At 69.3% G+C, this 56,348-nt stretch carries 51 protein-coding genes and 10 pseudogenes; 30 read left to right on the forward strand and 31 right to left on the reverse strand.

Annotation, left to right across the window (positions count from 1 at the left end):
- The 3 genes from E6R62_RS22240 to E6R62_RS22250 form a co-directional block, all read left to right on the forward strand.
- The coding region (locus E6R62_RS22240) for a transposase (RefSeq protein WP_168714134.1) at positions 1-178 on the forward strand (178 nt) is incomplete at its 5' end.
- 207 nt (positions 179-385) lie between these two features.
- Positions 386-736, forward strand: coding sequence for a transposase (locus tag E6R62_RS22245; RefSeq protein WP_168714135.1), 351 nt, complete (start codon positions 386-388; stop codon positions 734-736).
- Positions 737-748: 12 nt separating this feature from the next.
- Positions 749-1,150: an SMI1/KNR4 family protein gene (locus E6R62_RS22250; protein ID WP_136215287.1), complete on the forward strand. Its 402-nt coding sequence runs from the start codon at positions 749-751 to the stop codon at positions 1,148-1,150.
- 295 nt (positions 1,151-1,445) lie between these two features.
- Here E6R62_RS22250 and E6R62_RS22255 read toward each other — a convergent pair whose 3' ends face one another.
- The 4 genes from E6R62_RS22255 to E6R62_RS39670 all read right to left on the reverse strand — a co-directional run bounded on the left by E6R62_RS22255 (position 1,446) and on the right by E6R62_RS39670 (position 3,957).
- Entirely contained in the window at positions 1,446-2,336 is an 891-nt protein-coding gene (locus E6R62_RS22255) for a ribosome-inactivating family protein (RefSeq protein WP_168714136.1), read from the reverse strand.
- A 56-nt stretch (positions 2,337-2,392) separates the two neighbouring features.
- The gene (locus E6R62_RS22260) at positions 2,393-3,262 is read right to left on the reverse strand and encodes a Crystal protein ET79 (RefSeq protein ID WP_136215289.1); all 870 of its coding nucleotides are present in this window, start codon (positions 3,260-3,262) and stop codon (positions 2,393-2,395) included.
- Positions 3,263-3,343: 81 nt separating this feature from the next.
- Positions 3,344-3,595, reverse strand: coding sequence for a hypothetical protein (locus E6R62_RS22265; protein ID WP_136215290.1), 252 nt, complete (start codon positions 3,593-3,595; stop codon positions 3,344-3,346).
- A gap of 167 nt (positions 3,596-3,762) precedes the next feature.
- The gene (locus E6R62_RS39670) at positions 3,763-3,957 is read right to left on the reverse strand and encodes a hypothetical protein (protein ID WP_168714137.1); all 195 of its coding nucleotides are present in this window, start codon (positions 3,955-3,957) and stop codon (positions 3,763-3,765) included.
- A gap of 162 nt (positions 3,958-4,119) precedes the next feature.
- Between E6R62_RS39670 and E6R62_RS22270 the strand changes: the two genes are divergently transcribed.
- Positions 4,120-5,523: a LuxR C-terminal-related transcriptional regulator gene (locus E6R62_RS22270; protein ID WP_168714138.1), complete on the forward strand. Its 1,404-nt coding sequence runs from the start codon at positions 4,120-4,122 to the stop codon at positions 5,521-5,523.
- 558 nt (positions 5,524-6,081) lie between these two features.
- Positions 6,082-6,324, forward strand: a complete 243-nt coding sequence (locus tag E6R62_RS22280; RefSeq protein WP_136215292.1) for a hypothetical protein — start codon at positions 6,082-6,084, stop codon at positions 6,322-6,324.
- A 510-nt stretch (positions 6,325-6,834) separates the two neighbouring features.
- On the opposite strand, the gene E6R62_RS22285 is transcribed toward E6R62_RS22280, so the two are convergent.
- From E6R62_RS22285 to E6R62_RS22300, 4 genes are all read right to left on the reverse strand, one after another.
- Positions 6,835-7,095 (reverse strand): hypothetical protein, encoded by a 261-nt coding sequence (locus E6R62_RS22285; RefSeq protein WP_206308805.1) that lies wholly within the window; start codon positions 7,093-7,095, stop codon positions 6,835-6,837.
- Positions 7,096-7,553: 458 nt separating this feature from the next.
- Positions 7,554-8,360, reverse strand: a complete 807-nt coding sequence (locus tag E6R62_RS22290) for a DUF2637 domain-containing protein (RefSeq protein WP_240801813.1) — start codon at positions 8,358-8,360, stop codon at positions 7,554-7,556.
- Positions 8,353-8,649, reverse strand: coding sequence for a hypothetical protein (locus E6R62_RS22295; RefSeq protein WP_136215293.1), 297 nt, complete (start codon positions 8,647-8,649; stop codon positions 8,353-8,355). The genes E6R62_RS22290 and E6R62_RS22295 overlap by 8 nt, the downstream gene beginning before the upstream one ends.
- A gap of 424 nt (positions 8,650-9,073) precedes the next feature.
- Positions 9,074-9,337: a hypothetical protein gene (locus E6R62_RS22300; protein ID WP_136215294.1), complete on the reverse strand. Its 264-nt coding sequence runs from the start codon at positions 9,335-9,337 to the stop codon at positions 9,074-9,076.
- A 378-nt stretch (positions 9,338-9,715) separates the two neighbouring features.
- Here E6R62_RS22300 and E6R62_RS22305 point away from each other — a divergent pair, with 378 nt between their 5' ends.
- Entirely contained in the window at positions 9,716-9,970 is a 255-nt protein-coding gene (locus tag E6R62_RS22305; RefSeq protein WP_136215295.1) for a hypothetical protein, read from the forward strand.
- A gap of 10 nt (positions 9,971-9,980) precedes the next feature.
- Here the strand turns inward: E6R62_RS22305 and E6R62_RS39675 are convergent, their stop codons facing one another.
- Positions 9,981-10,241 carry a hypothetical protein gene (locus E6R62_RS39675; RefSeq protein WP_168714139.1) on the reverse strand — a complete coding sequence of 87 codons (261 nt, stop codon included), beginning with the start codon at positions 10,239-10,241 and terminating at the stop codon, positions 9,981-9,983.
- Between the two features lie 1,477 nt (positions 10,242-11,718).
- Here E6R62_RS39675 and E6R62_RS22310 point away from each other — a divergent pair.
- Together E6R62_RS22310 and E6R62_RS42195 are read left to right on the forward strand one after the other, a co-directional pair.
- Positions 11,719-12,186 (forward strand): lactococcin 972 family bacteriocin, encoded by a 468-nt coding sequence (locus E6R62_RS22310; RefSeq protein ID WP_136215296.1) that lies wholly within the window; start codon positions 11,719-11,721, stop codon positions 12,184-12,186.
- 160 nt (positions 12,187-12,346) lie between these two features.
- Positions 12,347-12,964, forward strand: coding sequence for a DUF6518 family protein (locus E6R62_RS42195; RefSeq protein ID WP_368773869.1), 618 nt, complete (start codon positions 12,347-12,349; stop codon positions 12,962-12,964).
- A gap of 364 nt (positions 12,965-13,328) precedes the next feature.
- Here E6R62_RS42195 and E6R62_RS22315 read toward each other — a convergent pair whose 3' ends face one another.
- The 4 genes and pseudogenes from E6R62_RS22315 to E6R62_RS22330 all read right to left on the reverse strand — a co-directional run bounded on the left by E6R62_RS22315 (position 13,329) and on the right by E6R62_RS22330 (position 15,919).
- Positions 13,329-13,820, reverse strand: coding sequence for a MarR family winged helix-turn-helix transcriptional regulator (locus E6R62_RS22315; protein WP_136215297.1), 492 nt, complete (start codon positions 13,818-13,820; stop codon positions 13,329-13,331).
- Positions 13,821-14,023: 203 nt separating this feature from the next.
- A pseudogene (locus E6R62_RS40975) lies at positions 14,024-14,195 on the reverse strand (lamin tail domain-containing protein); the annotation flags it as partial.
- Between the two features lie 225 nt (positions 14,196-14,420).
- Entirely contained in the window at positions 14,421-15,170 is a 750-nt protein-coding gene (locus E6R62_RS39680; RefSeq protein ID WP_168714141.1) for a nuclear transport factor 2 family protein, read from the reverse strand.
- A gap of 50 nt (positions 15,171-15,220) precedes the next feature.
- Positions 15,221-15,919 (reverse strand): YafY family protein, encoded by a 699-nt coding sequence (locus tag E6R62_RS22330; RefSeq protein ID WP_136215298.1) that lies wholly within the window; start codon positions 15,917-15,919, stop codon positions 15,221-15,223.
- Positions 15,920-16,221: 302 nt separating this feature from the next.
- Between E6R62_RS22330 and E6R62_RS40980 the strand changes: the two genes are divergently transcribed.
- The 5 genes and pseudogenes from E6R62_RS40980 to E6R62_RS40295 form a co-directional block, all read left to right on the forward strand.
- On the forward strand, positions 16,222-16,401 hold the full coding sequence (locus E6R62_RS40980; protein WP_240801814.1) for a DUF6233 domain-containing protein: 180 nt from the start codon (positions 16,222-16,224) through the stop codon (positions 16,399-16,401).
- A gap of 40 nt (positions 16,402-16,441) precedes the next feature.
- Positions 16,442-16,645: pseudogene (locus E6R62_RS40985) on the forward strand (hypothetical protein); the annotation flags it as partial.
- A 231-nt stretch (positions 16,646-16,876) separates the two neighbouring features.
- Positions 16,877-17,443, forward strand: coding sequence for a GNAT family N-acetyltransferase (locus E6R62_RS22345; RefSeq protein ID WP_136215299.1), 567 nt, complete (start codon positions 16,877-16,879; stop codon positions 17,441-17,443).
- Positions 17,444-17,905: 462 nt separating this feature from the next.
- Complete coding sequence (locus E6R62_RS22350; protein WP_240801815.1) at positions 17,906-18,943, forward strand: transposase; 1,038 nt, start codon at positions 17,906-17,908, stop codon at positions 18,941-18,943.
- 10 nt (positions 18,944-18,953) lie between these two features.
- Positions 18,954-19,243 (forward strand): annotated as a pseudogene (locus E6R62_RS40295) (transposase); the annotation flags it as partial.
- A 421-nt stretch (positions 19,244-19,664) separates the two neighbouring features.
- On the opposite strand, the pseudogene E6R62_RS22360 reads toward E6R62_RS40295, so the two are convergent.
- Together E6R62_RS22360 and E6R62_RS22365 are read right to left on the reverse strand one after the other, a co-directional pair.
- Positions 19,665-20,707 (reverse strand): annotated as a pseudogene (locus E6R62_RS22360) (IS110 family transposase); the annotation flags it as partial.
- A 182-nt stretch (positions 20,708-20,889) separates the two neighbouring features.
- Positions 20,890-21,165: a hypothetical protein gene (locus E6R62_RS22365; protein ID WP_136215300.1), complete on the reverse strand. Its 276-nt coding sequence runs from the start codon at positions 21,163-21,165 to the stop codon at positions 20,890-20,892.
- 179 nt (positions 21,166-21,344) lie between these two features.
- On the opposite strand from E6R62_RS22365, the gene E6R62_RS22370 reads away from it, so the two are divergent.
- The 5 genes and pseudogenes from E6R62_RS22370 to E6R62_RS39685 all read left to right on the forward strand — a co-directional run bounded on the left by E6R62_RS22370 (position 21,345) and on the right by E6R62_RS39685 (position 26,022).
- A complete protein-coding gene (locus E6R62_RS22370) occupies positions 21,345-23,378 on the forward strand; it encodes a sensor domain-containing protein (RefSeq protein WP_168714142.1) in 2,034 nt (677 codons plus the stop codon).
- Positions 23,342-23,995, forward strand: coding sequence for a response regulator transcription factor (locus E6R62_RS22375; protein ID WP_136215302.1), 654 nt, complete (start codon positions 23,342-23,344; stop codon positions 23,993-23,995). The genes E6R62_RS22370 and E6R62_RS22375 overlap by 37 nt, the downstream gene beginning before the upstream one ends.
- A gap of 149 nt (positions 23,996-24,144) precedes the next feature.
- Positions 24,145-24,810, forward strand: coding sequence for a VC0807 family protein (locus E6R62_RS22380; RefSeq protein ID WP_136215303.1), 666 nt, complete (start codon positions 24,145-24,147; stop codon positions 24,808-24,810).
- Between the two features lie 880 nt (positions 24,811-25,690).
- A pseudogene (locus tag E6R62_RS40995) lies at positions 25,691-25,903 on the forward strand (hypothetical protein); the annotation flags it as partial.
- Complete coding sequence (locus E6R62_RS39685) at positions 25,885-26,022, forward strand: hypothetical protein (RefSeq protein WP_168714132.1); 138 nt, start codon at positions 25,885-25,887, stop codon at positions 26,020-26,022. The pseudogene E6R62_RS40995 and the gene E6R62_RS39685, both read left to right, overlap by 19 nt.
- 114 nt (positions 26,023-26,136) lie before the next feature.
- Here E6R62_RS39685 and E6R62_RS22390 read toward each other — a convergent pair whose 3' ends face one another.
- The gene (locus E6R62_RS22390; protein ID WP_240801816.1) at positions 26,137-26,490 is read right to left on the reverse strand and encodes a hypothetical protein; all 354 of its coding nucleotides are present in this window, start codon (positions 26,488-26,490) and stop codon (positions 26,137-26,139) included.
- A gap of 1,011 nt (positions 26,491-27,501) precedes the next feature.
- Here E6R62_RS22390 and E6R62_RS42200 point away from each other — a divergent pair.
- The 6 genes and pseudogenes from E6R62_RS42200 to E6R62_RS22415 form a co-directional block, all read left to right on the forward strand.
- A pseudogene (locus E6R62_RS42200) lies at positions 27,502-27,828 on the forward strand (AAA family ATPase); the annotation flags it as partial.
- A gap of 65 nt (positions 27,829-27,893) precedes the next feature.
- The gene (locus E6R62_RS39690; RefSeq protein ID WP_168714133.1) at positions 27,894-28,163 is read left to right on the forward strand and encodes a hypothetical protein; all 270 of its coding nucleotides are present in this window, start codon (positions 27,894-27,896) and stop codon (positions 28,161-28,163) included.
- A gap of 188 nt (positions 28,164-28,351) precedes the next feature.
- On the forward strand, positions 28,352-28,606 hold the full coding sequence (locus E6R62_RS41000) for a transposase (protein WP_240801817.1): 255 nt from the start codon (positions 28,352-28,354) through the stop codon (positions 28,604-28,606).
- A 23-nt stretch (positions 28,607-28,629) separates the two neighbouring features.
- Positions 28,630-28,827 (forward strand): MerR family DNA-binding transcriptional regulator, encoded by a 198-nt coding sequence (locus E6R62_RS41005; RefSeq protein WP_240801818.1) that lies wholly within the window; start codon positions 28,630-28,632, stop codon positions 28,825-28,827.
- Positions 28,766-29,191 (forward strand): hypothetical protein, encoded by a 426-nt coding sequence (locus E6R62_RS22405; RefSeq protein WP_240801819.1) that lies wholly within the window; start codon positions 28,766-28,768, stop codon positions 29,189-29,191. Before E6R62_RS41005 ends, E6R62_RS22405 begins: the two co-directional genes overlap by 62 nt.
- A gap of 527 nt (positions 29,192-29,718) precedes the next feature.
- A complete protein-coding gene (locus E6R62_RS22415) occupies positions 29,719-30,069 on the forward strand; it encodes a hypothetical protein (protein WP_136215304.1) in 351 nt (116 codons plus the stop codon).
- A gap of 15 nt (positions 30,070-30,084) precedes the next feature.
- On the opposite strand, the pseudogene E6R62_RS22420 reads toward E6R62_RS22415, so the two are convergent.
- Positions 30,085-30,966: pseudogene (locus tag E6R62_RS22420) on the reverse strand (IS5 family transposase).
- A 487-nt stretch (positions 30,967-31,453) separates the two neighbouring features.
- Complete coding sequence (locus E6R62_RS22425; RefSeq protein WP_136215305.1) at positions 31,454-32,449, reverse strand: YncE family protein; 996 nt, start codon at positions 32,447-32,449, stop codon at positions 31,454-31,456.
- Between the two features lie 642 nt (positions 32,450-33,091).
- On the opposite strand from E6R62_RS22425, the pseudogene E6R62_RS22430 reads away from it, so the two are divergent.
- Both E6R62_RS22430 and E6R62_RS22435 read left to right on the forward strand, forming a co-directional pair.
- Positions 33,092-33,872 (forward strand): annotated as a pseudogene (locus tag E6R62_RS22430) (transposase); the annotation flags it as partial.
- A 230-nt stretch (positions 33,873-34,102) separates the two neighbouring features.
- Positions 34,103-35,080, forward strand: coding sequence for an L-threonylcarbamoyladenylate synthase (locus E6R62_RS22435; protein ID WP_136215306.1), 978 nt, complete (start codon positions 34,103-34,105; stop codon positions 35,078-35,080).
- 12 nt (positions 35,081-35,092) lie between these two features.
- On the opposite strand, the gene E6R62_RS22440 is transcribed toward E6R62_RS22435, so the two are convergent.
- The 4 genes from E6R62_RS22440 to E6R62_RS22455 form a co-directional block, all read right to left on the reverse strand.
- On the reverse strand, positions 35,093-35,734 hold the full coding sequence (locus tag E6R62_RS22440) for a carbonic anhydrase (protein WP_136215307.1): 642 nt from the start codon (positions 35,732-35,734) through the stop codon (positions 35,093-35,095).
- 428 nt (positions 35,735-36,162) lie between these two features.
- Complete coding sequence (locus E6R62_RS22445; RefSeq protein WP_136215308.1) at positions 36,163-36,885, reverse strand: SDR family oxidoreductase; 723 nt, start codon at positions 36,883-36,885, stop codon at positions 36,163-36,165.
- A gap of 46 nt (positions 36,886-36,931) precedes the next feature.
- Positions 36,932-37,324, reverse strand: a complete 393-nt coding sequence (locus tag E6R62_RS22450; RefSeq protein ID WP_136215309.1) for a 5-carboxymethyl-2-hydroxymuconate Delta-isomerase — start codon at positions 37,322-37,324, stop codon at positions 36,932-36,934.
- A gap of 28 nt (positions 37,325-37,352) precedes the next feature.
- Positions 37,353-38,780: an MFS transporter gene (locus E6R62_RS22455; protein ID WP_136215310.1), complete on the reverse strand. Its 1,428-nt coding sequence runs from the start codon at positions 38,778-38,780 to the stop codon at positions 37,353-37,355.
- A gap of 276 nt (positions 38,781-39,056) precedes the next feature.
- On the opposite strand from E6R62_RS22455, the gene E6R62_RS22460 reads away from it, so the two are divergent.
- Positions 39,057-39,440, forward strand: a complete 384-nt coding sequence (locus E6R62_RS22460) for a helix-turn-helix transcriptional regulator (protein WP_136215311.1) — start codon at positions 39,057-39,059, stop codon at positions 39,438-39,440.
- On the opposite strand, the gene E6R62_RS22465 is transcribed toward E6R62_RS22460, so the two are convergent.
- From E6R62_RS22465 to E6R62_RS22495, 7 genes are all read right to left on the reverse strand, one after another.
- A complete protein-coding gene (locus E6R62_RS22465; protein ID WP_136215312.1) occupies positions 39,367-40,755 on the reverse strand; it encodes a hypothetical protein in 1,389 nt (462 codons plus the stop codon). The genes E6R62_RS22460 and E6R62_RS22465 overlap by 74 nt on opposite strands.
- A complete protein-coding gene (locus tag E6R62_RS22470; RefSeq protein WP_136215313.1) occupies positions 40,752-41,663 on the reverse strand; it encodes an FAH family protein in 912 nt (303 codons plus the stop codon). Before E6R62_RS22470 ends, E6R62_RS22465 begins: the two co-directional genes overlap by 4 nt.
- A gap of 58 nt (positions 41,664-41,721) precedes the next feature.
- Positions 41,722-43,479, reverse strand: coding sequence for a thiamine pyrophosphate-binding protein (locus tag E6R62_RS22475; protein WP_136215314.1), 1,758 nt, complete (start codon positions 43,477-43,479; stop codon positions 41,722-41,724).
- A complete protein-coding gene (locus E6R62_RS22480) occupies positions 43,476-44,699 on the reverse strand; it encodes an enolase C-terminal domain-like protein (protein WP_206308807.1) in 1,224 nt (407 codons plus the stop codon). Before E6R62_RS22480 ends, E6R62_RS22475 begins: the two co-directional genes overlap by 4 nt.
- Positions 44,692-45,573 (reverse strand): alpha/beta hydrolase, encoded by an 882-nt coding sequence (locus E6R62_RS22485; RefSeq protein ID WP_136215315.1) that lies wholly within the window; start codon positions 45,571-45,573, stop codon positions 44,692-44,694. Before E6R62_RS22485 ends, E6R62_RS22480 begins: the two co-directional genes overlap by 8 nt.
- A gap of 17 nt (positions 45,574-45,590) precedes the next feature.
- A complete protein-coding gene (locus E6R62_RS22490; RefSeq protein ID WP_240801820.1) occupies positions 45,591-47,255 on the reverse strand; it encodes a GH3 auxin-responsive promoter family protein in 1,665 nt (554 codons plus the stop codon).
- A gap of 93 nt (positions 47,256-47,348) precedes the next feature.
- On the reverse strand, positions 47,349-48,341 hold the full coding sequence (locus E6R62_RS22495; RefSeq protein ID WP_136215316.1) for an aldo/keto reductase: 993 nt from the start codon (positions 48,339-48,341) through the stop codon (positions 47,349-47,351).
- A 344-nt stretch (positions 48,342-48,685) separates the two neighbouring features.
- On the opposite strand from E6R62_RS22495, the gene E6R62_RS22500 reads away from it, so the two are divergent.
- The 3 genes and pseudogenes from E6R62_RS22500 to E6R62_RS22510 form a co-directional block, all read left to right on the forward strand.
- Positions 48,686-52,612, forward strand: coding sequence for a type I polyketide synthase (locus tag E6R62_RS22500; RefSeq protein ID WP_276615642.1), 3,927 nt, complete (start codon positions 48,686-48,688; stop codon positions 52,610-52,612).
- Between the two features lie 131 nt (positions 52,613-52,743).
- Positions 52,744-53,373 carry a TetR/AcrR family transcriptional regulator gene (locus E6R62_RS22505; protein ID WP_240801821.1) on the forward strand — a complete coding sequence of 210 codons (630 nt, stop codon included), beginning with the start codon at positions 52,744-52,746 and terminating at the stop codon, positions 53,371-53,373.
- 427 nt (positions 53,374-53,800) lie between these two features.
- Positions 53,801-54,106 (forward strand): annotated as a pseudogene (locus tag E6R62_RS22510) (HIT family protein); the annotation flags it as partial.
- A gap of 495 nt (positions 54,107-54,601) precedes the next feature.
- On the opposite strand, the pseudogene E6R62_RS22515 reads toward E6R62_RS22510, so the two are convergent.
- Positions 54,602-54,802: pseudogene (locus tag E6R62_RS22515) on the reverse strand (replication-associated recombination protein A); the annotation flags it as partial.
- 322 nt (positions 54,803-55,124) lie between these two features.
- On the reverse strand, positions 55,125-55,601 hold the full coding sequence (locus E6R62_RS22520) for a hypothetical protein (protein ID WP_136215319.1): 477 nt from the start codon (positions 55,599-55,601) through the stop codon (positions 55,125-55,127).
- Positions 55,602-56,348: the final 747 nt, after the last annotated feature.

Raw genomic sequence — 56,348 nt, forward strand, 5'->3', positions numbered from 1 at the left:
AGGTGGCCGACCGACAGCATTCGACCTCGAGATCTACCGCCGCCGCAACACCGTCGAACGCAGCTTCAACCAGCTCAAAGGCTTCCGCGGCATCGCCACCCGCTACGAGAAGACCGCCACTTCATACGAAGCGGCGGTCACACTCGCATCACTTCTGCTCTGGGCAAGATCGATTTGAAGACGGACCCTAGTACCCCACCGTAGATCTTGATCTCCACGGCTGAGCGGCGGCTTGCCCGCGGTAAGGGCACTGGCCTGCGCGGGTTTGGTGCCGGCGTCGCCAGTGTGACCAGCGCAGGCGGTGTGCGAGGCGGGGTTTGGGCTGGCCCGCCGTCATCCACTTCGGTGAACCGCCCCGGTGCCCGGCCGCGGAGCGGCCCACCGGGTGAGCGGCCGGTTCGGTCGCAGCCCCGAACTCGATGCCACGAGCCGACTCTTCCGAAGGTTCGCCGAGATCCTCACCACCCGATCCGGCCACCGCAAAGACTGGATCGGCGCCGTCCGCGCCGAAGACCTGCCCGGCCTGCACAGCTTCGCCACCGGCCTGGAGAAGGACTGGGACGCCGTCACCCAGGGCCTGAGCAGCCGCTGGAATTCCGGGGCCGTCGAAGGCAGCGTCAACCACATCAAGATGATCAAATGCCAGATGTTCGGACGGGCCAAGCTCCCGCTGCTACGCAAGCGTGTCCCGCCTACCGCGAGACAGCCGGGCGTCACGAGTGCGAGCTGTGCTTGACAGAACGACGTCATGAGCTCGAACGACGACCAGATAGCGCAGGCCGAGAGCCGACTCGGAGTTCGGTTCCCGGCCGACTACCGGACCTTCCTGGCCACGGGAGGGAGCGTGAGCCGATTCGTTCTTTCGGCGGACGACTTCCTGATGATCAATGCCATAGAGGAGCTCGTCGATGTCAACGAGGCAGGCGACATCCACGAACGCTTCCCCGGCGGTGTCGTCATCGGTAGGGACGGTGACCGCGAGATGCTCACCTACGACTTCCGGCAGGAGCCTCCGGCTCTCTTTCTGCTCGACAACTCCGCCCAGGACTGGTCGGCCGCCATCCACCAGGCAACCTTGCTGACTACCTTGCTTGAACAGTTCCCCGAGCACGGGTGGAACTGGGACGACCAGGAGCCCGCAACTCAGTGACCCTCGTCTCACGGAAACTGGTATGGCATGCGACCTCCGGTCCGGGCAGGATCTGCGCGGGCCCATTACCCGCTGACAGCACCGCCCCACCACACTCAGACCGTCTCTGGACGCTGTGCGAGGAGAGCGATCCGTGCGGTCAAACGCTCGGACGGCCCAGTGGTCGAGGCGGACGAGGTCTGAACCACGGCGTCCGCGAGGCTGAAGGCCTGATGCCCCCGCGCGTAGGGGCATGGCGAAGCGCGCACGACACCGCCCCGTACGAGGCTCATACGGGGCGGTGCGCTGTCCGCCGCTACCTCTGGTCGCTGCGCAGCATGGCGATGTAGTGCGTCGCCTGGGCGTAGGTGGTCACGGTGGCGCCGCCGATGTCGGTCGGCGTCGGGCGGGAGCCGTTGCGCTCCTGGTAGATCCACCGGGAGCCCCGCCCCCAGTCGTTCTCCTCGGCGGCTTCCTGGGCGGTCAGGGAGGTACCGCCGCCGAGGGCTTGGCGCACTGTGCCCTCGATGTTGCGGAAGCGGGCCGACTCGGAGGTCAGCGCGATCGCGGCGACCAGGTGGTTGCGGATCGCGTTCGCGTCGCCTCCGTCGCGGGCGAACTCCCACAGGGCGTTCATGTTGCCCCACACCCCGTTCGGAGTGATCCACAGCTGCCTGCTCTGGGTGTCGCCGTGCTCCAGGCTGTGGTTGCCCCCGTAGCGCCCGCTGTAGGGCAGGACGATGGCGTTGCGGCCGAGCGCATGGCCGAGGTCGAAGGGTTCCTGCTCCCCGACCTGGCTGAACTGGACGACGTTTCCGGCGTTGCCGGTGGAGAAGCCCCGCAGGTAGAGGTTGTTGGCGGTGAGGTAGAGCGTGACCGTCCGCCTGACGTCCTGACCGTTCTCCTGCCAGGTGTAGGTGGCGTTGACGGCGATGACCTCATTGCCGCGGCTGGTCTCCCACACGGCGTCCGAACCGGAACCGCCCACCATGGTGCCGGTGTTGCGCAGCGACCTGATGAAGTCCGAGTAGCGGGCGCGCAGGGTGTTGGAATTGGTCGAGGTCAGGTCCCAGGCGACCGTGCGGACGGGGACCTGGAGGGCGGAGACGGGGGCTGCCTCGGGCCGTGAGTCGGCGGCCTGGGCGGCGGGAGCGGCCACGGCCAGCAGGGGCAGGCACAGGAGTGCCGCGACGAGGGGCTTGCGCATCGGGGTGTTCCTCATTCGGGTGGGTGCCGGTGACGTGCGGGGCGGGGGGGCGGCGGTCAGTTGACCGTGAAGACGACGTCGGCGTTCTTGCCTCCGCCGCCGGCCCGGGCGCAGGAGTGGCCCGCGGGAACCTGGCAGTCGTAGGAGTTGCCGCCGGAGAAGGGGTTGTCCCAGCGGAAGACGACCTTGCCGCCGCCGGACATCTGGTATTCGGCCGAGCCCTCCGTCCCGGTGGCGAAGCCGTCGGACTCGCTCTGCCAGCGGGCCACCGCGCCGTTGTTCATCACCGACGGGGGCAGGTTGTCACCGCTCCATATGCCGTGGTCCAGGCCCGCACCGGTCCGGGCAAGCAGGGCGCCGGATTGGTTCACCACCGTGACGCGGACACTGCGCACGGGGGTGACCGCGAGGGCTCCGGCCTGTGAGAGGGCCGAGAGCCGGGCGGTGGACTTGGCCGTCAGGGCGAAGTTGACGGTGGCGTTGTTCCCGCCACCGCCCGAGCGGCTGCACTCGTAGCCCTCGGGGGCCTCGCAGCTGTAGGAGTTGCTGCCCGCATAGGGGTTGTTCCAGCGGATGGTCACGTCCTTGGCCGTACCGGCGATGTTGTAGGTGACGTGACCCTGAGTGCCGGTGGCGAACCCGCAGGACTCGCTGCTCCAGGAGGCGGAGACGGTCTTGGCGATGGCATCCGGGGGCAGGCCGTCCCGGGACCAGCACCCGTGGTCCAGGCCGGAGCCGGTGCGCAGCAGCTGGCGGCCCGTGCTGTTGGCGAAGACGACGCTGGTGCTGCGCTCGGCGGACCGGACGGAGGCGCCGCCGGGGGCCGGGGCGGCCTGGGCGGCGGGGGCGAGTGCGGCGGCGCCGCCGGCCAGAGCGGCCAGGAGGGCGGCCGAGGCGGACCAGCGGGCACGGGCCCTTCTAGACATGTGCATGACAAGCCCTTCGGGTGTGGGGTACGAGGTATGCGAGGGGTGGAAAGGGGGGGAGGGGGCCGGGCGGGCCGTCCGTCAGTCGACGTACCAGAGGAGGTAGCGGCTGGAACTGTCGTTGGGGTTGCACTCGTAGCGGCTGTACAGGCCCAGGCCGACGGTGAGCGAACCGGCCTGGTTGCACTGTGCGTAACTCGCGTACGAGCCGCCGTAGATCCGATACTCCTCGGCGGCGCTCGCGGCGCCGGAGGAGACGGCCACGAGGGCGGCGGCGGCACAGAGGCCGGCGGCCAGTCTGCGGGGGGCGGTTCGGGGCATGGCGAAGCGCACGGGGAAAACCTTCCGGTGATTGATCGGAGCCGTGCGCCGCGTACGGCGACGCACGAGGGACCGGACGCGTCCGTCGACGCGCCCTGCCGGCGACCGGGTCGGGCCCACAACCACCCAACCGACAGCGGATGGAGTCCGCTGCCCCCGCACCCGGTCTCCCAGGCGGCTCAGTCGAGCGGCTTGCGGGGGCACCAGGAGTCGCCCCAAGCCGTCGTCACGAGGCAGTGCTTGTTGTCGTGGCCGCCGCCTGGGGGTGTGATGGTCGTCCCGTGCACATCGGCGGTGGCCGCGGCGGCGCCGCCCCACACGATCCCCGTGCTCAGTACGACCGCGAACAGTGTCCGCACCACGATTGCGCGCATGGCGTCGATTCCCCTCGTCTCGGCGACAGTTCGGCCACGGCGGGCGGTGCTCCTGGTCGGGGAGCCGTCCCTGCCGTGGTCACCACACTGCCAGTGGATGGATGGCACATGCATCCCCGAGGAGGGATCATGATCCTGCCAGGCACGTTTAGGAGGCATGCGATGGAGACGGACAGCGGACCCGGCACGGCGGCCCAAGTACCCGGCCTCGACAGCGCGGCCGTCCTGCTCTACCGGTGGACGGTCATCCACGAACGCCTGACCCCGGCGACCCTCCCGCAGGCCGCGGCCGAGACCGGAGTGAACCCGCAGGCCTGCCTGGCGGCCCTACGGACACTCACCGACTCCTGCCTCCTCACGGAACTCCCCGCCGACGACGGGGCGGGAGAGCCGGCCGGCTGGCAGCCCGTGAGCCCCCAGGCCGCCACCGCGCAGTTGCTGTCGGACCGCGACACGGCCCTGCGCGCGCAGGAAGAGGCGCTGCGGGAACAGCGCCGGCGCATCCAGCTGCAACGCGACGGGCTGGCCGCGCTGATGCCGGTCTACCTCCAGGCCCGCCAACACGTCTTCCCGCAGGGGACCATCGACCACTTGCCGGACAAGCTGGCGGTCCGCTCGCTGCTGTCGGACGTGATCGACTCCTGCCACAGCGAGGTGCTGGTCTCCAAGCACGGCGGCTCGTTCCCGCCCGCGGCGTTGCGGGAGGCGTTGCCGCGCGACCTGGCACTGCTCGGGCGGGGCATCCGGATGCGGAGCCTGTACCAGCACGCGACGCGCTTCGACCAGGCAACACGGCTGCACGCGGAGCAACTCGTCGGAGCGGGCGCCGAGATCCGGACGCTGCCGGAGGTACTGCCGCAGATGATCATCGTGGACGGGACGCTGGCCCTGCTGCCGGCCAGGTCGGGCGGGGCGCTGCTGATCCGGGAGCCGGACCTGCTGGCCTATCTGCTGGACGTCTTCGAGCGGGACTGGGAGAACGCCGCGCCGTTCGCGACGGGGCCGCAGGCCGCGCACGACGTGTCCAAGACGATGAAGCAGAGCATCCTTGTGCTGCTCGCCAAAGGGCTCAAGGACGAGTCCATCGCGCGCCGCCTGGGCATCTCCCTGCGCACCTGCCGCCGTCACGTCTCCGAGCTGCTGGAAGGGCTCGGCGCGCACAGCCGCTTCCAGGCGGGGGTCATCGCCGAACGCCAGGGCCTGACCGCCCACCCGGACCGCCCCACCCCGCCCGCCCCGCCTGCGCCCACCCCGCCTGCGCCTGCCCCGTCCGCCACGGCCGTGCCCACGTCCGCCCCGCCGCCGCCGGTGCCCCGGCCCGCGTCGGCCGGGCCCGGGGCCGGTGGGCCCGCGGTCGGCACGGGGTGTCCCGGGTGTGGCGGGGCGGTGGCCGTGGCCGCCGCGGTCCCGGACCGGGCCGGTGGGCGTCCGCCCCGCTACTGCTCACCCCGCTGCCGCTCGCGCGCCTACCGGGCGCGGCTGAAGGAGCAGGGGACCGGACCGGGTGACGGCGCCGCCGCGGCGGACCGTACGGGCGTCACGAAACCCGCCGACCCCGTGACGTAACCCCTGGTGCCGTTAAGGCACGGGTCACGGAGACATCACCGGACCTCCCTGGGCCGTCGACTGGACCAAGACCGCCTGCGAATACTGCGACAGCCTTCCCCCGCAGATCAGGGATCTGGTCATCGACGCGGTCGTCGAGCTGCTCTCCTCCCGGCACCCCTACCGCGACTACGGCCTGGACACCGACAAGGTCTGCATCGAGCCGGCGCGCTCCACCTAGCCCCGCGGGGCGCACATCCTCAACTTCGATCACAACCGCGGCCGGCTGCGCTACGTCTTCATCCGCCGCAGCGCCGAACCTCAAATCGTCATCGAGACCGTCTCCTGGCCGTAGCCCCGCGCCCGGGAAAAAGTCCGCGCGGCCACAGGCCGGACGTCGCCACCCGCAACGGTGCGTTACCACTTCCGAGGCCGTTACTTCTTCGCTGGTGAATCGTTTTTCCCGGTGTTGCGACGAAATACAGGCCGCTCCCTCCGCAGTTCCGCGACACCGGCCCGGGCGCCACGCTTCCCCCCACGGCCCTGAGCCGCACCACGTCCTCGACATCGGTCACGGACATGCAGTCGGAGACGTTCACGCAGACCCTCATCGTCGAACCGAAGACTGCCGGGGCCCTTTACAACGAGACCCACACCATCGACGTCCTCCGAGAGGACAACAGTTCCGCCAGCGTCACGGGTTCTCTCACGTTCCAGGCGTATACCTCGGTCTACTACGTGAGCTACGACGGATCGAGCTCGCAGCGGCGAAGTGAGCCGGTACGAGCACAGGTGCCCAGCCTGCCGCTGTCCGGGGCCTGACCGGCCGAACCTGCGCATGCCGCGGACACCCGCCCCCTGCACCCGCGGGCGGCGGGTGCCGCCACTCGCCCGGGCCGACGGGCCCCGGTTGTCGGACAGGGCGCCGGAAGCAGCCTCAGCGACAAGCGTCACCGGGCGACAGGCGATGGCGGCGCCAGGCTCTTGTCCTGCATCGAGACGAGCAGTACCTGCTGTCCGATGTCACCCGGCTGGCCCGCGCAGGCCTGGACGGCGCCAACCAGGCGATGTTCACCGAGTGCGAGCACATGACGGCCGACCAGCGCCGCCAGGCCGCGAACACCGCCCTGGACACCCTCGTCGGCTTCCTCAGCATCGACGCCTGACAGACACCACCGGTGGGTGACTTCCACGGCCAAAGCGCGCAGGTCGTCCGACCCCGGCCCCACGCGCAGAACCGCGTCGCCCCGCTCGGTCGGTCAGCGCGTGCCCCCACTCGCGAGGCGAACGCATCCGACTTCGGCCATCGATCAGCGGCTCGGATCGTGGTGCTCACAGGTATTGGCCCTGCAGGGTGCGGGCGCCCGCGGCGATGACTTCGGCGAGTTGGTTGGCGACCGCTGTGCTGCACCCGCCGAGCCGGACGAGGCCACGGCAGCCGACCGGCCCGTCGTTGCAGAGCGAGGGAAGGGTCAAGCCGGCGAGCGCCAATGCGGCCTGCAGGTTCGTGACGGCTTCCTCGCCTGCCTGGTAGGCGGCGTCCTGGCTCCGCTTGTACCGCAGTCGTTCGGCGTGGGTGAGCTCGTGAGGCATGGTGCTGTCCTTGCGGAAGATGCTGGGAAGGATGTGAGGGGATTGGGTAGACGCCACTCAGGGCGCTGCTCGTTGCGCCACCCCGGTGTCGTACCGGTGATGCGGGGGGGGCGGCCGCTCACGGCGCTGCTCGTTGCGCCACCCCGGTGTCGTACCGGTGATGCGGGGGGGGCGGCCGCTCACGGCGCAGACCCGTAGGGCTGAGACCGTCGGCAACCCGTGACTAATCCGTTTTGATCTTCGTTCCCGTACTGCAAGTGATCACGCTTCTTGCACGGGGAGGGAGAGGCTTGGTGATCGAGAAAACACGGCGCAGCGCGAGGCGTTTGTCTCTCCCCGGAGGGCGGGGCCGCGATTCCGCGAGGTTCATGAGCTGTAGCGGAATCCGGGAGGGGTATAAGCCCGGGCGGCCCTTTGGTCCTTTACCGGGTAGTCGGGGAGTGCGGTGTCCGGGCCGCTCAGACGACTGTCGGTTGCCGCAGCAGGCGAAGTGTGCGGCCACGGTGTCGTGGGACGGGTTGGCGGGGCGGTCGGGTGAGGGTGATCTGCCGGACGAGTTGCTGGAAACAGGCCAGTGCGGCGATGGGCGGGAGCGTGGCCGCCGCCCGAGCCGCGAACGTGCCGGGTGCCTGTGCCACGCACAGGAGCGTGGCAAGGGTCGAGAACAGCAGGACGATGGACCAGGAGTGCACGGCTCGACGTTGATGCAGGGCGGCCCGGAGGATGGACAGGGAGGCGACCACCCACGGCCCGTAGATCAGCAGCGGCCACCAGCTGACGACGTCCTGCGTGGTGTGCGGGCCGGCGCTGTGCCGCAGGGCGTCGCAGATGGCCAGACCGCTGAAGACGCTGACCACGGCGGCGATGACGGCGACCAGCACGGCGGTGAAGACGCTGCCCGTCCCGAGCAGGGACCCCGCCGTTGATCTCGGCGGGGTACGACGGTGCCCGTGGCCGGTCAGCGGCCGCAGCTGTTCACCGGCCCGCTGCGCCGGTTCGGGGATCGTACCGGCGAGAGGGTGAGTATCGGCGGTCCCGAACTGGTCGACGAACGTCGTCTCTGCCTGCCCCGGCCGGCCGGCCTCCTGCAGGAGGTGAGCAAGCTCTTGCGTCGGATCCCACGCGGTATCCATTGCGCCGGCGTCGATGAGCGGTTGCTGGGCGGCGCCGTGTTGCTCGAAGCCCTGCGGCGGCCACAACGCGGAGAAACCCGGGAGGGAGGGGTGGGATCCACTGCCGTCGTCCCAGCCGTACTGCTCAAACACCGAGGATCTCCCCGAAGCACTCGCCGACGGCGGTCTCAGACGGTCCGCTGTTCGGGGAGCGCCGACGGAACTCGTTCTGGATCCGGCTCATCTCCTCCAGGAAGTCCTCGAAGATCGAGGACGAATAGTGGAGATCCACTTCACGCCCCTCGTTGCGCAACGTCGCGGCCTTGTGTGGGGTCCAGCCCGTGTATGTCCAGTCGCCCGCCCGTGCGCCTTCGGTGCCGACGACGTATCCGTAGCGGCCCGCGCTCCGCAGAAAAATTTCTGCGTGGTTTGCTGTTGTCATAGTCCCCTAAACGCTCCCGATATCGGCGAGGGTGTGGTCCGTTCAGGTGATGGCATGCTTTGTAAACAAGCATTGACCAGTGTCTTTAATCATTTGGGCATTCACGGGGACCCTTTGGGGACAGCAGCCGCCACGCCGTCCCCGAAGCGGTCGTGCCAGCTCACGACAAGGACGCATGCAGCCATCAAGTGGTGTCCACCAGGGGGCGTGAAGGCCCTGCACGCAACGAAGGTAGGCGCGCGCCCCGCCGCGTAGGGGCGCTCGTACGCGCCCGCGCGCCCGCCCGGCCGTAAACGGCCCACAAGACGCAACCCCCCATAGCAGTAGGTCTGTTGTCGCGGATCGACCTGTCCTGAACACAAGGCACGCCACTTGACCTCACCCGGAGTCGGCGCGCATCCGGTGAGCTCGACGCCCTTACCCGTCACGTCCGGTCCTTCGCGACCATGCTCACCGCCTCCAAGGCGAGCGTCTCCCGGAGTGGCTCGACGCCGTTCGACAGGCCGACCTGCCCAGCCTCCACACTCTCGGCGCCGGCATCGACCGCGACCTCGACGCCGTCATCGCCGGGTTGGGCCTGTCCAGAAGCTCGGGGCGCGGTCATGGGCATGTCAACCGGATCAAGATGCTCAAGCGCCAGATGTTCGGGCGACCAGACTTCGGACTTCGCCGCAAAAATAGAACTCAACCCAGAGGTTTCGGGGCTCTGTTGCTTGCCCCGGTGCACCGGGGCGCTGAGGAGCGGCGACGGGCATATTCGGCTGCTCTGATGGGAAATGTGGCCCCATGATCTACGGCTCCCATGGAATCAAGGGCGGCCCCGCTCTGGGTGTGCTCCCCGGCCTGGACGGCCCCTTCGGGCTGCGGCCGGAAGCGGAAGCCGGCGACGGCGTGCCGGCCTCGCTGACTCTGTTGTGCCCGCCCTGCCCCACAGGACCGGGTCGCGACCAGGGCCGGACGACCGCCGTGTCCGGGAACGGTCTCATTGCGACGGGCACCACCGGTCGTGTCCTCACCACGCGGCCGACCGCGTCCTCGCGGGAGAAGAATGAGGGGCTGGACGTGGATGGCCTTCACTGAGGGTGATGTGCCGGCGGACGCCAGGCCGGCAGACACCCCCGCGGGCGGGTCGGGAGAGCCGGCCGGTTCAGCCGAGGCGCCGGTGGTCGACGGGCGGGTCCGAAAGACGATCGACCGCATTGTGCACGCGGTCCGGAACGGCGAGGACAAGGAAATCGACACCTTGTTGGCCGACCTGGCCGCCGTCGCCGGCACCACCGACCTGCTGAACCTGCGCGAGCGGCTGTACCGGCCCCTGTAAAGGGATGCGTTCACGCACGGAGGAACAGGTCACCACCGTCCACCGCCGACCGGACACCGCTCCAAGGCGAGCCGGGACGACGGGGCACCTCACGGCCCTCGGCAAGCCACTGCCGCACCACCGCGTCATAGATCGGCACATCCGATACCTGCCCCCACTCCATGAGGAGCCGGCCGAAGACCCACACAGGAGGCGAAACGGTTTTCTCCATGCCCAGGCAACGAACCCGCATCCCCGACGTGGCGGCACGTGACTGTTCCGTCATCTCCACACACCCCTGAACGTGACCCGTCGAGTAACGGACTCTCTCTCGCACACCTTTCGACCTACCCACTCGTGCGGGTGCGGCCACCCCGGGATCGAGCGGTGCGCCGGCCGCCGTCGCGGGAGTTCGTTGACGCTCCATCAAGATCTTCAGGTTCTCTGACCGTGAGACAACCTCAGTAACGGTCGCTCGTCGCAGAGCAGGACAAGGGGAAATGCGCGTGCGCGGCCGCGCGGTCGGCCCGGTCAAGGGGGGGTGAGCGGGCGGATCAAACGTCAAGTGGGCGCGCCATCGGGTCCACTCGGTGGCTGGCCTGGCAGCCGCGGTGCGGTCCGGGCTCCTGCGGGCTGTGTGCCTGCTGTCGTCCGTGGGCGACGACGTCGTACGACCGGCCCCGCACGGCGGTGGTGGTGCGCAGCTTCTCCCGCACCGCCGCACCGCCGCACCGCCGCACTGCAGCGGGATGCGGTGGATCTCCCACTCCCCCGCATCCTGGCCCGAAGCCCGGGGCGCAGCCGGCTCGCCGGGATCGGCCGGGGGCTGCCGGTCCGGGTCGGGTGCGGGGACGGGCGGCTCGCCGGGATCGGCTGGGGGCTGCCGGTCCGGGTCGGGTGCGGGAGCGGGCGGCCGGGGGGGCGGGGCGGTCGGGCAGGGACCATCGGGCGGTGTAGAGGCGGTAGCCGACCTACAGGCGGCGCAGGTCTCCGGGGAAGAGCGTCACTTCGCCGTCGTGCCATCGGACGATCAGATCGGAGTCACCGTTCTGCTGGGAGCCGGTGTGGAAGGTTCCGGCCGCGGCACCGACCGCGTGCTTCCAGAGTCCGGCAGAGCCCAGTTCGCTGCGGCCTCCCCTGTCCGGTTCCTCGTTGGCTCGGTTGAACAGCCGGCTGACCTCACCGTCGAACTGTGATGAGTAGGAGGTCGTTGGCTTCGTTCATTTTGCCTTTCAGATGTCCCCGCGGCGCGCCTGGACGGCCCCTCCGCCGCTGGCGATCTCTCCCATGTCGCGTGCTAGCAGGATTCCGACGCGGTCCAGCTGCTTTTGTCGCCGCACCCCTCTTGGTGTGGGTTGTTGGCTCGATGTTGTTGCAGGCGACGAGATGCGGGGAGCGCGCAGGCCGTTTTCGGCCATATCGCTCAGTTCCGCCTAGCGGGTAACCGCTGCCCCTTGGGCGGTGTGCACGGCGCGCCGGACGAGATCGACCCGTCGTTCATGAACTCAACGCCCGGCGAGCTGGCCTCATTCGAGCCAGTCGATAATCGGCCATGGTAGCTGAAATAATTTATTGCATGGAAGGTCGCACACCCTTCCTGCTATTGCAGGACTCTATTCGCCAACGCCTATGCGGAATGCCTGAATTCGGGTGGATGCCTGTCTCAAAGATGACTTCTCGGCGAGATCGACATGTACGCAAGATGTTCCCGTCAACTCAAGCGACAGCGCGAGGAGACAATCCGCGACCACTAGTAGACGGGGAATGAATTGAAGAAGCCCGGGAAGATCACTCTTGCCGCAGTCTCCATTTTGACTGCCGCTGGAGCTCTCGTCTCTGCCGGACCCGCCACTGCGGCTACCCCGGCAGCCCCGCAGTTCCAGGTGTTTACGGCGGCCGAGGGAGCCACCCCTCCGGCCGCGCTCATCGGCCCGCACGGTGAGAAGCCGACCCAGTGGGGTGTGGCCTCTTTCAACGTGTCGACGGCCCCCAAGTCGGGTGTCGCTGGGATAGCCGCCCAAAGCGTCGGCGGCGGCACCTGGAACTACGGCACCACGGCCCAGTGGAATGGCAAGAGGTGCTACTCGAACTACATCCACCCGACCAAGAAGCACTCGGCCAGCGTGGCGTTCGCGGGCGGGGTCGACAAGGACATCAGCGAAGCTGACATCTGGGCCACGGCGGGGATCACCGCCGGCGCAGCGTACACGTGCAACGCCTACTGGGGTCTCTACTAAGCTCCGTAGCGTCACACTTTCGCCTTCTCTGAAGGTCTGGCCAACCGTACCTTTTGCGGGACGGCCAGGCCTTCGGGTCTTTCATTGGCGGCCTAGCGGTGTGAGCAGGGACCCGGTAAGGTTGCGCGCACCCTTCGTCCGATGTATCGAGGTCCCACCCGTGCGTTCTTTTTTATCGGCTGTCGCGCTAACCCTCGTTGGTGGTGTGATCGTCGGAATCTCCGGCCCCACTTTGGAATCCACTGGCGGGCATGCGAGTCATGCGGCAAGTGTCACGCTCGTAGCAGGCTGGACATACGCCCTAGTGGCCTTCGTTTCCGGGCTACTGGCTAACTCGAAAAGGCGCGCGGCCGTAATGGGGTTCGCGTCCCTTGTGGTTACCGTCTTTGCCTACTATGTGACGAAGGCAATGCAAGGCGACTTCAGGCAGCCCGATTTCAGCCGCCCGAGTTCAGGAGCCCTAAGTTTTGCATGGGGCGATTTTCTTTCCATGCTCGCCTTGTGGTGTGTGTTCGCCTTGCTTCTGGGGCCTGTCTGCGGGCTCGCGGGGCACTGTGCACGTACAGGGCCCTTCCGCCTTCCCTGCCAGCTGCTTGTGCCAGTCGTGGTGATCTGTGAGACCACCATGCGTCTCTCCGCCGAAGCGGATAGGCAGGAAGGGTTGGTAGGTACCACCTGGAGTGTGACCCGTGGGCTAGCCATAGCGGTGTTCTTGGTTCTCATTGGCATCGCCGCAGTGAGCACCTGGCGCCGACGAACTACCCAAGCCCAGACCTGACAAGCTGCTGCGAAGTCGCTGTGACGAGGCCCGCTCCCGAGCAGAGCGGGCCTCCTGTGCCATGCGCTAGGGCCCGGTTGAGGACCGGGGTAGCCCATGCCGATCTGGCTCACGGGCAGGGCCCGATGCCCAGTGGTCCGGGGGGGCGCCTGTGGCTAGGGGACGTCGCCGCACGCCACACGAACCGGCCAACACGCGCCGACGACCGGAACACCCCCTGGCTCACCTGGAACGGGGCGTGCGCGGCTCCCGGGGCAACGCCGGCAACCCGACCAGAGCGCGCCACCTCGACCGGCTCCCTCTCTCAGGCGTTGCGGGGTTTGCGGCCGGCTGTCCTATTCGCCGCAGTCTCCTTCGCGGATGACTATGCGCCCCCGACGCCCTCGACGTTGGCCACCATCTTGCGCAGTACCTTGAGCGCGGCGACGTATTCTTCGTCGCTGATGCCCTGGTGGACCACGGCGCGTACCTCGGTCGCCAGCTCACGGAGCCGCGCTCTGGCGGCCTCCCCGGCATCCGTGAGGTGCAGGCGCTGCCCGTCGTCGATCCGGAGCCAGTTGCGATGGAGCAACTGGTCGACGACCCTGGCGATTTCGTGTGGCCCGTCGGCAAGGTGCGTCAGTTGCGCGACGACCTCCTCGCGGCTCGGCGGTGTGGCACCGCCGTTCACGCGGTTGAGTACCCAGTACTGCGACTGCGTGACGTCGATCTTGGCCATGGCATCACGCAGGTGCCGGGTGACGGTCGCATGGGTCAGGCCGCACCAGTAGCCGACCGGTTGAACGGCCAGCATGTCATCGGTGGCAACCGGGTTTGCCGGCGCCTGGTCAGTGATAGTTCCGGTCGGTAATTCCATGATCACGACGCTACATTCCCCCGCCGCACCGAACAATCGGAATGCGCATCCACTGCACATCGCCTCAAGGCTTGCCCACGCTCTCACCAGGAGGCTTGCCTCAAGAATGTCCCGTGATCCACGAGGCCCCGCGCCGCATCCCCTTCAGGGGCGGTGTCGGCGGCCGCCCGCCGTCCGGGCGGCTGCCGACACCTTGACACCGGTCAGTGGTGGCGTCGGCCCCAGGACCCGGTGTCGACCGTGCGGCCGTGGTCATCGCGCAGCGTCGCGGTGTCGCGGTGTCGCGGTGTCGCCTTGGTTGTCCCAGATGTGGTTTCGGCGGTTCTGGAACAGGTCGGTGCGGATGTCGCGGCCGCTGCCGGTGTGGGTGCGGATGCGATCACCCACGGAATCCTGGACAGGCGCGACCCGTTGCTCTGGCTCGCCGAGAAGACCGGCAAGACCGGCAAGACCGGCAACATCAAGCACGCCGCCGCCGTCCGCAAGGCCGGCGGCGAGGGCGCCGAATACCCCGAACCCGTCCAGGACGTCTCCGGTCCGGGCACCGCGCTGATGGAGCCGGACCTTCTCTGCACCAGCTTGGTGGCGTGGGCACGGGCTTCAGTACCGGAATGGCCGAGTCCCCGTCAGGGACCACGCGCGTGCGAACCGGCCGGAGCGCACCGTCAGGAGGTCGACGCCGCCGACAGAGGTACCGTCAGCCCTGTTTCCGGCCGTCCAGAGAAACGCTACGTACCCTCGCGCGGGGTCGACGACGGGCTGCCGGTGGATCGTGATGGCGGGCGGTTCGTTGGTCTTGGCCTGCCGCTCGATCAGCTCGGCCAACTCGGAGGGGCCGTGCGCATCGCCACCCGGTCCGGCGCCCGAGAACAGGGCGAAATCGGCCGTCACCACGTCCCTGGCCCGCTCGGTCCGTCCGTTGCGAAGCCGAATCCACTGGTGGCACAGGTTCTCGATCGTGGCCCGGTCGGTCCGCGAGGCCGCATCGGGTGCTGGATCTGATTGTTCACAACGCCGCTCCGCCACGAACGTCCAGTTCTCCCGTATGCGGTCGTCCCTGAGAATGTTGACGTCGATGCCCGTCAGTACCTGACCGTCGGCCTTCCTCACATCCCACAGGTAGGCGAATCGGTCACCGGCGTCGACCAACACTCGCGGGCTGAAGACGTTCACGTGGCGCGCGCGGTACCCGGTGACGAACTGTTCCTGCTCGTGCGGGCCGACCACCGTGTCCAGGCCGGCTCCGTGATCCGACCACTGCACGCAATCCTCGGACATCAGGCCGTACGCCAGGGAGGGGTCCTCGTTCCACATACGGCACCACGTGATCATGCGCTTCTCGTTGTCCATGGTGAACAGCATTGGGGCCCATCGCGACACCGTCCTGTCGGTGTTTCAGATCACAGAGCGAAAGGTTCGGCATCCAAGCGCTTCAACTCGGCCCTCCACTGCGGTTCCCGGGACGCCACTCGTTCGTCCGACAGTTCCAACGAGGTGATCCGTCCGAGCTGGAAGCCTCGGACCGCTGAACGCAGCCGGCACCACGCCGCCAGATACCAGCCACTGGGTCCCCATAGGAGGCCCAACGGCTCGACGTCGCGCGTTGTTGCCGCGCCGGCCCGGTCGGTATAGGTGAGGTGCAGGACATGTCCGGAGACCACTGCCCCGACGATGATCTCGCTCAACATGTCGCTCTGACCGGGCGCGTGGTCCCCGACCCGGTATACCAGCCGCGCGAGCGCTTCCTCCCGCTGTCGCACGTCGGCGGGCAGCACCGCCAGCACCTTCCGACCGGCGCGATGTGCGGCTGCCGCGAACGGCGTGGACGCCGCTGTGCGAAGCGCGACGCTGACAGCGAGGGCCTCAGTGGCGCTGAGTGTCACGGGCGGCAGCGTACGGTCCCGGTCCAGGCTGTATCCACCAGCCCGACCGGGGTCACTGCGGATCGGCAGGCCCGACTGCCTCAACGCTTCGAGATCCCGCTCCACGGTGCGCACGCTGACCTCGAACCGCCGTGCCAGCCACGGAGCACTGCGCGGCCGGGGCGCCACCGCTCGAAGCTCCTCGACCAGCGCATACAGGCGATCGGTACGGTTCACTGCCCCAGCCTAACCGCAGCCACCGAGTCGAGCCGATCCCCGAGTCAGTGCAGTCAACCGACCGGCCGTGTGCGCGCTACGGCGCTCCCGCGAACCCGTTGTGCGAGGCGTGTACGGCCGCGTAGGCGGGCGCAGTACGGGGTCCGAACGGTGTCTGTCTGCCGCCCGACCAGCCGCGCCTGCGGACGCTGGTCAACTACCTGGGCGGCGAACTCGGCCGCGCCGAGCGCGCGCTGAACGCGGCCGAGGAGGCCGAGGCCGCCGCAGCACGACGCCGACCGCCCGCCGAGCCGCCGGCGTGGTTGGTCGAGCGCGAGATCGGCACCGGCCGCCCGCCGAGCCGCCTCCACGTCGGAACGTGCCGGGACACCGGCAAACGCTGCGCTCCCGCCACCGCCGACCAGATCCGCGACCTGCTCGCCCGGGGCATACCCGCATGTCCCCAGTGCCGCCCGGACACCGCACTCGGGGTGCTGGAATGAGGGCCCGGCAGCAGGGTGGAGGGATGAGCCCCGCCAGCGCATCATCGTCTACCCGCCCGACGCCCAAGGCGGGCGCCGCGTCCGCTGCGACGGCGAAATCCTCGGCCGCGCCCTCGGCCCCGGCGATCTCACGGAGTTCCTGCGCCGGGCCGGCCTCGACCCCGACAGCGTCCGCCTGGACGATCCTCTGCTGATCGAGTGGAGCGGCGGCGGACCCACCGTGTGGAGTCCGGACACCGACGAGGAGCAGGCGCCGGGGGCGCAGCCGCCGGTACTGCTCGCGCGCGTTTGTCGCCGCAGAGACCGTGTCCCCACGCAGTTCGTGTCGCTTTAGGACAGGGCCGTGAAATTACGGTTGCGCTGCTGGTGGCAAGGGGGTTAGAACGGCGTTGTTGCCCAAGATGAGTCGTTGGGAGGTCCGCGGCCCGGTCACTCAGGTTGGCGCGGTAGCCCCGGGGGGAGAAACACCAGATCGATGACTATGCTCTCGCTGCCCTTCAGCACCGAACGGCTCCTTTTGCGTATGTTCACGCCGGACGACCTCGATGACTTGTACGCGTACCAGGGCCTCCCCGAAGTCGCTCGCTACCTCTACCGGGAGCCGCTCACTCGTGAACGGTGCGCGCAGAGCCTGACGAGGCGCGCGGCCGGCACGGCGTGGGCCGAGGACGGCGACGACCTCGTGGTCGCCGTCTGCCCGGTCGGCGAGGCAACGGTCGTCGGCGAGGTTGTCCTGAAGCTCACGAGCGCGCGAGCACGCCAGGTCGAGATCGGCTGGATCTTCAACCCAGCGTACGGCGGCCGGGGTTACGCGACCGAGGCCGCGCGTGCGACCGCCGCGCTGGCTTTCGCCGAGTTGGGCGTACACCGGCTCTTCGCCCGCCTCGATGTACTCAACACCGGGTCGGTGCGCGTGTGCGAGCGCCTCGGCATGCGCCGGGAGGCGCACCTTGTCGAGAACGACCTCGACAACGAGCGCTGGGGCAGCGAGTACGTCTATGCGACGCTTGCCCGGGAGTGGAACGCCGATCGGGCTCAATGAGAAGTTCAGGTAGTGCCGCTTGAGGGGCTTGGTCAAAGGTCGGCCATTCCACCAGCTGGTTCTGGCGGACCACCTGACGTGGAGCGGTGCCCCGGTGGAACGACGTTGTCTGCTCAGACGAGTCGTTCACCACGGGAGCTCCGCTGTCCGGTCAGAGTGTCATCAGCCGCGAGATCGCGGTAGCCGAAGGTGTCTTCGCTCCTGGTCATCTGGGTGAGTTGACGCAGATCGTGCCGTTCGAGATGGTCGATGAGGTCCTCGCCGAGTGCGAGGCGGTGCAGTAGCTGCTGCGGAAGCTGCCCGCCCGGGTGGTGGTCTACCTGCTGCCAGCCGCGGCGCTGTTCGAGGAGTGCGGCTACCTCGCGGTGTGGTCCAAGCTCAACGCTGGTGGGGTCCCTGCCGGTACCCAAGGTCACCGGCACTGCGCTGTGGCACGCCCGTGCCCGGCTCGGGGTGCGCCCGATGCGCGCGCTGTTCGACCTGGTGGGTGGGCCGGCGTCCGCGATCCGCACCACGGGCGCCCGCTGGACCGGGCTGCTAGTGGTCTCCATCGACGGCACCTATCTCGATGTCCCCGACGACCCGGCCACCCGGGCTCGCCTGGGCAAGACCTCCAACCAGTACGCCGCCTCCGGCTACCCCCAGATCCTGCTGGTGGCTCTGGTCGCCTGCGGAACCCGCGCCGTCATCGACGCGGTCCTCGGCCCCCGTACCCGTGGCGAGACCAGTTACGGCAAGCGCCTCGCCCGTTCCCTGCAGGCTTTGATGATCGTGCTGCTGGACCGCGGCTCCTCCTCCAATACCTTCCTCGAAACCGTGGCCGGCACCGGAGCGGCGTTCCTGGGCCGCCTGTCCGCAGCCCGCAAGCCACCAGTCCTGCGCCGTTTGCCCGACGGATCGTTCCTGTCGCGGATCGGCACGCTGGAGGTCCGCATCATCGAGTGCGAGATCACCATCGCCACCACGGCCGGACGCACCACAGGGGTCTACCGGCCGGCCACCACGCTCCTGGACCACCGCCGCCGCCCCGCGTTCGAGCTGGTCAAGCTCTACCACGAGCGCCGGGAGGTGGAATCCGCCTACTTCGCGATCAGGAAATCCATGCCCGGCCGCCGTGTGCTGCGGGCTCGGACCATGGCCGGTATCGCCCAGGAGGTCTACGCCCTGCTGACCTTCTACCAGCTGATCAGGATCGCGATCACCGACGCGATCCCCGACGCCGACCCGGACCGGGCCGGCTTCAGCATCGCCCTGCAGACCGCCCGTGACCAGGTCATACAAGCCACGGGCGTGATCGCCGGCACCGTCATCGACCTCGCCAGCGCCATCGGCCGCGCGGTCCTGGACCGGGCCATGCCCGCCCGCCGGCTCCGCCTCAGCCCCCGCGCGACCAAGCACCCCCTATCCCGCTACGCGTACAAGAGCCTGCGCGTCGACCGCCGCACCTACAAGGCCACCTTCAGCATCGACATCCTGTTGACAAAGCCAATCAGCCCGTAGCTTCACGCTTTTGCCGCCCGCTCCCGAGAGGCGTCTTCGCTATCCCCGGCGGCTGCGTGTTCCTGACCGAGTGGCCCTCGCCGGCGTCATGTATGTGCTGCGGACAGGGTCGCGTGGCGTGATGTTCCCGCAGAGACGGTGGGCTGCTCCGGAGTGACGGCTTCGCGCCGGCTGCGGGACTGGACCGAGGCCGGCATGTGGCCCCGCCTGCATGCCGTCCTGCTGACCGAGTTGCGCCGTGCCGGTCTGCTGTACCCGGACGACTGCTCCGTGGGCGGGTCCCACGTCCGGGCTCTCAAAGGGGTGGCTATGACGACTTCTTGGGGAGTCGTTTGTCAAGGAGCTCGGGAGGCGTGTGGCCCGGTGTGCAGTGATCAACATCGATGAGTTTTGATGTCGATAGCGTGTGCGATCGCGGGTTGCGGGGGTCTGCTTCATAGTCCAGCTGTGGACATATCCGATGAGGGACAGCCGCTCGATCCCATCTGGCTTGAGATCAACAACAATGTGTGTGGTGGCCTGGCAGGAGCCCCGAGTGCGTCGTTGGTGGCCGAGCGGTTCATCGGGGCCGGCTGGAGTTCCAGATCAGGCTCGTCGTGGGAGTCGTATGAGGTCGAGACCAGCTGGTGCCGCATCGAGGTCGACCCGACTGACGGAGACACGCTCCTGAACGGAGTTGTCGATCCTCAACGGTTCGAGGGTCTGGCTGCGCTGCTGCGGCCAGGGCGGCGAACGCGGAGAGGAAGAAAGCCCGTTTGAGCTGCTTGTTTCCTCTCCGGGAGGGTTGTTCGCCGCGGATCGACGAGCCGGAACTGCGGGTCGCCGGGGCGAGGCCGGCGTAGGCAGCGAGGTGGGCGGCGGACGGGAACGAACTGCCGTCGCCGACGTCGATGAGGATGCGGGCTCCGGTCCTGACGCCGATCCCCGGCATGGACGTCAGGACCTTCGAAAGAGGGTGGCTCTCCAGCAGTTCCTCGATTCGGGCCGCGATGAGTTTTCGCTGGTCAAGCACCGCCTGAAGAGAACTGGCGAGGCTGGGGACGATCAATGCAGCCGCGTCCGTGCCCGGGACGACGACGGTCTGCTCGTCCAGAGCCGTGAAGATGTCCTCGACCAGCCGCTCAGCCATCCGCGGCGCTTTGGGACGTATCAAGGTCACGAGCCGACGCCGTCCGGCCTTGCGGATCTGGGCTGGGATCCGAACTGGTCGAGGAGCTTGAGCACGGCCGGGTGCTGCACTCGCGGCCCCAGGACCCGTTCCAGCGACGGATGGATCTGCGTGAGGAGGCCGCGGAGGCGGTTGCTGATGCGGGTTGCCTCGCCGGCGAGGTCGTCGTCGAAGCCGACGATCATCTCCAGCTCGGCGATGGTCTCTTCCTCGAGGTCGACCGAGCGGAGCGTGTGGGGCATGGCGCGGGCGGCGTCGGCGATGACGAACGCGTCGCGGGCATCGGTCTTGGCCTCGCCCGGGTAGAGATCGGCGATCCGCCTCATCGTCAGTCCGGGCAGATAGGCGACCGGGCAGCCCATGTCCCGGGCCACCGCCAGCGGCAGAGCCCCGATCGAGGCCGGCTGATCGACCACGACCAGCACGGTCCCGTGCTTGGCCTGCAGTTTCCCGAAGACCTCGCGGAGCTTGGGTTCGCTGTTGGGTAACCGCTTGTCGAGGGCCTTCTTCCCGGCCGGGGTGACGGCTGTGGCGTGGTGTTCGCCTTTGCCGACGTCCAGGCCGAGGAAGGCGCCGATGCCGCTGATGTCGATCACGTGCGTCCTCCGGTCGTCCCCATCGCCCGGCCGTCCCACGGCACCGATCGCCACATCCACATTACGAAGAGCCTCCCGACCTGCGGAAAGGTCGGTGGTCATGCCCCTAATCAGCGGTCTGTCGATGCCTCCGGTGCCGGTGACACCACCCCCCAAGCCATGAACTCGACAGGGGGAGAAAGTCATGCCAACTCCAGAGGCCGGGCGCCCCATTGCGGGGCCACCAAGAAGGTAATGGGGGGGGTAGAACTCGCGGGCGTAGGCCAGGAGCAGGCGTGTGCGCCGGTCGGCTGCTCCCGGGCCTGCTTCGCTTCTTGGAGAGCCAGGAGCAGGGGGTCGGTCTCCATGCCGAGGGCCCTGGCCTTGAGCTCGGCGGCGTAGTCCTCCCGCCGGCGGTCCATGTCCTGGCGCATGTCGATGAGGACGTCGTCCGGGTCAGTGTTGTCCGGCTGGGGCACCGGGTAGAGGAGCGCGGGCCGGTCGGCCGGGGAGCCGACCGGGGGCCCTGTGGTGACAACGGTACGGATCGCGGGCGCCGCCGGGGATGGAGTTCGGAGTACAGGTGGGGTGGTGGAAACTGCACCCCGCACGAGATCGGCAAGATCGGCGCTCGAACGGGCCGTGGGAAACTGGGCCGGTGCTCGCTCCGAACTCCCGGGAACTACGACGTGAGGCGCCGACCGGAGCGGTCGGCGTCCTGACAACCCTGCGGGCGCACGTGATGGTGCCGCTGCGCGGCGCGGCGCTCGCGGCCTTGGGTCTGCTGGGGCTGCCGGCCCTGCTGCCGGCCGCGGTCGCGGTGGGTGTCGGCGCGGTGGGTGCGCTGGACCTGTTCCGGCGTCTGCCCCGGTTGCGGCGCGAGCTGGCCGGGCGGTGGTCGGAGGTGCCCGTCGACGATCCCTACCTGCCCGAGCCGCCGGAACCCCGGCAGCGTGACAGCGGGCTGTACCGCGACGGCAGGCAACTGTACGCCTCGTACGGCTCGGCGGTGCGCCGCAGGCGGATGCGGCAGGTGCGGCGGGATCCGGCGACGAGACGGGACCTGGCCTTCCTGCTGTTCGACCCGTTCGTCGGGGTTCCGTTGGCTTCGCTGCCCGGGGCGTTGGTGGCCGGTGGTCTGTACGCGGTGGTCGCGGCCCTGTGCCGGGCGGCCGGCGGTATCGGCCTGCCGGGGACGGCGTGGGCCGGTGCGGTGGTGGTGGCCGGGGTCGGGCTGCTGTCGCTCGGGACGGGGCTGACGGTCGGGCCGCTGGTGCTGTGGGTGCACGGGTGTTGGACGCGGCTGCTGCTGGCCCGCCGGGTCGCGCCGGCGGTGGTGTCCGACGGGGGTGCGCTGGGCCGGCGTCTGCGGATGCTGGGCGCCGGGGCCTTCTTTTCGCTGCTGTCGGCAGCCGGCGCGGTGCTGGCCGTCGTCCAGGTGGTGGCGCTGGTGGTCGGGGTGTGCACCGGGCTGGTGCTGCTCTTCCCGAAGGCCGTGGGGTTCGCCCGCCGCTTCGTCGTGCTGAGCCGGCGGCTCGCCGGCGACTGGCTGGGTGTGGAGATCCAGGCGCCCTATCTGCCCGCTCCGGAGCCGGTGCGACGCGGGGCCGACGGCTACTACCAGTACGGGCGGCGGCTGTACCGCACCCCCTACCTGGTGCGGCAGTTGCAGCTGATGCGCCACACCTCGGGTGATCCGGCGGTGTGGCGGGACCTGCTGTGGTCGGCGGTCAATCCGTTCGTGGCCGCCGCGCTGCTGGCCGTGCCGCTGGTCGTCGTCGGGTTCTCGGTCTTCGGGCTCGTCGTGCCCGGGGTGCTGGACCTGGTGGCGGACGGCACGGGCCCGTACAGCTTCTGGGACGCGGCGCTGCGCCGGCTGCCGGTGGGCGGTGCCCTCGCGGGCGTCCCGTGGGCGGCGATCGGGTTGGGCGCGGTGCTGGTGGCGGCGGTGTCGTGGGTGGCGCCGTACGCGCTGCGGGCACACGCCCGCTTCGCGCTGCTGCTGCTGCGGCCTACCCGGCACGCGCAGCTGGCCCGACGCGTGGAGCGGCTGACGGAGACCCGGGCGGACGCCACCGGGGTGCAGGCCGCCGAACTCCGCCGCATCGAACGGGACCTGCACGACGGGGCCCAGGTGACGCTGGTGGCGATCGGGATGACGCTGCGGGTGGTGGAGCGGCGGCTGGGGCAGGAGGCTCCGGAGCTGCGCGAGCTGGTGGCCGAGGCCCGCCGGCAGTCGTCGACGGCCCTGGCCCAGCTGCGGGACCTGGTGCGGGGCATCCACCCGCCGGTCCTCGCGGAGCGGGGCGTGGGCGACGCGGTCCGCGCGGTGGCGCTGGACTACCCGCTGGACGTCGAGGTGACGGTGGACGTTCCCGGCCGCCTCGAGGCTCCAGTGGAGGCGTGCGCGTACTTCGCGGTGTGCGAGGTGCTCGCGAACGCCGCCAAGCATTCCGGGGCCTCCCGGGTGCGCATCGACCTGCGGCACGCCGACGGGGTGCTGCGGATGACGGTGGGCGACGACGGCCGGGGCGGGGCCGATACGGCCAAGGGCACGGGCCTCGCGGGCGTGCGCCGCCGGCTGGGTACATTCGACGGAGATCTGTTCGTGAGCAGCCCGGTGGGCGGCCCGACACTTGTGACCATGGAGCTGCCATGCGTGTTGTCCTCGCCGAGGACCAGTTCCTCCTGAGGGAGGGAATGGTGCGGCTGCTGGAGTCGTACGAGTTCGAGGTCGTCGCGGCCGTCGACAACGGACCGGAGCTGTCGCGGGCGTTGACGCGGCACCGGCCGGACATCGCCGTGGTCGACGTGCGGCTGCCGCCCACGTTCACCGACGAGGGGCTGCAGGCGGCGCTGGCGGCCCGCCGGGAGATTCCGGGGCTGCCCGTGCTGGTGCTGTCGCAGCACGTGGAGCAGCTGTACGCGCGCGAACTGCTGGCCGACGGGCGGGGCGGGATCGGGTACCTGCTCAAGGACCGCGTCTTCAGCGACGAGGAGTTCGTCGACGCGCTGCGCCGCGTGGCGGGCGGCGGGACGGCGATGGACCCCGAGGTGATCTCCAAGCTGGTGGCGCGGGGCGAGCACGGCGGGCCGTTGAGTTCGTTGACCGAGCGTGAGCTCCAGGTGCTGGAGCTGATGGCGGAGGGGAGGTCCAACGCGGGGATCGCGCGGGAGCTGCACCTGAGCGACAGCGCCGTCAGCAAGCATTCGGCGAGCATCTTCACCAAGCTGGAGCTGACGCAGGACAACAGCGACAACCGGAGGGTCCTGGCGGTGCTTGCGTACCTGAACGCCCCACAGAACTGAGGGGCGATCGCCAAGGGGTGGAGTTTTCTGCACTGCAGGTGTGCTCACAGCTCCATTCCGGCGCCCTGGGTCCGGCCCGTAGTTTCGTGTTCAGAAGGCGGGCCACGCGGTCCGGACAGGGACCAGGCCACGGGTAAGGGAGTCAGACGGTGACGACGGCGGAGCAGGAGCAGCCCGAACAGCAGCAGACCGCGACGAAGGCCAAGGGCAAGGACCCGAAGGCGGATCTGATCCGGACCGCGTTCATGGAGGTCGGCGTCCCCCTCGGCCTCTACTACGGCCTGCGCGGAGCCGGCCTGGGCCAGTGGCTGTCCCTGTTCATCAGCGGCGCCGTGCCCCTGGCGCAGCTCGTCTACAAGATGGCCACCGAACGCCGCGTCTCGACCGTCACCCTCTTCACCCTGAGCATCATGGCCGCCGGCACCGCCATCACACTCCTCACCGGTGACGCCCGCCTCCTCCTCGCCCGCGAGAGCTACCTCACCGGTCTGCTCGGCCTTTGGATGATCGCCACCCTCTTCGCCAAGCGGCCCTTCATGTTCACCACCATGACCAAGATGCTGCCCGAAGAGACCGCCCGAACCTGGCACGCCAACTGGAACAACCACGCACGCTTCCGCAACGTCATGCGCTGGATGTCCGTCGCCTGGGGCGCCGCCTTCCTCATCGACTCCGCCGCCCGCATCCTCATGGCCTACACCCTCCCCGTCGACCTCGTCCCCGTCCTCTCCGTCATCCTCCTCATCGGCATGCTCATGACCGTCGTCAAGATCAGCAAGACCTACGGACGCCGCATGATGGCCGAACTCGCCTGAAGCATCACCGCCCTTTGGCATGCCGCGAGCTTTATCGGTACCCATGGGAGGACGCTAATGGCTTCCTTTGGGTCCGGCACCCAGCGCCGCAGCCCTATAGAACGGGGCAGGTCACCCCATCAGCATCGCGCCAGACGTCCGCTCAGAAGCACAGCAATTCACTCGAACGTGCGTTTGGCGCGAACTTTCGACGGGCTCGCCTTGTCTACCGAGGGACGAGGGGCCGGAGGGGTACCGAAAGCTACGGGCGACCAGAAGTCGGGGAACTTGATGCCGGCTCACTCAGCCCCTGCTCATCGTGGACGGCGTCCCTCGCGGGCCCTCGACTCCAAGGGGTGGATGCCACCATCACTGCCCACGAGCAACGGAATCCGGTCATCGAGGTCATCCGACTGGATGAAGAGCTTCTGCCGTGAGGCGCCACAGTTGTCCTCAGCCATGCCGGTCGACGGTTCGGTGCCCGGCGCCAGGGACAAGATTTCGAGAACCAGCTCCAGCCTTGTGGTCGGTGGCCATGACCGCATCACGGCCACCGACCACATATGTAGTCACCACTACGAGGTGGTGAGTTTTGTCCCTGGTCAAGACGCGTTGAGGACCTGTACTTCACCGATGGCGAGGCCTGGCGGGTGGTGGCGAGGGTGCCGGTCTGTCCGGCGCCGGACCATTGGATGGCCCATGTGGTGGTGGCGGTGACGGGGTAGCAGCCGACGGGACCAGCAGCCGTGAGCACCCGCATCCCGCGCAACGCCACGAAGCTGTGACGGCACCTGAACGGGCCCTGGACCGACTGACCGGCACCTGGGTGCCGCTCCCCTGAGCCACCCCGACAACACCACAACCGACGGTTAAGCCGCCGTAACCCCGAAGGAGAAACGCCATGCCTCACCAGCAGTTACACAGCCCTGAGCAGGAACTCGTCTCCGCGAAGCGAGGCCTCGGCCTGCCCGTCATCGTCGCCATCTGCGGGTCCACCCGCTTCATGAACGAGATGACCGAGGCGGACCTCCAGGAGACCGTCGCCGGCCGGATCGTCGTCCGCCCGGGCTGCAACCTGAAGGAGCCGCACCCGCTGTGGGCCGACCCGGTGGACGGCAGCTATGCGCGGTGTTCAACATCACTCCGGAGACCGGACTCCACTACACCCGCTTCTTCCACCCCGACCCCACGGACAGCGACGACGTATCCGGCTGCAACATGGAGACATCGTGACCGACCACCACGCTCACCTGCTCGCCGCCATCGTCGAGCTCGGCGGTGAGTTGCAGCTCCCAGCCACCCGTAACGGGCGCTTCTGGGGAGCGGTCATCCCAGAAGGCTGCGCGGTCAGCGCCGGCCGCCGCCGATGCGGCGGTCGTCGGCCAGTGCGGTAAGCGGGCCGAACTCGCGGGCAAGCTGGTTCCACGTCAGAACCTCGCCACAGCGGGCCGGGAACTCCTTCGGATTGAACTCGGGCATGGTCCAGGTGCCAGTGCCCCGGTCCCGCAGCCACAGGTCCCCGTCACCGTCGACCACAGTCGGCGGGACCGGTACGGGCTCGGCCTGATCGGTGGGCTCCCAGGTGACCCGGCCCGGGTGGGAAACGCGGCGCAGCTCGGTGGTGGCCAGCCGCGCGGCCAAGTCACGGGTGGACTCTTCGGCGTCCTTGACCGACTCGAGTCGGAATGCGTCGTCAAGCACGGGCAGGGCTGGATTCTTGCTGCGCTTTGAGCTCATACGCTGACTACCTCCGGTGGGGGGCGTCACATCCGTTATGGCACCCCGTAGAGGAACACGGTATCCGAGGCGGGAGCCGGGCCGGCTACGACCACTGTCCAGGCGGAGGCGCCGGCACACCGGGCGGTGGGGCAACGAACGCCCAGGTTCGGGCGCCGAGTGCTCAGTATTCGCGAACTCAGGCGCTTTCGTCGGTGACTACATCGGGGAGTCCACCCGCTCGGAGATCGATTACGCCCGTGCCCTGGGCAAGCCGATCCGGTACACCCTTTCCGAGGTCGACCCGTACGGCTCTGCCCTGCCGGAGTGCGACTACGAGATGCGGTTCCCCGGATCCCTCGTCACCATCACCCTCGCGTCGGTGCAGCCGGTGCGTGGGCTGCACGTCTACGAGATTCCCACGGGCTTCCGGGAGGGGGCCGACGGGGCCGCCAACCCCTGGCGGCTCGGCCACGTCTCCGGTCGTGGGCTCGCGGCCTTCCCGTCCCGGGACGACGCCTTGCGCGGTGCCCGCGAGATCGGCGACATGACCGACTGGACCCGCACCCCCGAGGAATCCGCGCCGACCCCTCCTTCGACAAAGAGGAGTACGTCGACCGCATCGTCTCGCGGACGAACGGCCTGCCCTTCCCCGGCGCCCGGAAGGGGGCGGAGCTGTGACCCGCTTCCACGAATCCGCCGGCACCACCGACGACCGGTGGCGCCGCACCGTCGAGCACCGGGCCGCCCTCGCGGCAGCGCTCGCCCTGCGGGTGCGGCACCTTCCGCAGGCGCTCCGCCAACCGCTGCCGGACGCGCTGAAGCTGGACCCGACGGTCACCGTCGCCCTCGCTCTCCAACGGCCGGCCGACGCCGGCCCGGACAACGACACGAACAGTGGCGAACACCCCGAGGCCGCCCACCAGAAGACCGGACAGGTGGGTATGAAAACCCACGAGGAGGCCCGGCTGGCCCGATCTCGCGCCCGGAACGCTCATCGTCGCCGTCGGCGCCGCCACCTCGGGCAAGTCCACCTTGGCCGCCGTCTTCCCCGTGGACGCGGTGGTGTGCCTGGACGAACTGCGCCGCGAGACCAGCGGGGGCAACGCGGGCGACCAGCCGGTGACCCCGGCGGCGGTAGCCCGCCAGAACAGCCTCCCCGACGAGCACCTGACCGCCGGCCACACGGTGCTGATCGACTCCACGAACGTTGAACCGCGGGTGCGCGCTGACCTTCTGGAGCTGGCTCGTCGGCACGGACGCCCGGCCATCGCGATCCGCTTCACGACTGACCTGGACACCTGCCGGAAGCACAACGCGCGCCGGCCGCGGGGGAGGTCTCGGACGAGGTGCTGCGCTGGCAGCACTCCCTGGCGTAGGACGCCACGATGGACGCCCTCCTTGCCGAGGGGTTCACCAACGTCCTCATCTCCGCCGGTGACCTCCTGCCCGAGGTTCGCTTCGCCTGCTGCACCTCCCCCGACGGCGTCCACGCGTATTTCTGGGCGGTCGCAGCCGAGGACTACGAAGGCCTGCTGGCCGCGTGGGGCCGTGACGAGGAGCTGCGGGTGGCTGCCTTCGAGGCCTTCGCCGACCCTCGCATCGGACCGGGTCCACGACCGATATCAGCGGAGGCTGAAGGACCTATCGCTCGCTGATCAGGGCTTTGTGATCCGACTGACGGTCCGGCGCTTCATCTGCGGGTCGGGGGACTGCCCGCGCCGGACGTTCGCCGAGCCGTTCTCGCGGCCGGCCGGCCAGCCAGCTCGGCTTCGGCGCGGGACGGATGACCTTGTTACGCAGGGTCATGGCACGATCCACTGTTCAGCACGCCGCGGGTGCTGGCGTGGACAACTTCGCGATCCGCCGCGACCAGACCTACTCCACCGTCTTGACCAGCGTCAAAGACCATCGCGTGGTCGATGTGCTCCCGACGCGTGAAGCCGGGCCGCTGGCCGCCTGGCTGATCTGCCACCCCGGCGTGGAGATCATCTGCCGGGACCGGGCGGGCGCCTACGCCGAGGGCGCCCGGCGCGGTGCCCCCGACGCTCTGCAGGTCACTGACCGGTTTCATCTCCGGCCCTGGTTGAGTCTCCCGTAGGGGGAGACATCAAGCTGCGGGCCATGGACAGCGACGCGCTCTATTCCATCGGAGAACTATCCCGCCGGACCGGCCTGACGGTGAAGACCATCCGGTTCTATTCCGACAAGGGCATCGTCCCGCCAACCGACCGGAGCCCGGCGGGATACCGGCTCTTGGGTGGAGCTCGCCGGACTCTGCCAGAACGCAGACTTCCGTCTCACGATACGCCGCACAGCTGAAGACCAGGCGGAAGAGCCTTTCCAGCAGGACGTCAGCACCCTGCACGACGCTCTCAACCAAGCGATGCGTGAACGAATCGACGAAGCGGCATCCTCCGGCCTCCTGCCGGCCTCCGCCAAGGGCGCATCCTTTACAGACGCACTGGGCGGCCTCTACGCCCACGCATTCGAGCGTGCCGGCGAAAGCGATCTGCGCCGCTGGCTCCTCGCCCGCCTGCAGACAACCGCCAACCCACACGCGGAGCGCTACTGGCAGCTCCTGGCCATGATCAATGGATGGCCGCATCACCAACGCTTGCTCCCGTTTACTCCTGGTTCACCACCGTCTTCGCCAAGAGCGATGACGACAATCGCAAAGGTCTGATGCAATGAGGACGCGCGACCTGAAGTTCGGCCTGTACGCGGATGAGCAGGGGCTGGCATGGGTCAAGAACTCGTCAAGGACGCTGTGGGCTCCCGGAGCGCCCGGATCAGCGGTGAGACCGTCGCACACACATTTCCCGGGAGCGAGCCGTCAACCGATGACGTGTACGACATTCTGGCGGAACAGTGGGCCGTGGAACATCCTGCTCAGAGCAGCGACGCACGGCAACTGATCGAGCTGCGCGTCCACTTGATGTGTTCCCTGCGGACATGGCGGGCGATCCGCAAGACAGTGATCAAGACTTTGTGTCCAGAGGGAATGGCCCCCCACACCTGCCGTGTTCCATGGATGGCGGCGTGAAATGGTCCGCGGTGCCCGGTGGCGCACAAAATGGCCGCCATGTAAATCGCGGCCACACCGATTCGGACCCGCAGGCCGTATCACCGCGGGGCAGGACTGAGGCAGACGGCCTGGTCTAGGTCCTGTCCGACGGATCATGTTCAGCAGGGCTCGGTTAGGGTGGCTGCATGTCTTCTGCACTTGTTGTTGGTTACGACCCGCAAGCGATACCTGGCGTTGACGGAGAGGCTCTTCGTGCGGCGCTCGACGCGGAGCTCGCCCGGTTCGGTGAGCACGGCATCGACGCGGCCATGACGCTGGTCGTGTTCGACGAATCGGCCGAGTCCACCCTCGTCGCATCGTTGACCAAGCAGCCGTGGGATGTCGTGGTCGTCGGCGCCGGGATCCGCAAGACCGAGCCGCTGCTTCCGCTCTTCGAACAGATCGTGAACCTGGTCCGGCGCCATGCGCCCCAAGCCGCGATTGCGTTCAACACCAGTGGCGGGGACAGCGTCGAGGCGGCACAGCGATGGCTCTGAATCCCGGCTGCCCGATCACGTCCTGAGCCACAGTCGGATCGCGGCAGCGGTAATGGTGCCCTGGAAGACGTAGGCGCGCTTGTCGAACCTCGTGGCCACGGCCCGGAAGTTTTTCAGGGCGTTGATCGTCCGCTCCACTTCGTTCCTGCGCCTGTAGACCATCCTGTCGAAGCCGGCGGGCCGCCCGCCTTGGCTGCCGCGGCGCTTGCGGTTGGCCCGCTGGTTGTTCGGCTCGGGGATGGTGTGCTTGATCTGCCGTCTGCGCAGGTAGCGGCGGTTGCGGCGCGAGGAGTACGCCTTGTCACCGCCGAGATGGTCCGGCCGGGTGCGGGGACGCCCGCCGCCGAGGCGGCCGACACGGATACGTTCCATGACAGGGATGAGCTGCGGGGCATCGCCCCACTGGCCCGGAGTGATCAGCAGGGCCAAGGGGCGGCGCCCGCCTTCCCCAGCCAGATGGATCTTGCAGGTGAGGCCGCCCCGGGAGCGTCCGAGTCCCTCGTCAGGGCGGTGCTGCCGGGGCGTGCGCCTTTCCCCGGCACCCGCGGGGACCTCCTACGAGCTCCGGCGGCGTGCTGGTGAGCCCGGCAGGTGGTGGAGTCCACGGACACCATGGACCAGTCGATGCGGCCTTCCGCGTCGGCGCCGGCCAGTACGGCTGCAAAGATCTTGTCCCACGTGCCGTCCGCCGACCAGCGTCTGTGCCGCTCATACACGGTCTTCCACTTGCCGAACCGCGCAGGCAGATCCCGCCACGGCACCCCGGTGCGCTGCCGGAAGCAAATACCGTTGATCACCCTGCGATGACTCTCCCAGCGCCCGCCCCGCTGCCCGGATTTCGGCAGGTGCGGCTTGCAGCTGCACCCACTCCTCGTCCGTGAGATCTCCCCGCTCCATGAACATGCCAACGACTCAAGCCTGAGGGAGTCACATGATCCGCCGGACAGGCCCTAGCCATCAGCGCTGGGCGGATCGTCACCGCCCCGGCTGACGCCCACGTCCAGGTGCGAGTCGTACAGCGTTGGCGAGGTCGTGACAAGGAAATCGCTGGCGCTCCCCCGGGACCGTCGGCCTGAGGAACTGTGCACCCCAACCTTGCCGTTCCGCCGAAGAGACAAGCCCAGCCGGGCACACCGGAGCGCGATTGCTGCCGATACCGCTGATCTGATGGAACCGGGGAAACACAGCGAAACCTCCCGCAGTAACCCTCTGCGACTACTCCCCAAGATCTGTGCCAGAACCCCGTTCTCGTGGACAAAACTGCCCAACCCACCCAGCAGGTTGAAAAGGCTCATTGGGTGCCGTTGGAGGCAAAGGCGTCATGTTCGGATTTCGTCGGTAGGAAGCGCGTGGCGCCTGGATCTGCCGAGCGCCCGTGTCGCCGTCACAGTCGACCGACGGCTACCCCCATGGTGTTGCCGGCGCCGACGGTGATGGGGGTCACGGCGTTGGTTGCGGTGTTGATCGCGAACACGGTTCCCTGGGGTGTCCCGTTGCCGTAGGAGCCGACCACATAGGCGCTCTTTCCGTCGGGGGTGAGGCCTACCTCCGACGGACGGAAGTACCTGCCCGACCCGGTGGACGGCGGGATGTCGCCGATCGGGATGGTCTTGGTGACCTTGTTGGTCTTCAGGTTGATCACGGACACCTTGCCCTGAATGATCTTGTTGTCGACGCCGACCACATAGGCCCGCTTGCCGTTGGGGCTGATCGCCAGCCCGCCCGTACCGGCACCGGGGATGGTGCGGACGATCTTCTGCTTCGCAAGGTTGATGACCGAGACGTTGCCGCTGTTGCCGGTCGCGTAGAGGCGCTTGCCGTCCGGGCTGATCGCCATGCCGTTGGCCGCTTCGTTGAGGCGGATGGTGGCGATGAGCTGGTTGTCGGCGGTGTTGATCACGGACAGGCTGCCCTTGCTGTCGGCCACGTAGAGGCGCTTGCCGCCGGGATCGATCGCCACCTGGTCGGGCCTGCTGACCTTGATGGTGGCGGAGGCTTGGTTGGTGGTGGTGTCGATCACCGACACCTTGTCCCCGTCGAAGGGGTTCTGGACGGCCACGTAGACGTGCTTGCCGTCCGGGGCCATCGCTTCCCCGTAAAGGCTGTCGGGAGAAAGCTCGTCCTTGTCGTACAGGATGTCCGTGACGCTCTGCTTGGCGATGTTGACCGCCGACACGTACCTGAAGGCGTTGGTCACGTAGAGACGGGTGTTGTCGGGGGTGATCGCCACCTGGTCGGGGCCACCGCCGACGGCGGTGGTCCCGAGCCCCTGGACCTTGTTGGTACTCGTGTCGATCGGGTACACGTGGCCGTCGAGGCTGGTGACGTAGGCGTATTCCTTCTGCTGCGGCGGCGGCTTCGGGCCAGCCGTGGCAGGCACGGGCGCCAGGAGTGCCAGCCCTGACGTGATGGCCACCGTGATGGTTCGCCGTACAGCGGATCGCTGAAAGTGCACGTGGACCTCCGGATCGACGTGATGGTCTCTCGTGCCACCCGGTGTACCGCCGCAACTGACCAGTCGTCAGCGGATCTGTACGTCAGTCACCCGGAAGAGTGCCAGCCTGAGCAGCACGCGACGGGGGATGGCACTGGGCCTTCGGCCGTCACCCGGAGTCGCGCACCGGCGGAAGCGAACAGCCGCCTATCTCCCCGCCCAGCCCGGTCAGTTCGAAGACCCCGGATCCGATTCGCGGAACTGCACAGACGAGCCTACGAGAGCCGTATGCGCTGGGCACTGGTCTCCGGCGCGGCAGGCGCCCTGACCCACCTGCATCTCCGCCCGTGCGAACTCACAGTCCCCCTGCACCTGCTCGAGTGCGCCGAAAACGCCTACCCCAGTGCTCTCACCAGGCTGCTGGCCGGCGACCTCAGCCCCCACATGGGCGGGCCCCCGGAAGCCGCGGAAGCACAAGCGGGTCCTCCAGGAAGCGGAGCGCCGCAGGCAGACACCCGGATCACCAGCCTCGTCCAGGCCGTCCTCACCCTGCATCTGACCAGCTCAGAGAGAGCATGGAAAAGGCTCACTGTCTACGGACGCTATCGGGTGTGGCGGGACACCGGTGTCTTCACCGCCCTGTTGGAAGGCCTGATCGCCGAGGGTGCCCGCGTCGGCACGACGGACTTGTCGCTGGTCAGCGTCGACTCCACCACGGTCCGCGCTCACCACGACGCCGCAGGGCTCCGCGTCAGCAAGCACCTCATGTCTGCTCTGGAACAAGCCGCGCAGGAGCAGGAGACAGCCCGACAAAAAGGGGCGGCACGGAGGAACAGAACGGACAGGCCGGGCGTCGGCGCCTCCGACGCCGACGCAGCCTCCGCCTGAAGGAGGCCCTACTCGGCAGGTCCCGGGGCGGGCTGACCAGCAAGATTCACCCCGCCGCGGACCACAGATGCCGTCCGCTCGCGCTGGCCCTGACCGCCGGACAGGCCGGGGACCGCAGTTCATCCCCGTCCTGAAGAGGGTGAGAGTCCGCCTGCCTGTGGGCCGTCCCCGCACGACGCCCGGCGCGGTCGCCGCGGATAGGGCCTACTCGTCCCACCGGCAACCGCTCCTACCTGCGCAGACGCAGCATCAAGGTCATCCCCGAGAAGAAGGACCAGGCCGCCAACCGCAAGAAGACACGAGGCGGCCGCCCCGTCAGTCACGACGCCGACCTCTACAAACAGCGGAACATGGTCAAACGCCTGATCAACAAGCTGAAGGCCTGGCGGGGCATCGCCACCCGATACGACAAGACACCAGACAGCTCCACCTACGCGCCACAATGATCTCGATCGACGACCTGCTGAAAACCACCCAATGATCACGACATCACACAGGCCCTGAGGCCACCTTTTCGATGCGCTGTTCGGGGCCGCTGTTGAGCGTGGCATCGAGTTCCTTGGCCAGGTACTTGGGGCTGCGGGCGATCTTGGAGACGCCTCCGTAGCAGGGGCCCGGGTGCCGCGCCGCGTCCTATACGGTCACCACGCGCGTTGTGCACGGTGGACTTTCGATGCGTCGCAGCCCTTGCAGCCGCCTAAAATCACTGGGGTGACGGCAAGCACTCATGACATCGAAAAGGCAGCCGGTGTGCTGCGCGCTGGCGGCCTGGTGGCCCTCCCGACCGAAACCGTCTACGGCTTGGGCGCCAACGCCGAGGACCCTGTCGCCGTCGCGCGGATCTTCCAGACCAAGGGACGACCGCCGTCCCACCCGCTGATCGTTCACATCGCCGACGCGGAGCATCTGGACGACTGGGTCGAGACCGTGCCCGCGGCGGCGCGCCTGCTGGCCGATCATTTCTGGCCCGGGCCGCTGACGCTGGTCCTGCGGCGCGGCCGGCGGGTGCCGCTGGAGGCGACCGGGGGGCTGGAGACAGTGGCTGTCCGCGTGCCCGACCACCCCGTAGCCCGCGCGCTGCTGACGGCTTTCGGCGGTGGCATCACGGCCCCGTCCGCCAACCGGTTCGGATCGGTCAGCCCCACCACCGCGGACCACGTCCGTGCGGAGCTGGGTGATGCCGTCGACTTCGTCCTGGACGGCGGCCCCTGCCAGGTCGGCGTCGAGTCGACCATCGTCGACGTCACGAACGAGACGCCGAGCATCCTGCGGCCCGGCGGTGTGACGCGCGAGGACCTCGAAGCAGTGCTGGGGTTCCCGCTCGCGGTGCCCTCGACGAGTCGTGTCCGGGTGCCGGGCCAGCACCCCTCGCACTACGCCCCAAGGGCGCGGGTCGTCCTCGTCGAGCCGGAGAAGGTCGTGACCGAAGCCGAGCTGGCGCAGGAGCTGGGGCACCAGGTGGGCGTCCTTCTTCCACCCTCCTTCGCGGGCGCTACGGTCAAGGCCCACGCCCTCGTGGCCCTCCCCGGTTCGATGGACGCCTACGCGCGTGGGCTGTACGGGTTCCTGCGCGAGCTCGACGAGCGGGGGTGCGACCTCATCGTCGCGGCCTTGCCGGTCGAGGAAGGCCTGGGGCTCGCGATCGCCAACCGGCTCCTTCGGGCTGCCGGGCCCCGGCCCCCAGCGTGACGTCCACTTCGATCAGGACGTGGTGGGCAATGCCGCGTCAAGGCCGCGGGTGGCGACGAGCTTCGCGCTGCCGTCGGCCAGTCGGTAGGACAGCCCCACCACGGCGAGGCGGCCTGCGGCGACCGCCTCGGCCAGGACGCGGGAGCGCTCCAGCAGCAGGTCCACGGTGTGCTCAATGTGCTCGGCCAGGATCTCCTCGGCGCTCTCGCGTCCGGCGGCGCGGGCGGCCAGCACGCTCGGGGTAACCCGTTCGACCACGTCACGGACGAAGCCGCCCGGCGTCTGCCCGTTCTCCAGAGCGGAGCAGGCCGCGGCGACAGCACCGCACGAATCGTGGCCGAGGACGACGACCAGCGGCGCGTGGAGCACACTCACGCCGAACTCGATGGAACCAAGGACTTCCGTGCCGGCGACATGTCCCGCGGTGCGGACCACGAACAGGTCGCCCAGGCCGCGGTCGAAGATGATCTCAGCGGCCAGCCGGGAGTCGGAGCATCCGAACAGCACCGCGAAGGGCTGCTGGGACGGTGCGGTCTCCGTGCGGCGGGTGGCGTCCTGGTTCGGGTGCTCGGGGGCGCCGGCGACGAAGCGCTGGTTACCGGCCATGAGCAGGTCGAAGGCGTCGCGCGGCGTCGGGTTGTGGATCTCCGTCATGGCGGCAGCCTACGAGGCGGCCCCAGCCGTCGCACCACCTGGTCCCGCCGGGGCGGGCGACGCCTGGCGAGGTGGGCGGTGCGGACCAGCTTCATCGGGCATGGGCGTCACCGAAACCGAGCCACAATCTGGGCCATTGTCAAGCCCCGCGAATCTGTCCAGCCACGAAACGGTAGTTCCCGAGAACTGGACCCCACCGCACGCCACGCGCACAGTTGCCCTCACCCACCCGCCCCGGCCCAGACGGGCCACCGACGCCCAGGACGGTGTCCAGCAGTCCGACGCTGACGTGACGCCCTCCTTCTGGGCCGCCCTCCTCACAGGCATCGGCGCACCACTCGCCATCGGCGCAGCACTCTTTTGCCGATCCCCTGCCTTCACCGGACCGGGGCTGCGCACCCGAACGACGCTGCCGGATCCACCGCAACTCAGGCGATCGTTCCGCCGCCGTCGACGTAGACCGTCGAGCCCGTGGCGTACGGGTTGTCGGCGAGGAAGAGGACGGCCGAGGAGACGTCGGCGGGGTCGCCGACGCGGCGTACGGGCAGCCGGGCGGCGGCGGCCTCGTACATGGCGTCGCGCGCCTCGGTGTCGAGGCCGTCCCACAGGGGGGTGCGCAGCAAACCGGGCGAGACGGCGTTCACGCGCAGGGGAGCGTACTCCAGGGCCAGACCGCGCACGAGCGCCTCCATGGCCGCGTTGATGGCGCTCTGCAGCGCGGTGGCTTTGCCCGGGCGCTGCGAGAGGTAGCCTGCGACCAGGGTCAGAGATCCCGAGGGATCGACGGACACGGAACGGGCGATGCGGTAGGCGCCCCAGAACTTGCTGTCCATGGCGGCGTAGGCGTCGGCCTGGGTGAGGGTGTCGACGCGGCCCATGGGGGTTTCGGCGGCGGACACGACGACGTGGTCGAAGGTGCCGGCTGCCGCGGCGAACTGCTCGACCTCGGTGTCGGAGCGAATGTCGAGCGCTTGGGCGCTGGACTTGCCGGCGAGCGGGGCCAGTTCGGCGAGCGCTGCCTTGAGCTTGTGCGGAGAGCGGGAGGCGATGATGGTCTCGGCGCCGCGGGCGGCGAATGCGCGGGCGGTGGCGAGGCCCACACCGGAGGTGCCGCCGACGATGAGGGCGCGCTGCCCCTCGTAGGTGTTCATGAGTGATCTGTCTCCAGTTGTGGTGGGAGGGCAGGGGCTTCGGGCGTCATGCCGCGGTCGCGGTTCCGGGTAGTTCCCCGGACCGGGTCCGGGCGTAGGAGGCCCGGTCCAGTTCGGTGATCTGTACGGAGATGTCGCAGGAGGTTTCGCGCAGGGTCCGCGCGAAGGCCCGGGTGAGGACGGCGAGGGCGGTCTCGGCGATGGCAGCCCTCGTCTGAGGGGACTTGCCGGCGAACGTGCGTACGTCGAGATTGACGAAGGACTGTTCGCGGCTGCCGTCGCCGATGGCGTAGGAGTCCATGCGCACCGCGCGGCTCTTGAAGTCCTGGAGGCGGAAGCCGCCGGCGACGGCGAGCGCGGTGTGGATCTCGGCGAAGACGACGGCTGCGTCGAACGGGTCGCGGGCGTTGGACGAGTACTCGAGGGCGAGGTGCGGCATTGGCGTGCCTTTCGGGAGGTGAGGGCCGTCAGCGGGCGATGGAAGCCGCCGGGGCGGGGGCGGCCGGCACGGGGGCAGCGGCCTTGCGGATACCGGTTGCGCTCAGCACGGCGGCGACGGCCAGGGCGACGACGGCTGAGGCCAGGGCGGCCCGCAGACCGGAGAGGAAGTGGCCGGAAGCGGCCTGCCCGACGAGCAGTCCCATGGCGGCGACTCCGATGAGGCCGCCGAGCTGGCGGGAGGCGTTGAGGACGCCGGAGGCGATCCCGCCGTTGGCCGGGTCGACCGCGCCGAGCATCGCGTTGGTCATGGCGGGGACGACCAGGCCGATACCGAAGCCAGCGACCAGGAACTGTACGACCAGGGCCGGGTAGGAGCCGGAGCCCACTGCGGGCAGGACGGCCAGGTAGCCGAGCGCGGCAAGGGTGTTGCCGGCGAGCAGGACGCGCCGGGCGCCGTGGCGCTTGACCAGCGGGCCGCAGGCCAAGTTGGCGGCCATGATGGCGGCGGTCATGGGAAGGAAGGCGAGGCCGGCGGTGATCGGCGAGTATTCCCACACCTGCTGGAAGAAGAGGCTGAAGACGAAGATGAGGCCGTAGAAGGCGAAGTTGAGCAGGACGCCGATGAGTGAGGTGGCACTGAACGCGTGGCGTCCGAACAGGTGGAGCGGCAGCATCGGGTCGGCGCTGCGGTGTTCGACGGTGAGGAAGGCGATCAGCGCGGCGGCGAAGACCGCCAGGCAGGTGACGACCAGGGCGGACCCCCACCCTTGGGCGTTGGCCTCGATGATGGCGGTGGTCAGGCTGCCGAGGCCGATGACGGCGAGCAGCTGGCCGGGCAGGTCGAGGGAGCGTCGGCGGGAGCGGTCACGGGCCGGAGCGGGCTGTGCGTACAGCTGGGTGAGCAGGATGCCGACAGCGGCGATGGGGAGGTTGACGTAGAAGATGGAGCGCCAGCCGAGCCAGTCCACCAGCAGTCCGCCGACGACCGGGCCGAGGGCGAGCGCGAGGCCGCCGGCGGCGGCCCAGAGGCTTACGGCGCGGGTGCGGCGGGCGGGGTCGGGGAAGTTGGTGTTCACGAGGGACAGCGAGGAGGGCACGATCATGGCCGCCCCGATGCCCTGGAGGACGCGCGCCGCGATGAGGGTGATCAGGGACGGGGCGGCGCCGCAGGCCAGTGAGGTGAGGGCGAAGATGGCGAAGCCGAGGATGAAGATGCGCTTGGGGTCGAAGCGGTCGCCCAGGGCTCCGGCGGTGAGCAGGAAGGCGGCGAAGGTGAGGGTGTAGCCGTTGATCACCCACTCCAGGCCGGAGAGGCTGCCGCCGAATTCTCCGGCGAGGGCCTTGGTGGCGACGTTGACGACGCTGACGTCGAGAATGACGACCACGAAGCCCAGGCAGGCGGCGAAGAGGGTCGGGCCCGGCCGGGCCGCGGCGGAGGGGTCATGGCGACTCATGTGCTCTGCCTTTCATTGAATGGGGGCGGGGACGGGGCTGGGTACGGGTCCGGGCGGCGGCGTACCGTGCCGGCCAGGCCGTTCCCAACGCCGGGTGTAACTGCAGTGCGGCCGGGGGCCGCAGCAGATGGGGCCCTGGCAGGCATCACGGGATCGTGCCTGCACACATAGACTGTTCGCTGAAGAACGAACACCAGAGAGTGTACGCATGGCAACGAACACTCTGCAATCGGTGCCCGGTGTGATCCGGACACCCCGACGGGACGGAGAGCCGCCATGGCGGCAGCACACGCGCAGTCCGCGCCAGAGAGCCGGCACCCGGCCGCGGCACACGACGCGGCGGCAACGAGCCACCGCGTGCCGCCGGTCCACACCGACCCTCGCGAGGTGCCCCTGGAGGCTGCCCTCCTCGCGCTGGCCGACCCGGTCCGCCGCACACTCGTAAGGGAACTGGCCGGGGCCGGTGACTGGCAGCGTTCGTGCGGGAGTTTCGACGTGCCGGTAACCAAGGCGACCCTCAGCCGGCACTTCGCGGTCCTGCGGGACGCCGGGCTGCTGGAGCAGCGTGACGCCGGGGCCAAGAGACTCAACCGGCTGCGGCGGCCCGAGTTCGACGAGCGCTTTCCCGGGCTGCTCGAACTGGTACTGGGAACGGATTAGGGTCCTCGGTGGGCCGCAGCACACGGTCGTACAGCGCTGCGGCCACTGCCGACGCCACGGCGGGGTCCGTGGCCGGAACGCCGTAGGCCACGGAGAGCGACATCGACCCGGCGAAGGTCGCGACGTGCAGGACCAGGCCGTAGTTGGCTCCCGTACGGTTGACGACCGTACGGAATTCGGTGACCCGCGCCGCGTGCGTACCCAACGCCGGGTCGACCACCCCCACGTTCGTGATGCAGACCCCCGGGGCATCGGTTCCGGCGGCCGCCACCTCCACGGCCCGGCGGATCGCCGAGTGGTCCCGCCGAGGCGGCCGCCAACGCGCGTCCGCGTCCCGCAGCGCGGCGCCGTAGCGGCGCGCGGCCGTGGCCGGGCCGTTGGTGTCCAGTGCCACGGGTACGCCGACCACGTTGATGAAGCAACCGACGTCCGGGAGGGCGGCCGGCCCCGGGTACCGCCCGCGCAGGGAGACCGCGGTCAGGAGCCGGACCTCCGGTCGGCCCGCGACCTCGGCATAGGCCCTGGCGAAGGCAGCGCCGAGGAACTGGTTGACCGTCACCTCGTGCGCGCGGCACCACGACCTCAGCGCCGCACTCTGCTCCGGGCAGAGCGCGAGGGGTACGAAGTCGGCCGTGCGCTCGGCCCAGGGAGCGACGGATGCGAACGGAAGGGCCGGCAGCGGCCGGATCTCCTCGGGCACCGGAGATCCGGTGGCGGCACCGGGCGCACGGTAGTCCAACCCGTCGGCGTTCGGCGGGACACGGCGTACGTCCTCGTACGGCCGGGGATGCGCTGACACCCCCGCCGGAGTCCTGGGCGCCGGCCCGTCCAGCTGATCAAGGAGCGCGCGCAGTAGGGCCCCCGTGGAGTGTCCGTCCGAGATCGCGTGGTTGCGGGTGAAGTAGAGGTGGGTCCGGCCCGGTGCGCCCTGCCCCTCCGTGGCGCCGGAGCTCGGCTCGCTGACAGCGCGCAACCGCCACAGAGGACCGCCTGTGGGCAGGATGTCGTTCAACTCCTGTCGAAAGACGTCGTCCGGCGTGTGCGACGGGCCGAGCAGGCCGTACCCCAACTGGGCTGGCTGCAGGTTCGGTTCCTCACGGAACCACAGCCCGTCCCGGCGCTCCTCGATCCGCAGCCGCAGGACCGGGACGTCCTGCACCCACCGGCTCACCGCCCGCTCCAGCGCGCCGGCGGGCAGGTCGCCACGGAGCGAGAGCAGGGTCGTGACCTGTGAGGTGCCGCGCATCAGGGCGTGGGTGTACGCGAACGACGCCTCGATGTCACTGAGCCTGCGGGGCAGACCCGCGGCGCTCACCGACCCCACTCCTGCCCCCGGGCTACGCCCGGCCGCGTCCACGCCAGGGAGTGGGACATCCGGACGCCGTGGCTGCTCACGTCGATGGTGACGCGGTCGCCGTCGGCGGCCCGGAAGCCGCCGTGGAAGCTGCTCCGGTCGGCGCCGATGTAGACGTAGTGCACGCGGCCGGGCCGGTGCAGGGCCCGGTGGGCGAAGAGACGATCCATGATCGCGGCCACGTCATAGTGGATGGCGTCGGTTCCGGTGGTGAAGGCACCCTTCCATGCCGTGGCGCCGTTGCGCTCGATGACGACCTCGCCGGCCGCCGTGCGCGGCGGGGCCCCCAGGTGCATCCAGGGGGCAATGCCCGCGTCGCACAGCTTGGCGTAGGAGAGGTGGCCGGCGTGCTGCTTGAACCGGCCAATGTCCGTGAGGTCGTTGCCGAAGGTGTATCCGGCGTAACGTGGCGCGCCGTCCTCGTCGCCGACGTACACCAGAACGACCTCCGCCTCTTCACACACGGCAACCGCGTCCGCGGGGACGGAGAGGGGCTCGCCCGGCACCTTCAGGGCGTCACCGAGACCCTTGACGAACCAGTTGGGCTGGTCCTGCGCCGAGACGTCGATCTTGACGTTGTGGGTCATCATGAAGCCGCTGACCAAGGCATCGCCGACGTGTTCGGGCAGCAGGGGTGGCCGCATGCGCACCTGGTGACGCGCGTCGGCCGGAACTTCGACCACGGGTCGCTCCGCCAGCAGGGCGGTGAGGGCCGCGGCGCGGTCGTCCTCGTCGCGGGTCCGGGTGAAGAGGGCGGCGGGGCAATCGTCCTCGCGCAGGCGGTTCAGGCGCAGCGGCGCGTCGTCGGAGGGGACGCCCAGTCCGATGTGGCGGGCGTTGTCAAAGGTGCATTCGAAGAGCACTGTCACGGTGGGATCTCCTGTCGGAAGGCGGATGGAAGGGGCGTGAGGGGGTCGATGCCGGGGATCAATCCATGAGGATTTCGACAAGAACCGGCTTGCGGTGCGCCTTCAGGTGGGCCACTGCCTCGCGGATGGTCGGGGCGACATCGCCGATCTTCTCGACCCGAGGCAGGGCGTGGACTCCGTACGACCGGGCCATGGACACGAAGTCGACGGGGTGGTCGTAGAAGCTGGTGGCGATGTGCGCGCGGTCGATGTCGCGGTCGCGGTGGCCGGCTATGCGCTCGGCGTGCTGAGTTGAGTTGAGGTAGAGCCGGTTGTTCATGACGACGACCAGCAGCGGCGCGTCCTGGGCGGCGAGCGTCCACAGCGCGCTCGGCGTGTAAAGGAAGTCGCCGTCCGCCTGGAGGTCGATGCAGAGCGTGTCGTCCTCCCGGTGGGCAAGGGCCGCGCCAACCGAGGCGCCCAGTCCGTAGCCGAGTCCGCCGCCGCCGTTGAGGCCCAGGTAGCTGCCGGGTCGCTCCAAGGGCCACAACTTCTTGACCCAGCCGTCGATGGTCAGGCTGCCGGTGTTCGTGAGGACCCATTCCTCGTCGCGGACGGCCCGGTGGATCTCGTCGAGGGCGCCGGCGACATGGATGTGCTCTCGGTTCTTGAGCTCTTGGGACTGGAGCGACCACTGCGCACGGGCGCGGGTGTGGACGGCGGCGAGGGTCTCGGTCCGCTCGGTACGGCGCTCGGTGAAAGCCTCCGTGGCGAAGGGTCCTGCCGGATCTTCGGCCAGGGAGCGCAGGGCAGCGATCGAGGCACCCGTGTCGGCGGCGATCGACCGGTCGACAGGCACGAACTGCTGGTAGTCAGCAGCCCACTTGCTGGTGAGGAGTTCGTTGAATCCGATCGTGACGAGCTCGGCGCCGTTGGCAGGCGTGCCCTGGTTCGTGAGGGGCAGGAAGGCGCCGAGTGCTCCGACGAGGTCCTGGACTTCCAGGGCGATCACCAGATCGGCGTCCGCGAGCACCTCTGTGCCCGTGTGACTGACGTTGAGCGGGTGGGTGTTGGGGAAGTTCAGACGGTTGCCTCGGTCGACCACGGCCAGGCCCAGTGCCTCGGCGAGGGCGACGAGCGGGGCCACCGTCCGAGGGTCGCGCCCGGAGAAGTCGACGATGAGTACGGGCATGCGGGAAGCGAGCAATCGTTCGGAGAGGTAACCCAGCGTCTCCTGGTCGAGCGGAGGCAGCCGGGTGGGTTCGGTCGCACCCGCGGGGAGAAGACGTACCCCTTCCCGCAGGGGCTCCTCTTGGGTGTCGAAGTCGAGGGCGACGAACACCGGTGCATGCATCGGTGTGTTCATCAGCTTGAAGGCCCGGGTGAGGGACTCCACCGTGGCGCGCTGGCCGATGGGCTGGTCACACCACTTCACATAGTCCTTGACGACGGACTCGATGTTCTGCGAGGTGTGGATCCAGTCGATCCAGGGACGCCGCTTTCCCGCGTCGACGGGGCCGTTGCCACCGAGGATGAAGAGCGGCACCCGGTCGCACCAGGCGTTGAAGATGGCCATGGAGGCGTGCAGCAGCCCGACATTGGCGTGGACGAAAACGCCCATGTGGCGTCCGCTCGCCTTGTGGTAGCCGTGGGCGATCGCCACGGCGATCTCCTCGTGGCATGCCATCACGATGTCTGGTGCGATACCCGCGTTTTCGGCGTGGACGAGCGAGTCGTGGACCCCGCGGAACGAGGCGCCGGGGTTGAAGACGACGGTGTCGATGTCCTGCTGGTGCAGGAACTCGACGATCAGGTCGGAGAAGTATGTGGTCGTCATGCGTGTTCCTCAATGCGTTCGGTACGGGGAGCGGCGCCCTCGTCTGCCGCGGGGTGCCAGAGCGGGTCGCCCTCGATGCGGCGCGCCACCGCCCAGCGGTCGGCGTGGTCGTTGAGGTCGAGTCCGAAGCCGTGGCCGGCCGGAGGTGAGATGGTGTTCGTCACCCGACACACGGCGGGACGCGGCGAGACGATCATCTCGGGGAAGAACCGGTCGGATTGGCCGGCTTCCACGGTCAGGGCGTCGCAGTGACGGAACGCGAGCGCCCGTCCGGCATTGACGAGTGGGCCCACTTCGGCGACTTGAACGCCGATCTGGAAGCCGAGGCCCTGCGCGCGGGCGAAGGCCGCGAGCCGGGCGGCGGCGACCGGGCCACCGTTCTTGGCCACCCGGATGTTGAACGCGTCGCAGGCACCGTGGGCGACGGCTGCTCGCGCGTCGTCGAGGGTGCAGACGGATTCGTCCAACATGATCGGGAGGCCGACGTCCGCGCGCAAGCGGCCGAGGGCTTCCCAGGCGCCCTTGGGCAGGGGCTCCTCGACGAGTGTGGCTCCGGCGTCCCGGAGGGCCCGCACGTGCCGGGGGGCCTCGTCCCCGCTCCAGCTCATGTTGGCGTCCACCATGATCGGGACGGTGTCCGCGAGCTGTGCGCGGAGCCGCGCCACCGTGCGGACGTCCTGCGCCATGTCACGCGATGCCTTGATCTTGACGAAGTGGAACGGGCCGCGGGTGGCGAGGAACTCGTCGGTGTCGAGGCTGAGATCGAGAACCTGGGAGACCGGCAGGGACCCGGGACGTTCGGCCACCGCGTCCCGCGGGCCACCGGGCACCAGGTCCACGCCGGGCAGCGCGAGCCGCTTGCCGAGCAGATCGAGCAGCGCGGTCTCCAGCAGACACAGCAGGTTGTTCCCGCCGCGCAGGCCGAACGTGTCGGCGACCCCTTCGCGCAGGAGCCGGTCGAGAAGGTCGGCCGGATCCGTATGCCGCAAGGTGGCGGCGACGTCCTCAAGGGGCAGGCCCTGCAACTCGGCCGAGACGGAGTCCGTGGTCTCACCGGTGACGTACGGTCGCGGAGCGCATTCCCCTATGCCCCGCATGCCGTCGACTTCCAGGCGCAGGACGAGGCTGTCGGAGGCCGATCGCCGCCGCGCGGGGTGGTCGAAGGCGACCGTCATGGGCAGCCGGACCCGGTACAGGTCCGCCGATGAATGCTCAGGCATTGCGGTCGAGCCCCTGCAGCAGGGTGAAGGCGGAGGCCCAGTCCACCAGGCGGGCGCGGACATCGGTGTAGAAGAGATAGTGCTTGTCGGTGGCGAACTGGATGAGGGCTCCGTCACTGGCGGTCATCCGCAGGAAGGTGCGCTGCGCGTCGTCGAGGTCCACGATGGGGTCGCTGATGCCGGAGACGAAGGCCGCCGGGACCGATGGCAGTGTGCGCTGCGGGACCGTGTACATGCGCTCCAGCTGGAGCAGGGTCGCCCGCGAGCGGCGGGTCAGCAGCCGGACCGCGAGGTCGTCGTTGTCGATGAAGTGCCGGTGGCGCGCCTCGTCGGTGAAATCCGCGGATCTCAGGCCCGCGTCCCACAGCTCGGTGCTGGTGTCGGCGGCGAGTCGCTGCCGCTCCTCCTCACTGTGCGTGGCGTGCAGCTTGCCGAGCCAGGACGAGCAGAAGACGGCCGCGTCGTAGCGGGTGATGAAGCCGGGGTGGTGCATGAGGGCGGCCATGAAGGACCCGCCCAGGCAGTGGCCGAAGAGCGAGAGCGGCACCTCGTCGCCGATCAGGGTGCGTACGTGCTCGAGGGCGACCGTGTAGTCGCCGAGGACGGTCTGTGCGTCGGGGAGTTCGTGCCGGGGGCCGCCGCTGATGCCACTGCCGCGCCGGTCGAGTACGAAGAAGGCGATGTCATTGTCGGCGAACTGGGGTCCGACCTCCCACAGCCAACCGGCGTGTGACTGCAGGCCGTGGAAGTAGAACACGGCACCCTTGACGTCCCCGCGCGGCCGCCACAGGTGGAGGGCGAGATCCGTGCCGTCGACCGGCAATCCGATGATCTCCCGGCGGATGTTCTGCGGCGGCCTCTTGGTGTCGATCATCTGTGTCTGAGTCCCCTTCAACGTCGGGCGACTGCATCGACGAAGTCGATGTCGCTCTGGAACGGCTTGTACTTGTACTGAGTGGCGTTCCCGGCTTGGCGGCGGCTTTCGATGTACGCGGAGATGGCGTCGCGCGGGACGCTGACCACCTCCAGTGGCGCGAGCCGTCCGCTGTCCCGCTTGGACGCGTACTCGATGTTGATCTCGTGCAGGGCGCTGTCGACGGCCGTGGACAGCGCGCTGTCGAGCCCGGCGGAAGGCTCCGGTACCTCGGCGACGACGACATAGCGGGGCGGAGTGCCCCAGCGCGGGCCACACATGTAGAGCCCCGTACTCAACCCGCTGGTGGCCAGGCCCCGTGTGATGGCCTCGGTGACCTGGGCCTCGGTGATCTTCTCGCCGGTGAAGGAGTGGAAGATCCCGTCGCGGTGTACGAAGTGCACCCACGGCGTGCCGTCGACAACCCGGTCCACGTGGTAGACGTCCCCGGTCCACAGCCGGTAGAGGCCGTTGCCCTGCGACATGATCAGGTGGTAGTCGCGGCCCTGCTCGACCTCGTGGACCAGCAGGGTCTCGATCCGTTCTCCCGAGTCGACCAGCTCGCCCAGTGGCACCTCGGCCGGCACGAACTCGAAGAACGCCTGGCCGACCGCCAACGGCTGGCTGTGGAGCGAGTCGTCGACGGGGATGGTGGTGACGCCCTCGGTGCCGCAGCTCATGAACGGCAATTTGGCGACGCCGGGGAACACCGCGTCGAGTTTGGCCGCGTACAGTCCGGCCGAGGCCGAAAGCCAGCATGTGTAGAGGGTCAGGGAGGGCCAGAGGTCTTTCAGCGTGAAGTCCGCTGTAGCCAGGACCCGTTCCAGGTGCGCGGCCGCCTGCTCGTCGGGTGCCGTGTACGGTCGGCCTTCGAGGGTGCCCTCGCGCAGGTCGCGGACGAGCGCCGGGCCGTGCGCCGCCACGAGGTCGCGCATGGAGATGAGGGTGCTGGGGTTGATGGAAGAGATGTAGTGCAGGTCCTTGCCCACGAGGTGGCGCAGTCGGTGGTACATGCGGCCCTCATGGCCGGTCGGCACGTCGGGTCCGAACCAGGGGGATTCGAACCACGGGGGGTTCCAATCACGGCTGTTGATCTGGGGGTGGCGGTTACTGACGGCCTGGTGCCCAATGCCGTGCACGAAGTCGAAGACGTCCTCGCGGACGGTCTGGGTGTCGAGGGTGGCGTACGGGTGGGCCAGGAGTTCGGGGTGGTGCTCCAGGTACGTGCCCCACATGGCCTTCATCGCGGGGATGCGGTAGGTGAGAAGCCAGTGGAGGGTGTAGGGAACGCGCTTGGGCACTCCGGTGGTGCCGCTGGTCTTGAGCCAGCGCACGACCGGGCTGCAGGTCAAAGTGCCGCCCTTGGTGCGGGTCTCGCGCTCGATCTCGGGGACGAAGTCCTCGTAGCGCATGATCGGCAGGACCGAGCGGAACCGGTCGTGGTCGGAGGCGACGGCGTCATAGCCGTGTTCGCGCCAGTGGAGGGATCCGGCACTCATGTCGATCACATCGGCCAGTACGCGGCGCTGGGCGGTCTGCGGGTCCTTGAGGTCCAGCAGCAGTTCCTGACGGGCCTGCCGGCACTCCTGTAGGAACGGTTCGCGGCGCTCCTGCCAGTGCTTCTGCCAATGGGGTGTGTCCACAACTGCTCCCGGAGGGGTCTGGATCCGAAGCCGAGCGGCCCGGAAACGGTTCGAACGTCATGGGACGGGTGAGGGGAGAGCGACCGCGCGGGGTCAGCGGTCGATGTAGGCCATCATTCGGTCGTTGTAGCGGGGGCCGGCGACCTGGCCGGGGCGGACCATCGTGTCAATCGCGGCCAGCGTCTCTGCGTCGAGCTTGACCCCGGCGGCGACGGTGTTCTCCTCCAGGTAGGTGCGCCGCTTGGTGCCGGGGATCGGCACGATGTCCTCCCCCTGGTGCAGCGCCCAGGCGATGGCCAGCTGAGCGGGGGTGAGGCCACGGGCCTGGGCGATCTCACGCACGGTGTCGGCGATCGCCGTGTTCTGGTCGTAATTCGCCCCCTGTAGACGCGGGTCGTGGTGGCGGAAGTCATCCTGCGGATAGTCCTCGGCGCGCAGGACGCCGCCGGTGAGGAAGCCCCGGCCAAGCGGGCAGAAGCCGACGAGTCCGATGCCGAGTTCGCGCAGTACCGGCAGCACGTCGTCCTCGAGGTTGCGCTCCCAGACGGAGAACTCGCTCTGTACGACGGAAAGGGGATGGACGGCATGGGCCCGGCGGACGGTGTTCGCGCCGGCTTCGCACAGGCCCAGGTAGCGCACCTTGCCCTGCTCCACCAGTTCGGACATCGCCCCGACGACCTCCTCGATGGGGACCCTTGGGTCGACACGGTGCTGGTAGAGCACGTCGATGTAGTCCGTGCCCAGTCGCTTCAGCGAGGCTTCGACGACCTCGATGATGTGTGATGGCCGACTGTCGGCCTCGGCTGTCGTGCCGTCCTTGAGCTTCATGGGGAAGCCGAACTTCGTGGCGATCACGGCCTGCTCGCGGCGGTCCTTGAGGGCTTCGCCCAGCAGGACCTCGTTGTCGTAGGGGCCGTACGCCTCGGCCGTGTCGAAAAGGGTGTAGCCCAGCTCCAGCGCCCGGTGCACGGTGGCGATGGACTCGCGGTCATCGGTCGCGCCGTACCACTGGCTCATCCCCATGCAACCGAGGCCCAGTTCGGAGACCTCCAGACCTTGGCTGCCCAACTTCCTGAACTTAAGCATGCGTCACTCCTCATTCGCGTGGTCGGTGGGGTGAGGGGCCGACCTGGGCGGGGGAGGCCAGATCACGCCCCTCACGAACCGGAACTGAAGCACAAACATGTACTGCGATTCAACTGTTTACTTGAGATCAGACTCACATCGACGGTCTGCGATCGGCGCGCCCGGACCAGAACGGGATCGCCCTCCAACTCGCAGGTGAACAAGGCGTTACGGCGCGGGGCGCCGGAAATCGCCGTGCGTGCGGTCCGTAGTCAAGCTTTAACGCCACCTTCACGGGTGGACTGGAGAACAACATTGGTGCTGCGTGTATTTTTGAACTGCTCACTCGTCAGGAAGGGCTCGCAGTGGACACAGTTGGCGCGATCGCAATCGTTGGCATGGGTTGCCGCTTCCCCGGCGCGGCAGGGATCGACGCGTTCTGGCGCCTGCTCGAACGCGGCGGCGACGCGGTTACCGCTGTCCCCGGGGACAGGTTCGACGCCGAGGCGCTGTACGCGGGTGAGGACCCCGCACCCGGCCGACTGAGATCGCGGCACGGTGGCTTCCTCGACGACCTGTTTTCTTTTGACGCGGGCTTCTTCGGCATATCGCCGCGCGAGGCCCTCACCATGGACCCGCAGCAACGGCTTCTGCTCCACGTGGTGTGGGAGGCCCTGGAGGACGCCCACATCCCGCCTTCGTCACTGGCCGGTAGCGCGACCGGTGTCTTCGTCGGTCAGGCCACCGCCGAGTACGCGGACACGCTGGGCTCGACCGGCTCCGGTGACATCCGTGCGCTCGCGGGCAGCGGACTGCGCGCCGTCACCTCGGGGCGGCTCAGTCATGCCCTTGACCTGCGCGGACCGAGCCTGACCCTGGACACGGCATGCTCTTCGTCGCTCGTGGCCGTGCACACCGCCCGCCAGAGCCTGATCGCCGGCGAGTGCGAGCTCGCGGTCGCGGCCGGGGTCAACGTCATCCTCACCCCGCGCGACGCCATCGCTTACTCGCAGGGAGAGATGCTCTCGCCCGACGGCCGCTGCAAGTTCGGGGACGACTCCGCCGACGGGTTCGTACGCAGCGAGGGCGTGGGTGCCGTCCTGCTCAAACGCCTGTCCGACGCGGTCGCGGACGGCGACACTGTCCACGCGCTCCTGCTGGGCAGTGCAGTCACCAATGACGGCCGTGGCAGCGGACTACTGCTTCAGCCCGCAGTCTCCGGGCAGGTCGAGATGCTCAGAGCCGCGTGGCGCAACGCCGGGATCACCGGGGCGCAGCTGGATTACGTCGAGGCGCATGGCACCGGCACCACGGTGGGCGACACCGTGGAACTGAGCGCTCTGGCCGCAGCGCTGCGCGAGGAAGAACCGGCGGTAGCCGGACGGCCGGTGCTGACCGGCTCCGTGAAGAGCAACATCGGGCACACCGAGGCCGCCGCCGGGATCGCCGGCTTCATCAAGACCACGCTGATCGCGCGTCACCGTACCGTGCCGGCTTCCCTCCACGTGACCACGCCGCACCCCCTCCTGGCCGACGACGGATTCCCGGTGCAGGTGGTGCGCGGCACCGCTCCGCTGGAGCCTCGGGGCGAGCGAGCCGTGCTCGGCGTCAGCTCCTTCGGGCTCTCCGGCACCAACGCCCATGTGGTGATCGGCGAGTACACGGCTGCGCTGCCGCAGGATGGGGTGGGCGACCCACACGCGGAGGCGGAGCCCTCCGTCGTGCGGACGCCGGACGGGGCGGAGCTGCTCGTGCTCACCGCACGTTCGCCTGGATCCCTGCGCCGCCTGGCTCTCCGGTACGCCGCCCACTTCGAACCAGGCGGTGACGGCCGGCCCTATGCGCTGCGCGACCTGTGCCGGGCCGCTGCGGCCGGCCGGGATACGCACCCCTTCCGCCTGTGGGCGGTCGGCGCCACGCACGACGAGCTGGCCCGGACGCTGCGCGATCTGGCCGCGGACGAGCCGACACCCGACGGGGGCATCCACGAAGCGGGATTCGCAGGCCCCCGCCGGGTGGCCTTCGTCTTCCCCGGCCAAGGGTCTCAATGGGCCGGCATGGGAAGGGAGTTGATGGGCTCTTCGACGGCATTCCGGTCGGCGATCGAGGAGTGCGATGAGGCGGTGAAGGACGAACTCGGCTGGTCAGTGGTGGAGCTGCTGCGTGACGGCGGTGAAATACCGGGAGCCGTAGAGGTGGCACAACCCGCACTGTGGGCGGTGGAGGTGGCTCTGGCCGCACACTGGCGTGCCATGGGCGTGGAACCGGACCTGTGCCTGGGCCACAGCATGGGAGAGGTGGCCGCCGCCTGCGTGGCCGGGGCGCTCTCCGTTCGTGACGCGGCGCGGGTGATCTGTCGCCGCAGCACCCTGATGCAGCGGCTCTCCGGCCGGGGCGCCATGCTCGCCACCGAACTCTCCGCCGATCGGGCACGGGAAATCGCGGCGGCATACGGGGACCGCGTGTGCGTGGCGGTGGAGAATTCCCCCCGCGCGACCGTGCTGGCGGGTGATGTCGCCGCCCTCGCGGAGATCGGCAGGCTCCTGGAGGAGTCTGGCATGTTCAGCCGTCCGGTCAAGGTGGACGTCGCCTCCCATTCCCCGGCAATGGACGAGCTGCGCGAGGAGCTCCCGGCCCGGTTGTACGAGCTGCGGCCCACCATCCCGGACATCGAGCTGTTCTCGACCGTACGGTGCGCCCGCGTTCGGGACGCCGGGCTGGACGGGACCTACTGGATGGACAACCTTCGGCTGCCAGTGCGGTTCGCGGAGTCCGTTCAGCAGGTGTGCAAGTCCGGTGAGGTCGTGTTCATCGAAGTCAGCCCGCACCCTTTGCTCTCCGAAGCGCTGACGGATTGCCAGGAAGCGGCGGGCGTTCCGGCGTCGGTGGTGACGAGTCTCGCCAGACGGCGCAGCGAGCCGACGGCGATGGCGCGCGCTCTGGGTCGTGCCTTCTCGCTGGGAGCCCGGGTCGACTGGCGGCGTTGGTACGGCGTGCTCCCCGCAGGTGTCAACCGGGTGCCGCTGCCGCTGTACGCGTGGGACACCGAGGAATTGCGCGTCCGCACAGGGCCTGCGGCACCTGCGGCAACCGAAGTCGCCGTCAAGGCGCCGAGCGATTACGCCCGGCGGATCCGGCTGTCCCGGCTCGGGTCGGCGGCTTACGGGGAAGGGGTGTCCGTGGCAGGGCGCACTGTGGTGCCCCCGGTGCTGTACCTCGGGGCGGTGGCTGAGGCCGTGCGGGACCTCGCCGGCGACGGACGGGTGAGCCTGGAGCACGTCCGCATGCGAGGTGCCGTGTCGCTCCCGGCGGTGGGCGAACCCCACGGCGGACGCGCCGAGGTGCGCATCGCACTGGAGCCGGAGGGGGGCGGGGCCGGGTACCGCTTCTCCGTCGATGTGAACCCGAACCCGGCCGCGGGTGAAGGTTGGGGTGAGGCTGAGGGGCACGGGGTGGACCGTCGGGACGGCAACGTCCGGTGCGTGACCGGCATCGCCCGCCCTGGAGGCCGGCCTGGTGGCGCTGACCTGGACAGTGCGCTGACGCGGTGTGGCGAATACGTGCCGGCCACCGAGTTCTACCGGCGGGCGGAGGGGCGCGGATTCACCGTTTCGCCGGCACTGCGCATGGTGCGGCAGTTGTGGTGCCGGGAGGGGGAGGCAGTTGCGCGCCTTCACACCGGGGGGCGCGGCTCAGGAGCCGGTGGGGCTGCCCTGGAGGCAGGGCTGCTGACCATGCTGGCGTCCTGGCCGCAGTACGGAGCCCCCGAGGATCGAGCCAGGGTGTACTTTCCCGTCTCGTTCGAGAGCGTGTTCTTCGAGGCGGATCCCGCCGGGGAGTTCTGGAGTACGGCAACCTTCTCGCCGGTTCCGGGAGGTGAGGGGGCGCGCGGTGACGTCGTGCTCAGCGGGCCCGACGGCCGCGTACTGGCAGAGTTCCGGGGCATCGCTCTGGTGCGCTGGGAAGCGGTCGGGGGGGCGATCACACCGGAGGGCGCCCGAATGGGAGGGGCGGCGAGGGATGGTGGGCCGGCCTCACCGGTTCCGGGCGCCGCGCCGCCTACCGCCGGCGCGGGACAGGATGTCTACGCCCGGATCGCGGAAGTGCTGGGCAGCAGTGCCGAGCGGCTGGACCGGAGGAGGTCGCTGGTCGACTTGGGCCTGGATTCCCTCATGGCCCTGCAGCTGCGGCGTATCCTCCAGGTCGAATTCGGCCTGGAGGTCACCGTGGGGCGGCTACTCGGCGGTGAGAGTGTGGCGGCCCTTGCGGGGGCGGCGACCCAGCTACGTTGAACTGCAATGTATAGATGGACTATGGTGCAACAATTGGGGGGGCGCGGCGTGCCGCCCACGCGGCCGGGGGAGCTCGCCACCCGTCAGCGGGACCAAGTATCACGCCCTTTCGGGCCGCAGGAGGAGAACCCATGACCGTCGAGCCCACACCCGTACAACCACCGGGCAGGCGCGAGCGCAGCAGGCGGCGCGTGCACGAGAACCTGTACACGGCGGCTCTCCAGCTGTTCGCCGAGCAGGGGTATGAACGGACGACCATCGACCACATCACCGAGCGCGCGGATGTGGCCCGAGGCACCTTCTTCAACCACTTCCAGCGCAAGGAGGACCTCGTCACGACGTGGGCCGAGCACCGCCGGAAGAAGCTGGAAAGTGAGATGGGCGCGTCGCTGGTTCTGGAGGACCACGTAACCGTGCAACTGGAGCGGTGCATGGCTACGCTGGCCGCCTTCAACGAGGCGGAGGAGGACCTCACCCGGGTGATGCTCACGGCATGGGTGAAGTCGGGCCAGCCGCTCCTGGAGGAGCCGCACTATGCCGGATACGTCTTCACCCAGGTGATCTCGGCGGCCCAGGTCCGCGGCGAGGTGGCCTCCGACGTGGACCCGGTGGTGGCCGGAAACCTCCTCCGCGACGCCTACCTGGGGCTCCTCTACCGTTGGACCCAGACGGCTGAGGGCAAAGCCCCGCTGCGCGCAGAACTGCGAGCCCTCCTGCGGATCACTCTGACCGGAGTCCTCTCCTACACGCAGCGCGGATAAGCGTCGCTCTGGTAGGCCGCCCCAAGGGCGGCCCCGGCCAGACCTGGTCCATCGTCAAATGGACACCTCTCCGCCCAAGCCCGGCACCTACCTGACCGAAACCGCCCTCACCGGCCTGTTCGGGCCCCCTCGACACCATCTTCGGAAGCTGACCCCACCCACCACCCCAGGCCCTCCCCGCAGCGCGGGCCCGGGGCGCAGCGTGCGCGGCTCGTGACCGGGCCGGGCGCGGGCCGTGCCCATCGGGGTGAACACCCCGCCGGGTGTCTCCCGTCCCGCCACCCTGGAGACTGACGGCGATGGGCCGACGCGAAAAGGGGTGAGAGACCGCCGCGGTCGTGCCGGACGCACCCGCAGTCCTCCCCCGCGCCCGAGACGGCGTGGTGGGTGACCCCGCCGGCCCGCGTCGTCCACTCTCGTTCCCGTCAGCCACTACGAGGGTATGTTCGACGTCCCGCCCGACATCCTCACCCTGTCGATGGTGCTGGTGCAGCGCGTCGCAGCAGCCATGCGGACCACCTCGGGGGCCACGGGTGTCAACATCCTGAGCGCCAGCGGTCCGGGATCGGAACAGTCCGTGCCCCACCTGCATTTCCATGCCGTTCCGCAGTGGATTGACGACGGGATATCCACATGGCCGACGGGACACTCCCGTCGCCACTCCACCGGCGACCTTGGCACGAGGCTCGCCGACGCACTCGACCGAGATCAGAAACCCAGCCACAGAAGCTGAGCCAGAACCCCTTCTCGCCTACAAAGCCTACAAAGCCACCTACGGGACGTCGCCGCGCCACACGAACCGGCCGACCCCGCCGGCGCCGGCGTCCGCTTCGGCCGGCTCGTACCCGGACCGGCCGTGCTCCGACATCAACATCGCCCGTACACACGACGATCCACCCACCACGCATCCACCCCACACCCTCCCACCGCCAGGCCGGAGTCCGGCGGTGATGCGCCGGCCGCCTTCGGACGGATGAACCCCGGGGCGGGTGCAACGGCCGGTGATCCGGCGGCGCGGGGTCAGCCGGTGCGGGGCCGGTAGACGCGCACCGTGCGGTGCGCGATGGCGAACCCGCGAGGGGGCCCTGAGCGACACGGTCCGGGAGTGCCGGGCCGCACGGGAACCGCCGTCTGCGGAGGTTCAGGCAGCTGGGCCTACGGCGTGCCGGTGTCTCAGGCCTGGGACATCAGGGATTGCGCCAACTGTCGGCCCTCCGCCCGACAGGGCGCCGTACCGCAGGTGGGCGGGAATCTCACCGACGGCGCCCGCCCGGACGGCGGCCATCGCCTCGTCGATGCCGACGATCACCGTGTTCGACTTCGGCGCCAGGGCCAGGTGCACGGTGGCCTGCGCCAGGGCGAGGCGGGCCTCGGGCATTCCGATCAGCTGGACCGTCTGTGCCGCGGCCACGGCGGCCTGCAGCGCTGTGCCGAGGGTGAGCGGGAGCCGGTCATGCGCTACACCGGCGGCCGGAGTCCGGGAGAGGAGTGAGGTCGGCACGCTCGCCGCCTCCGAACTCGGGGCCGGCCGCTCTCGTGCCGCCGGTGACAGCTGCCCAGGGGCTCGCCCACGCGTCGTCGCCGCCCCGGCCGCGGTTGCTTCCGGGGAGAGGCGCCTTCGCCTGCGCGGATGAGGTCCGACCGCCGGCAGCCACCGCGCCGTACGTATCGCCGTTCCCGGGCCGCCGTTCCCGCCCTCCGCGTTGGCGCCACCACTGCCCCGCCGCCCTGCACCCCGCCTCGGCGCCGCCTCAGTCGCGGGATGCGTAGCGGTCCAGGCTCTGGGCCACGGACGCGGTGACGGCTCCGTAGACGAGGTGGGGAATCACGTCGGCGGCCCAGTCCACCGCTGCCCAGGTGCGGGGGTCGGAGATGCCCAGGACGACGATCGGTCCGTCGACGGCAGCCATGGCCCCGAGGCCTACGATCGCGGTGGCCGGCAGCGGTCCCGGCCGCCAGCCGAGACCGCGAGCGATTCCCACGGCGGCACCGATCCCGATCCCGACCAACAAGCCGCTCAGCGCCCCCAGGCCGGTGAGCCGGTTCGCGCGCCGGTCCTCGTCGCCGGGGATGGACACTCCCGCCTTGGCGGCCAGGACCTCGACGCTGTGCTCGGGAACACTGCTGGCACCACGTCCCCGGACCACCATGTCGAGGTAGGTGACCACGTTGAGCGCTGTGGTCCCCGCGGCGCCGGCGGCGGCTCCCCCGAGGAGACCCCGGACCACGGCCCTCACGACAGGTGGCCGATCTGCTTCATGGTCATAACCTCCGGGTGCAGCGGGAACAGCGGCGTCTGTTGACGCTAGGGCCAGGTGTGCGGAATACGTCTGTCAGCGCGGACCGGATGGGAGAGTTGCCCTCGCGCAGATGACAGCGGATCGGCCACCTGGCGGCTGACCCGTACACGGCCCCGGCCGGGAGGGACCGGCGCGCCGTGGTCCGCCGCCGGCCGGGCCGGTGGCGGCCGTGAGGCGGCGCCCATGGCCTCGCCGCCTGTGGCGGGAACCCGGCCGCCGGGCCACGTCCTCGGCGCCGACACTGCCGCGCGCCCGGCTGAGGGCCCTGCCCGGCCCGTCGCCGCTGTCGGTCCCGTGCCGGTGCCCGTAGCGATCGATTCAGGACGCTGTCGGCGCGGCGGGAACGGTGCCCCCGATCCCCTTTCGGTCCTCGGACCCCGCGAACGCCGGGGCGCGCCACCGCCCGGCCCGGTCCCGCCGTCGGAGGGTCGCGGTACGGCGCCGTCGGTGTTTCCGGTTGCGCCAGGTGGTAGCCCAAGGAGGTCGCGACGTGCTCGACCGCCCGCCCCCTGCTGCGCTGGGTTCGGGTCAAGCCGGCGCGCCGTAGCACCGCAGCGTGCCGGCTCGCTGCCGCGTTCGACACGCCGAGCAGTGATGCCGGCTGCCGCCCGGTGACTCCCCCGGACGTGACGACGCATTCGAGCGCCGCCGCTCTGCCGGCGCCCAACAAGGATC

Origin of the sequence: Streptomyces sp. A1136 (assembly GCF_004795055.1) — a bacterium.
In the GTDB taxonomy this organism is placed as follows: domain Bacteria; phylum Actinomycetota; class Actinomycetes; order Streptomycetales; family Streptomycetaceae; genus Streptomyces.

What these genes read in the sequence shown, in the direction of transcription:
- E6R62_RS22505 (WP_240801821.1), top strand. Translation starts at nt 52,744, where the DNA reads ATGACCGTCGAGCCCACACCCGTACAACCACCGGGCAGGCGCGAGCGC.
- E6R62_RS22375 (WP_136215302.1), top strand. Translation starts at nt 23,342, where the DNA reads ATGCGTGTTGTCCTCGCCGAGGACCAGTTCCTCCTGAGGGAGGGAATG.
- E6R62_RS22270 (WP_168714138.1), top strand. Translation starts at nt 4,120, where the DNA reads ATGGAGACGGACAGCGGACCCGGCACGGCGGCCCAAGTACCCGGCCTC.
- E6R62_RS22475 (WP_136215314.1), bottom strand. Translation starts at nt 43,479, where the DNA reads ATGACGACCACATACTTCTCCGACCTGATCGTCGAGTTCCTGCACCAG.
- E6R62_RS39670 (WP_168714137.1), bottom strand. Translation starts at nt 3,957, where the DNA reads ATGCGCGCAATCGTGGTGCGGACACTGTTCGCGGTCGTACTGAGCACG.
- E6R62_RS22350 (WP_240801815.1), top strand. Translation starts at nt 17,906, where the DNA reads ATGCGCGCGCTGTTCGACCTGGTGGGTGGGCCGGCGTCCGCGATCCGC.
- E6R62_RS22305 (WP_136215295.1), top strand. Translation starts at nt 9,716, where the DNA reads ATGGCCTTCACTGAGGGTGATGTGCCGGCGGACGCCAGGCCGGCAGAC.
- E6R62_RS39690 (WP_168714133.1), top strand. Translation starts at nt 27,894, where the DNA reads ATGGACGCCCTCCTTGCCGAGGGGTTCACCAACGTCCTCATCTCCGCC.
- E6R62_RS22315 (WP_136215297.1), bottom strand. Translation starts at nt 13,820, where the DNA reads ATGGAATTACCGACCGGAACTATCACTGACCAGGCGCCGGCAAACCCG.
- E6R62_RS22285 (WP_206308805.1), bottom strand. Translation starts at nt 7,095, where the DNA reads ATGCCTCACGAGCTCACCCACGCCGAACGACTGCGGTACAAGCGGAGC.
- E6R62_RS22450 (WP_136215309.1), bottom strand. Translation starts at nt 37,324, where the DNA reads ATGCCGCACCTCGCCCTCGAGTACTCGTCCAACGCCCGCGACCCGTTC.
- E6R62_RS22295 (WP_136215293.1), bottom strand. Translation starts at nt 8,649, where the DNA reads ATGACAACAGCAAACCACGCAGAAATTTTTCTGCGGAGCGCGGGCCGC.
- E6R62_RS22480 (WP_206308807.1), bottom strand. Translation starts at nt 44,699, where the DNA reads ATGCCTGAGCATTCATCGGCGGACCTGTACCGGGTCCGGCTGCCCATG.
- E6R62_RS22345 (WP_136215299.1), top strand. Translation starts at nt 16,877, where the DNA reads ATGACTATGCTCTCGCTGCCCTTCAGCACCGAACGGCTCCTTTTGCGT.
- E6R62_RS22445 (WP_136215308.1), bottom strand. Translation starts at nt 36,885, where the DNA reads ATGAACACCTACGAGGGGCAGCGCGCCCTCATCGTCGGCGGCACCTCC.
- E6R62_RS39680 (WP_168714141.1), bottom strand. Translation starts at nt 15,170, where the DNA reads ATGGACAACGAGAAGCGCATGATCACGTGGTGCCGTATGTGGAACGAG.
- E6R62_RS22440 (WP_136215307.1), bottom strand. Translation starts at nt 35,734, where the DNA reads ATGACGGAGATCCACAACCCGACGCCGCGCGACGCCTTCGACCTGCTC.
- E6R62_RS22485 (WP_136215315.1), bottom strand. Translation starts at nt 45,573, where the DNA reads ATGATCGACACCAAGAGGCCGCCGCAGAACATCCGCCGGGAGATCATC.
- E6R62_RS22495 (WP_136215316.1), bottom strand. Translation starts at nt 48,341, where the DNA reads ATGCTTAAGTTCAGGAAGTTGGGCAGCCAAGGTCTGGAGGTCTCCGAA.
- E6R62_RS41005 (WP_240801818.1), top strand. Translation starts at nt 28,630, where the DNA reads ATGGACAGCGACGCGCTCTATTCCATCGGAGAACTATCCCGCCGGACC.
- E6R62_RS22250 (WP_136215287.1), top strand. Translation starts at nt 749, where the DNA reads ATGAGCTCGAACGACGACCAGATAGCGCAGGCCGAGAGCCGACTCGGA.
- E6R62_RS22455 (WP_136215310.1), bottom strand. Translation starts at nt 38,780, where the DNA reads ATGAGTCGCCATGACCCCTCCGCCGCGGCCCGGCCGGGCCCGACCCTC.
- E6R62_RS22255 (WP_168714136.1), bottom strand. Translation starts at nt 2,336, where the DNA reads ATGCGCAAGCCCCTCGTCGCGGCACTCCTGTGCCTGCCCCTGCTGGCC.
- E6R62_RS22415 (WP_136215304.1), top strand. Translation starts at nt 29,719, where the DNA reads ATGTCTTCTGCACTTGTTGTTGGTTACGACCCGCAAGCGATACCTGGC.
- E6R62_RS22280 (WP_136215292.1), top strand. Translation starts at nt 6,082, where the DNA reads ATGCAGTCGGAGACGTTCACGCAGACCCTCATCGTCGAACCGAAGACT.
- E6R62_RS22260 (WP_136215289.1), bottom strand. Translation starts at nt 3,262, where the DNA reads ATGTCTAGAAGGGCCCGTGCCCGCTGGTCCGCCTCGGCCGCCCTCCTG.
- E6R62_RS22460 (WP_136215311.1), top strand. Translation starts at nt 39,057, where the DNA reads ATGGCGGCAGCACACGCGCAGTCCGCGCCAGAGAGCCGGCACCCGGCC.